Here is a 57671-nt window from a genome sequence, read left to right as displayed (position 1 = left end):
CCGGCCGGCCCTTTCGGGTCTCAGAATCAGTCAACATCGACAAGAAGCGCGCAATTGCACGCCAGGCGGTCGAGCTTTGCGCCCAAGGTGACGCGATCATCATCAATGGTGGAACGACGACGTTCCAGATGGTGCATTTCATGGCCGCTCACCGGTTGCAGGTGATGACCAACTCCTTTGCGATTGCCGAACATCTCGTCAAGCATTCGAAGAATTCGGTGACCGTTCCAGGCGGCGCTATCTATCGCGAACAGAGCCTGATCCTGTCTCCGTTCGATAATGACACCATCCGCAATTTCTACGCGCGACGCATGTTCATCGGCGCACAAGGCGTAGGCCCACTCGGCATCATGGAAGCTGACGCGCTCATTATCCAGAGCGAGCAAAAGCTGATGCACCAGGCCGACGAACTTGTGGTGATGGTCGACAGCAGCAAGTTTCACCGGCGATCGAGCCTCATACTCTGCCCGCTCGATCGGGTGACAACCATCATTACAGACGACGGAATCCCGGAGGAGTCCGTCAGAATGATCGAAGACGCAGGCGTTGTGCTCGTGATCGCGAGTGTGGCGGCGCAGTCGGGCAAGGAGGATGCATCGTCGGTTGCGTGAGGCGCACCGGAGAGGCGTGGTTAAGTCTTATCAACGTGGGAGGATGAACATGAATATTGCAAAGAAACTGGCAATCGGCGTAGCGCTGGCCGCAGCGCTGATGGCAGGCACGGCAAGTGCCAAGGACATCAAGATCGGTCTCGTCGTCAAATCGCTCGGCAACGGCTTCTTCGAAGCCGCCAACAAGGGCGCGGAAGAGGCCGCCAAGGATCTCGGCGGCGTGAAGGTGATTTATACCGGCCCGACGACCACGACCGCTGAAGGCCAGATCGAGGTCATCAACTCGCTGATCGCCCAGGGCGTCGACGCCATCGCGATCTCGGCCAACGACCCCGACGCCGTCGTTCCTGCCCTGAAGAAGGCAACGCAGCGCGGCATCAAGGTGATCTCGTTTGACTCGGGCGTCGCGCCTGCCGGCCGTATCCTACAGCTCAACCCGTCGTCCAACGAGCTCATCGGCAAGATGTGCCTGACGCTGGTCAAGGATCACCTCGATGGTGGCAAGGGCGACTTCGCCATCCTGTCGGCTACGACCACGTCGACCAACCAGAACGTCTGGATTGGCGAAATGAAGAAGCAGATGAAGGACTTTCCAGGCCTCAATCTCGTCACGACGGTCTATGGCGACGACCTTTCGGACAAGAGCTACCGCGAAGCCCAGGGCATCCTGACCTCGCATCCGGAAGTCAAGGTCATTGTCGCTCCGACGACCGTTGGCGTTCTCGCGGCCTCGCAGGCGGTCAAGGATGCTGGCAAGATCGGCAAGGTCTACGTGACCGGTCTCGGCCTGCCGTCTGAAATGGCCGGCGCGATCAAGTCCGGCGCGACGAAGGAATTCGCGATCTGGAATCCGATCGACCTTGGCTACTCGACGATCCAAATCGCCTACCGCATCGTCAAGGGTGAAACCGACGGCAAGCCGGGCAGCGAAATCAAAGCCGGCCGCATGGGCACGATCAAGGTCGGCGCCAACGGCGAAGCCGCGATGGCCGACCCGTTCATCTACAATGCTTCGAACATCGATCAGTTCTCCAAGGTATTCTGATCCTTAAGTTCGAAATCGCATCACTACCCGGCGGCTTGCGCCGCCGGGACAGAAATCGATAGCCGGTAAAGTGCTGATGACCACCGCCGTTCAACATTCCGTCGCGGATGCCCCGCCTGCTGCCGAAACGGCCATTCTGGAAATGCGCGGCATTTCGCAGATATTCCCCGGAGTGAAGGCGCTCGACAATGTCAGCATCTCGCTCTACCCGGGCAAAGTCACCGCGCTGATCGGTGAAAACGGTGCCGGGAAATCCACTCTCGTCAAGATCCTGACCGGCATCTACCGCCCGAACGAAGGCGAAATCCTCGTCGACGGCAAACCGATCACCTTCTCAAGCGCACAGGCTGCCATCGACGCCGGCGTGACCGCCATCCATCAGGAAACCGTGCTCTTCGACGAACTGACGGTTGCCGAGAACATCTTTCTGGGTCATGCGCCGCGCACCGCTTGGCGAACGATAGACTGGAAGACGATGAACGGCCGGGCGAGAGCCCTGCTGGAATCGCTCGAAAGCACGATCGACCCGACGACGCGCCTGAAGGATCTCTCCATTGCCCAGCGCCATCTGGTGGCCATCGCCCGCGCATTGTCGATCGAGGCGCGCATCGTCATTATGGACGAGCCCACCGCCGCGCTCTCGCGCAAGGAGATCGACGATCTTTTTCGCATCGTCGAGGGACTGAAGGCAAAGGGCAAGGCGATCCTTTTCATCAGCCACAAGTTCGACGAAGTCTATGAAATCGCCGACAACTTCTCCGTCTTCCGAGATGGCCGCGATGTGGGGCACGGACGCCTCAAGGAGACGCCGCAGGATGAGATCGTCCGCATGATGGTCGGGCGCGACGTCAAGGACGTGTTCCCGAAGGTAACAGTCGCAATCGGCGACACCGTGCTCAATGTCGAAAAATACTGCCACCGAACCGAATTCCGCGACATTTCCTTCAAGCTCAACCGCGGCGAGATTCTCGGCGTCTATGGCCTGATCGGCGCCGGACGGTCAGAACTTTGCCAGTCGCTATTTGGCATCACCCGTCCGCTTTCCGGCCGGCTGACACTCGAAGGACGCGAAATCCAGATCCACTCTCCACAGGACGCCATCCGCGCCGGCATCGTCTACGTGCCGGAAGAGCGCGGCCGCCATGGTCTGGCGCTGCCGATGCCGATCTATCAGAACATGTCGCTGCCCTCGCTGCTGCGCACCTCCCGTCGCGGCTTCCTGAAGGCTGCCAACGAACTGGCGCTGGCACGCAAATATGCCGAGCGGCTCGATCTGCGCGCCGCATCCCTGTCCGTCCCGGTCGGCACCCTTTCGGGCGGCAACCAGCAGAAGGTGGTGATCGGCAAATGGCTGGCGACGCAGCCGAAGGTCATCATTCTCGATGAGCCGACCAAAGGCATCGACATCGGCTCCAAGGCGGCCGTTCACGCCTTCATCGGCGAGCTGGCCGCCGAGGGCCTCTCGATCATCATGATTTCTTCCGAACTCCCCGAGATCATCGGCATGTCCGACCGTGTGCTGGTGATGAAGGAAGGTCTATCGGTAGGATTGTTCGAGCGCGCAGCGCTGGCGCCGGAAACGCTGGTTCGTGCCGCCACGGGCAATGCATAGGAGCAGCCGCATGCTACGTCTCTTGAAAAAACGCGAAACGCTGCTTCTCGCCATCATCATTGCGATGATCGCAGGTTTCGCGACGCGTGCAACAGGCTTTGCCGAGCCGGCCAACCTCGTCAACATCTTCAACGACACATCGATCCTGATCATCCTGGCGCTGGCGCAAACCACTGTTATCCTGACAAAGTCGATCGACCTTTCGGTGGCCGCAAACCTTGCCTTCACCGGCATGGCCATTGCCATGATGAACGCCGCATTTCCCGGCCTGCCGCTGATCTTCCTCGTCGTCGCTGCAATCGCCATCGGGGCCTTTCTTGGTGCAATCAACGGCTACCTGGTCTGGGCGCTGGAAATGCCGCCGATTGTGGTGACGCTCGGCACGCTGACGATCTATCGTGGCATGGCTTTCGTTCTTTCCGGCGGCGCCTGGGTCAACGCCCATCAGATGACCGAGACTTTCCTGGATGTGCCGCGCACTGTCGTTCTCGGCCTGCCGGTTCTTGCATGGGTCGGCATCGTGATCGTGCTGCTGATCTATCTTGTGTTGAGGCATACGCCCTTCGGCCGCGCGACCTACGCGGCGGGCGGCAATCCCGTCGCGGCGGTCTATGCCGGCGTCGATGTCGGCTGGACCAAGTTTCTCGCCTTCGTGCTTTCCGGCGCGCTTGCGGGCCTCTGCGGCTATCTCTGGGTGTCGCGCTACGCCGTCGCCTATGTCGACATCGCCAACGGCTTCGAGCTCGATAGCGTCGCGGCCTGCGTCATTGGCGGCATTTCGATTGCCGGCGGCGTCGGCTCTGTTGCAGGTACCGTTCTCGGCGCCCTCTTCCTTGGGGTGATCAAAAATGCACTTCCAGTGATCGGCATTTCACCGTTCACGCAAATGGCCATTTCAGGCACGGTCATTATTCTCGCCGTCGTCTTCAATGCGCGGCGCGAACGCAATCGCGGCCGCATCATTCTCAGGGATCAGGCTGCCAAGGAGACGATTGGCAAGGAGGCAACGGCATGAGCACCGTTCCGGCGACCCACCATGAAAAGCGCATCATCCCGGATCGGCTGGGGACGCCGTTCACGCGCACGCTTGCAAGCTGGGAGGTGCTGCTGCTTGGCGTCGCAATCCTGATATTCGTTTTCAATTCAATTGCTTCGCCCTATTTCCTCGACGTCTGGAACCTGTCGGACGCCACCTACAACTTCACCGAAAAAGCGATGATTGCCTTTGCCATGGCGCTCCTGATCATCGCCGGCGAGATTGATCTATCGGTTGCAGCCATCATCGCGCTCGCCTCGACGGCGATGGGGGCGGCGGCGCAGGCCGGCGTCGACACGGTGGGTCTCGTCGCCATCGGTCTCTGTGTCGGCCTCCTCTGCGGGCTATTCAACGGCTTGCTTGTTTCCGTGCTGAAACTGCCCTCCATCGTCGTCACCATCGGGACGATGAGCCTGTTTCGCGGCATTTCCTATATCGCCCTCGGTGACCAGGCCTACGGCAATTATCCCGCGGATTTCGCCTTCTTCGGCCAGGGTTATGTCGTCTGGGTATTCACCTTCGAGTTCGTGCTGTTCGTGGTCCTTGCCGTTGTCTTCGCGATCCTGCTGCATGCGACGAATTTTGGCCGGCAGGTCTACACGATCGGCAACAATGATTTCGCCGCCCGCTTCTCCGGCATCCCGGTCGAGCGCGTGAAATTCATCCTTTTCCTGCTCACGGGGTTGATGAGCGGCATTGCCTCCGTTTGCCTGACCTCCCGGCTCGGGTCCACCCGCCCCTCCATCGCGCAGGGATGGGAGCTCGAGGTCGTGACCATGGTCGTTCTTGGCGGCGTCTCGATCCTCGGCGGCTCGGGCACCATCGGTGGGGTGGTCATCGCTGCCTTCGTCATGGGTCTTGTCACCTTCGGGCTCGGCCTGCTCAATGTGCCCGGTATCGTCATGTCGATCTTCATCGGCCTGCTTCTGATCATCACCATCGCCATCCCGATCATCGTGCGGCGGATCAAGACGATGAGCTCGAAATGACCGGAAAGCTCGAGCGACATGCTTTCAAGATGCGGCTCAACCCAGGCATGGAAGCCGAATACAGAAAGCGCCACGACGAGATCTGGCCAGAACTGGTCGCGCTGTTGCACGAGGCGGGCGTCAGCGACTATTCCATCCATCTCGATCCTGAGACGAACATACTGTTCGGTGTGCTCAGCAGGCCAGCCGATCACAAAATGGCAGCACTGCCGGATCACCCCGTCATGAAGAAATGGTGGAAACATATGTCTGACATCATGGCCAGCAACCCCGACAATTCGCCGATACAGAGCGATCTGGTGACGGTGTTCCATCTGCCATGACCGCGCCCGGGCCTTTCCGTCGTGTCGCCGTTCTCGATATCGGCAAGACCAATGCCAAGGTCGTGGTGCTCGATGCAACGACGGGCGCCGAGATTGGTGTCGTCCGCACGCCCAACCCGGTCTCCACGTCAGGCATCTATCCGCATTACGATCTCGAACGTCTTTGGACGTTTACCCTTGAGGCGCTGATATCCTTTGCGACTGATCCCGGCTTCGACGCAATCTCGATCACGACCCATGGTGCTTCCGCCGTCCTGCTCGACGCAAAGGGCGACCTTGCGCTCCCGGCCCTGGACTACGAACATCGCTATCCCGACGTGGTGAATGATGCCTATGACGGCTTGAGACCGCCTTTCGACGAGACCTTTTCGCCAAGGCTTTCAGGCGGCCTCAATCTCGGCGCCCAATTGCACTATCAGCAATCAATGTTTCCCGATCGCTTTGCCAACGTCGCGACGATCACGACATATCCGCAATATTGGGCATGGCGGCTAACCGGGATTGCCGCCAATGAGGTGACCTCGCTCGGATGTCATACGGATCTATGGAGCCCGAGGACCTGCGAATATTCCTCGCTGATCGACACGCTTGGCCTGCGCGCTCGGATGGCACCGCTGCGCTCTGCCTTCGATGCGCTCGGTCCCGTGCTGCCTGAGATCGCAAACCAGATTGGGCTGCCCCGCAACATCCCCGTCTATTGCGGCATCCACGATTCCAACGCGTCGCTCCTGCCCCACCTCATCGGGCGTGAACCGCCCTTCTCCGTGGTCTCGACCGGCACATGGGTGATCAACTTCGCTGTCGGCGGCGACCTAGATCACCTCGACCCCGCACGGGATGCGCTCGCCAACATCGACGCTTATGGCCGCGCCGTGCCTTCATCCCGCTTCATGGGCGGCCGCGAATTCGAAATTCTCCAAGGCGAAATCGGCAACGTTCCGTCCGCAGATGCTCGATATGCCCTAGATGCTGTCATCGAAAAAGGAATCATGCTCCTTCCGAACGTCATGTCCGGTTCGGGTCCCTTTCCCGGCAAGGACAGGCGCTGGATTGCCGCCGAAGACGCAAGCCCTGCCGAGCTGATCGCTGCCGCAGGCCTCTATCTGGCGCTGATGACGGAGGCCTGCCTGGGCTTGATCGGCGCGAGCGGTCCTATTCTTGTCGAGGGTCCCTTCGCACTCAACGAGATTTATGCCACGGCGCTTTCGTCATTAACGGGCTGCGAGGTGATCGCCCTCCCCGGCTCGACAGGCACAAGCCTCGGCGCAGCACTTCTGACGGGTATCAAACCTGTTGCCTCCAGCACCCCCAGAAATAACGAGCGTCAGCGCCTGGATTTAAAGGGCTACCACCAAGCCTGGCATCGGGCGTTGAACATTTCGCTGTAGGATAACTGCAATATCACCCGACGACACCTGCCGGCCGCCGCCCTGGCGATAGCGTTCTTCCTGAGGCCTGACTTGGCGATGCGGATCAGTCCCTCCTCGGTTGTTTCCGAGGTCGAAGCGTCGAGGACGATTGCGCCGGCGTGAAGGGTTGAGGTTAAAAGAAAACCAGCTGCTGACCGACAGATCGATTTAGCCCGTGGTCATCAGCATGACCGCAACGTCGTCGCCGGGCATTTCGACTATTTTCTGCTTGCCGGCCGCTACACCCTGCTGGAACAGGAACCGCTGGCGACGCTGCTGCCCCTCTGCGAAAAGCGTAACACCAAGATCATCATCGGAGGCCTGTATAGTTCCGGTATCCTTGCCACGGGCGCAGTTGCCGGCGCCCGGTTCAACACGAAACTTGCGCCGAAACCGATCCTCCAGCGGGTTCACCGGATCGAAGCGGTTTGCGCTCGATACAGCGTCGCGCTGCCTGCTGCCGCCCTGCAATTCCCGCTCGGACATCCCCTTGTCGTCAGCGTCATACCAGGCGCGCAATCGGTTGAGGAACTGCAGAGAACCTCGACTATACGCGGAAGGCAATACCGGCTTTGTTATGGTCCGATCTGCAGAGTGAAGGCCTTATCGACCCATCTGCGCCGTTGCCATGCAGCGGTGGAGGCTAAGCTGAACGACCCATATCGCCCGCGGCGCAGCGATGCATCGTGGGCGACGGTCGCGTGCCCAACTGTTTGACAGTGATGGGAAAATCTCGTTAAAGTTGCCGAGGCAAGAAGCGTCCTGTTGACCGTGGACGGCGCTTGTCGCAAGCATAAATTTGAACATTCTAAAATATATAATAGCGATCTATTTCGATCAGTGCTGGAATGAAACACAACCGACGAGGATATAGGGCGACCAGCCTCATGCCTTCTATATAGCCTGCATTTTTCAAACGGTGCATCACATGAACCAAACAATGGCTGCAGAGCCTTCCCCTCTGATGCGCCGCCTTCGCGACGAATGGTTCTTTGCGATCAGCGCGCTGACGGCACTTGCCTTTCTTGAATTTGGCGACCGGATATTCGAGCATTTGTCGAATCCCCTATGGCTTGTGGTGATCTTTCTTTGGCTCTTTGCTGTCGTGCTAGGCTCTGCGCTGTCGGTGGTACGCCACGCCGAGCATCTGGCGGAACGGCTGGGCGAGCCATATGGCACCTTGATCCTGACCCTTGCCATCACGTCCATCGAGGTGATCGGCATTTCGGCCGTCATGTTCCACGGCGAGAACAATCCGACCCTCGTGCGAGACACGCTTTTTGCGGTCGTGATGATCATCCTCAACGGGATGGTCGGCCTGTCTTTGCTGATGGGGGCGTGGCGCCGGCCGGAACAGCGCCACAATATGCAAGGCGCCAATGCCTATCTCGGGGTTATCGTGCCCTTGGCAACATTGAGCCTTGTCCTGCCAGATTTCACGCGCACGACGGTCGGGCCGACGCTCAGCGTCATTCAACAGATGATGCTCGCCTTGATGTCCATCGGGCTCTACGGCGCGTTCCTGGTCCTGCAGACCGGTCGCCATCAGCACTATTTCGTCGAAGATGGTGAATATCACGGGACTGCGCATCAAAAGATCGAGCACGAGGGATCGCTTTGGCTGTGCGTCGCCCTGCTGGTCGCCTACATGATCCCGGTGGTGTTCCTCGTCGAGCAACTGGCAAGGCCGATCGACTATCTGATTGAGACATTGGCGGCACCAACCGCTCTTGGCGGCGTCATCATGGCCGTGCTCGTCGCGACGCCGGAGGCCATCAGCGCCGTGCGGGCCGCGATGTCGAACCATCTGCAGCGTTCGGTGAATATCTTCCTGGGTTCGGTGCTGTCTACGATTGGCCTGACCGTGCCGGCAATGCTGATCATCAGCCATTTCAGCAACCATGATGTCATCCTGGGACTGGAGCATACGGATCTGGTGATGCTCATACTGACGCTTGCGGTCAGCATCATCACCTTTGCGAGTGGCCGAACGAACCTGATGCAGGGCGCCGTGCATCTGATGCTGTTCCTCGCGTATTTTCTGCTCATATTCCAGGATTGACGCCCGACAACGGTCGATCGCCTGACATGCGCACGGGCTATGCAGAGCTATCCTGAGCAACCAAGCGCCCGGCGGCGCCGTTGCTCCGGGCCGACCAGCGGTGATGAAGCTTTGCGAGCATCAGATAGATAATCGGCGTGGTGTAGAGCGTCAGTATCTGCGAGATGACGAGACCGCCGACGATTGTGATCCCGAGCGGCCGCCGCAGCTCGGAACCAGGCCCCGTCGCGATGATCAGCGGTATCGCGCCCATGATCGCTGCCAGTGTCGTCATCAGGATCGGCCGGAACCGCTGCAGGCAGGCCTGGTAGATCGCGTCTTCCGACGAAAGCCCGAGCCTGCGCTCCGCCTGGAGGGCAAAATCGACCAGCATGATGCCGTTCTTCTTGACGATGCCGATCAACAGGATGATGCCGATGAAAGCGATGATGGTCAGCTCCGTCCCGCTGATGACTAGTGCCAGCAGCGCGCCGAGCCCGGCGGACGGCAAGGTCGAGATGATTGTCAACGGATGGGCGATACTCTCATAGAGAATGCCGAGTACGATATAGACGGCGAGCAGTGCCGCCAGCAGCAGCAGCGGCTGGCTGCCGGATGATTGGGCAAGCGTCGCCGCGTCACCGGCGAACTCGGCATGTAGCGAATCTGGAAGGTGCATTTGGCCAACGACACGCATGATATTGTCGTTGGCGTCCTGAAGCGTGGTGCCGAGCGCCAGATTGTAGGAGATTGTCACCGCCGCGAACTGGCCCTGATGATTGACGACGAGGGGCGCCAGCGTTCGGTCGATCGATGCAACGCTGCTCAGCGGGACCAGCGTCCCCCCTGCCCCCGGAACATAGAGACTGGTAATTTTCGCCGGATCACGGGCATAGGTCGGGTCGGCTTCGAGCACGACGCGATATTGGTTGCGCTGGCTGTAAATCGTCGAGATCTGCCGTTGGGCGAAGGCGTTGTTGAGCGCGCTGTCGATCGACTGGATGCTGACGCCAAGCCGGGAGGCTTCGCTGCGATTGATGGTGACATTCGCCTGAAGCCCGTTTGGCTGGCGGTCGGTGGCGACATCGGTCAAACCTGATTGTTTCTGCAGTTCCGCCAGCACCTTGGGCGCCCAGTCGACGAGCTCGTCATAATTCGCATCCCACAAGGTGAACTGATACTGGGACTGGGAGGAACGCGCTCCTGCCCTGATGTCGCCCGGCGAGAACAGGAAGGTGCTGAGCCCCGGAACTGTTGCCAATTGCTTGCGCAATCGGTCGATGACCTCGGCGGTCGGAATGCGCTCCGACGGAGGCTTCAGCGAGATCAGCAGCTGGCCGCGATTGATGGAGCTTGAAAAACCGCCGCCACCCACCGACGATCCGATGCCCGCCACGGCCGGGTCCAGTCCGGCGATTTCGGCAGCCCGGCGTTGAAGTTCGACCATGGCCGGATAGGAGATATCGGTCGAAGCCTGGGTGCCGCCCTGGATGAAGCCGGTGTCGTCCTGCGGAATGAAACCCTTGGGAACCTTCACATAGAGAAAGACTGTCATCGCGACGCAGGCGAAAATCACGATGACCGCCGCTACGCGGTGATGAAGCACAGCCTTGAGGGTGCGGCCATAGAAGCCGATGATGGCCGAAAGCGACCCTTCTACGATGCGGCCAAACCGGCCGGGCTTGTTTTCGAGATCATGCGCCCGAAGCCGGTGTCCGCAGATCATCGGTGTCAGGGTCAGCGACACAAGCGTCGAGACCACGATGGCAAAGGCAAGGGTCAGCGAGAAGGCCTGAAAGAATCGCCCGACGATACCACCGAGGAAAAAGAGGGGAATGAAGGCGGCAAGCAGCGAAAGACTGATCGAGATGACGGTGAAGCCGATCTGGTGAGCGCCTTCGATCGCCGCCTTCATCGGCTTCATCCCGGTTTCGAGATTGGCGTATATGTTCTCGATCATCACGATGGCGTCGTCGACGACGAAGCCGACAGACACCGCGAGCGCCATCAGAGACAGGTTGTCGATCGACAGGCCGAAACCCCACATCGCGGCGAAGGTACCGGCGAGCGACAGCGGCACGGTGACACCAGCGGCCAATGTCGGCGTTGCCCGCCTCAGGAAAACAAAGACCACGGCCATCACGAAGAAGACGGTCGCAAGCAATGTCCATTGCATATCCTCGACGCTTGCATGGATCGTCGTTGTCCGGTCGGAAAGGATCGCGATGTGGACGCCCGCCGGGATGACCCTTTGAAGTTCGGGGATGAGCGCCTTGACCGCATCCACCGTCGCGATGACGTTGGCGTTGGCCTCCTTGGTAATGTTCAAGAGCACGGCAGGCTTGCCGTCGTACCAGGCATCCGACCGGCTGTTGCGGACTCCCGGTTCGACGGTGGCGATATCGGCAAGCCGTACCGCGGTGCCGTCGCCGCTTCGAATGATGATGCGGCCAAACTCCTGCGGGGTCTTCAGCTGGGCATTCAGGCTGATCGCAAAGGCGCTGTCGTTGCCGTCGATCGAGCCTGTCGGCCCGAGCGTGCTTGCACTGACGATGGCGGTGCGGACGCTGTCGAGCGCCAGCCCCATGGCCGAGAGCCTGTCAGGGTTGAGCCTGACGCGGATGGCCGGCTGGTCGGCGCCGCTGACGGTCACATCGCCGACGCCGTCCACCTGCGCGATCTGCTGGACGGCGATGGTATCCGCCGCATCGTAAATCGCGCTCGGCGCGACATTGTCTGACGTCAGTGCCAGAATGAGAACGGGTGCCGCGGCGGGATTGACCTTGCGGAACGAGGGAAGAGTTGGGAGGTCGGCCGGCAAATCGGTTGCCGCCGCATTGAGCGCTGCCTGGACGTCCTGCCCCGCGCCGTCGACGCTTCTGGATAGATCGAACTGTATGACGATACTGGTCGATCCAAGCGAACTGACCGACGTCAGTTCGGTGACGCCGGCAATCGTTCCGAGACGGCGTTCGAGCGGTGCCGCGACGCTTGCCGCCATGCTGGCAGGGTCGGCGCCGGGCCGGCTTGCCGAGACGATGATTGTCGGCAGATCGACGGTCGGAAGGCTGGCAACCGGCAGGAAACGATAGGACACCACGCCGAGTATGATCAGCCCTATCGCCAGAAGCGTCGTGCCCACCGGGCGCTTGATGAATGGCTTCGAGAGGTTCATCAGGCCCTCCCGAGCTCGTCGGCCACCTCTGGCGCCGGCCCGGTCGGACGGCCGACCACGCGGCTGCGCAGGCGCTCGAACGCCAAATATATGACGGGAGTGGTGTAAAGCGTCAGAAGCTGGCTCAGCACCAGTCCGCCGATGATGCTGATGCCGAGAGGCGTTCTGAGCTCGGAGCCCGTACCTTCGGCCAAAGCGAGCGGCAGTGCGCCGAAAAGGGCGGCCAATGTCGTCATCATGATCGGTCGGAAACGAAGGATCGAAGCCTGCAGGATCGCCTCGCGCGGCCCAAGGCCGCCCGTTCGCTCCGCCTCGAGCGCAAAGTCGATCATCATGATGGCATTCTTCTTGACGATACCCATCAGGAGCACGATACCGATCAGCGCGATCAGCGACAGGTCCTGGCCGAACAGCATCAGCGCCAGCAGCGCACCAACACCGGCCGAAGGCAGCGTCGAAAGGATGGTCACCGGATGGATCGCGCTTTCGTAGAGCAGACCGAGCACGATATAGATCGTCACCACTGCCGCAAGGATAAGCCAGGGCTCGCCTTCAAGCGACGCGGCAAATTCCTCGGCATCGCCTGAATAGGATCGCTGGATCGAATTCGGCATGCCGGTATCGTGCTCCGCCGCCTTCACGGCGCTGACCGCATCGCTGAGCGAAGCCCCCGCCGCCAGATCGAAGCTGATCGTCACGGAGGGGAACTGCTCGTCATGACTGATGACCAACGGCGCGGTGGTAAAAGATGCGGTGGCGAAGGCGTTGAGAGGCACCTGGGCATCTCCGGCACCCGCGACATAGAGCTTGTCGAGCGACTTCGGATCGGCCTGGTAATCCGGACCCGCCTCGAGGACGATGCGATACTGGTTCGATTGGCCGTATATGGTGGCGATCTGGCGCTGGCCGAATGCATCGTTGAGCGTGTCGCTGACTGCCTGCATCGAGACGCCGAGCCGCGAGGCAGTTTCACGATCGACATTGACGAAGATGCGCCCGCCGCCGGTCTCCACTTCCGAGGCGACGTCGATCAGCGATGGCGACTGCTGCATTCTTGCGGCGAGCTTTTGCGCCCAGTCGACGACTGTCGCCGTATCCGTACCGGTCAGGGTGTATTGATAGGGGGCGCGGCTGGAGCGCGTGCTGATGCTGATGTCGCGCACGCTCTGGAAGGTAACGTGAATGCCCGGCAATCCGGACACCTCTTGGCGCAGCCGGTCGATGATCTCGGTCGCCGAGGATGCGCGCTGGTTCCGCGGTTTGAGCACGAGGCTCAAGGTGCCGGTGTTCGAGGTCAGATTGGTTGAACTCGCCCCGATGACCGAAACGACGCCGCCAATATCGCGATCCGCCCTCAGTCTATCGGCAACAACGGCCTGTGTCCGCTTCATCGCTTCGAAAGAGGTGGTGGGCTCCGTCTCGATGACGGCAGTGATGAGGCCGGTGTCTTGCGGCGGCAGGAAACCCTTCGGGATGACGATATAGAGCCCGATCGTTGCGACGAGGGTCACGACAGTCACTATCAGCATCAGCGCACTGCGATCGATTGCCCAGACCAGGCTTCGGCGATAACCCGCGATAAGCCGGTCCATCGTCCGGTCGGCACCGGCAAGCAGGCCGCGACGGCGCTCGGCCGGCTTGCGCAGGATGCGAGCACACATCATCGGCGTCAGGGTCAGGGATACGACAGCCGAGACGACCACGGCGATCGTCAGCGTCAACGCGAACTCGCGGAACATCCGGCCGACGATGCCGGTCATGAAGAGCAACGGGATGAAGACGGCGATCAGCGAGAAGGTCAGCGAAATGATCGTGAAGCCGATTTCGCCTGCGCCCTTCAACGCCGCGTCCATCGGCTTTTCGCCATCCTCGATGTGCCGGGCGATGTTTTCGATCATGACGATCGCGTCGTCGACGACGAAGCCGGTTCCGATCGTCAGCGCCATCAGCGACAGGTTGTCCAGGCTGAAGCCGGCAAACCACATGACGCCGAAGGTCGCGATCAGTGACAGCGGTAGCGCGACGGCGGCGATGATCGTTGCCGTGACTGTCCGCAGGAATACGAAGACGACGAGAATGACCAGGCCGACGCTGATGGCGAGCGTCCACTGAACGTCGTTGATCGACGCGCGAATGGTCTGCGTGCGATCGTTGACGATATCGAGCGATATGCCCGCGGGCAGGGCCTCCTTCAGGCGCGGCAACTGCTTCAGCACATTGCCGACCGTCTGGATGACATTGGCGCCTGGCTGACGCATCACATCGATGATAACTGCTGGCTCGCCCTGGTACCAGGCGCCGACGCGGGTGTTCTCCAGCCCCTCGACCACATCCGCAACATCCTTCAAGAGGACCGGAGCATTGTTGCGATAGGCGACGACGACGGATTTGTATATCTGCGGATCGACGATCTGGTCGTTGGCGGCGAGCGTGAAGGATTGGTGCGTGCCGTCAAGGGCGCCCTTAGCGCCGGCGACGCTGGCAGCGGTGATCGCGGTGCGGATGTCCTCCAGCGCCAGGCCATAGGATGCAAGACGCGGCAGGTTGACCTGGATACGGATAGCGGGCCGCACGCCGCCCTGGATATTGACGTTGCCGACACCGGTCACCTGGCTCAGCCGCTGCGCCATCATCGTGTCGGCGAAGTCGCTGAGGTCCCGGATCGAGTAGCTCGTCGAACGCAGGGCGAGCGTGACGATTGGCGTATCGGCGGGGTTCACCTTGGCATAGGTGGGCGGATAGGGAAGCGTCTTGGGCAGTGTCGACCCGGCGGCGTTGATCGCAGCTTGAACATCCTGCGCAGCGCCGTCGATATCGCGGCCAAGCTCGAACTGCAGCGTGATCTGACTGATGCCGAAGGCGCTCGACGACGTCATCGATGCAAGCGAAGGGATCTGCCCGAGCGGACGCTCGAGCGGCGCGGTCACCAGCGACGCCATGGTATCCGGATCGGCACCCGGCAGCTGCGTCGTCACCCGGATGGTTGGGAAGTCCACCTGCGGCAAAGGGGCCACCGGCAGGTTGAGATAGCCGAGCAGACCACCCAACAGGATCGCTATCCCCAGAAGAGAGGTGGCGATCGGCCTGTTGATGAACAGCGACGAGACACTCATGACTTCGGCGTGGGCGGAATGGCTGATGTGGCGTCTCCGTCACTGGCCGTGCCGTTTTGCTTGTGACGATGACGGCCCTTCTGCTGGTCGTCTTGCGGGGGGGTCGCTGGCGGTGCTGCAGGCTCGGAAGGCCCGGATATTTCGACCTTCGCCCCGTCCTGCAGCCTTGCAAAGCCCGTTGTCACCACCTTGTCGCCGGCAGCAACCCCTTCGGTGACCACCGCCTGGACATCATCCTGCAGGCCTACCTTGACGGTCTTCATCGTGACAGTCTGATTGGGTTGAACGAGATAGACGAAAGTGCCGCTGGGACCGCGCTGGACCGCTGCCGTTGGCACCACGGTCACGCCCTTCATCGTCTCGACCAGCAATCGCGCGTTGACGAAGGCGCCTGGCCAGAGCGCCAGTTTGTCGTTTGCGAAATTTGCTTTGAGCTTGACCGTGCCGGTGGTCGGGTCGACCTGGTTGTCGACAACGGCAAGCGTGCCATTATCGATGACGGTCTGGCCATCCCCGGAAATCGCCTCGACGCTGAGCAAACCGCCGGCACTTGCCGCGTTGACCCTGGCAAGCTGCTGTTGCGGAACAGAGAATACCACGGAGATCGGCTTGATCTGCGACAACGTGACGATGCCTGTTGTATCCGACGAACTGACGATGTTGCCGATGTCCACGTTGCGGATGCCGGTACGCCCGTCGATCGGGGCCTTGATTGTCGTGTAGTCGAGGGTCGCTTGCGCGCTCTCGATTGCCGCCTGGTCGGACTGGATTGCGGCGGTGTATTGGGCAACCTGCGAACGGGCGGTATCTGCCTGCTGCTGCGTTCCCGAGCTTGACTGCACGAGCCGCGTATATCGTTCGAGGTCCAGTCGGGCATTCTGAAGGAGTGCCTGGTCCTGCGCCTTCTTGCCGATTGCCTGGTCGAGCGCTGCCTTGTAGACCGCGTCGTCGATCCGGACGATGACGTCGCCCTTCTTGATATCCTGGCCTTCCTCGAAATCGACCTCGACGATCTTGCCGCTCACCTGCGGGCGAACGGTCACTGTGTTCAACGGTTTCACCGAGCCGACGCCATCGATATAGACAGGGACGTCAGTCGTCTTTGCGTCGGCCACGAGCACGGGTGTCGGGCCTTGAGACTGGGCATCGCCACGCCGCCGCCCGTTGCCTTGCCGGTTCCCGGATTGTTGATTGCCGCCCTGCCGATTGCCCGCCTGCTGAGAGGTCTCGCTGGCCTGACCGAACCCCAGAATTCGCTCCACATTACCCAGCCAACGATCGCGTGTGGCGTAGGCACCAAAGCCTAGCGCGCCGACGATCGCGACCGACACCAAGACCCGAAAAGTCCGAGCCATCAATTCACCTTTCTTCTGCGCTCCAAAAAGGAGCATCATTGTGCGACCTTAGCTGGCCGCAGATGAATACGGAATTTGTGGTGGAATTAAATTTTGTCCACGTGCCGAGCTATTCTGCTCAAAAGCACGGCTATTCCTGCTGAAATTGGCGCGTCCGGCTGATGGCAGCCGCCGAGATGGCTTTTGCAGGTGGCCGGCGGAGCTGGATCAGCGGCCGGTGCGTGATTTCCTGGAAGCTGTCTCCTTCGCCGACGATGCACCGGGCAAGGAGGCGTCGCCGCTCGCGGCCTGCATCAGACGACTGGCTGCCCGCAGCTTTGCCACGAGCTCGCTGCCGTCGACCGAAGCCCTGGTCTGCTCCAGTCGTTCGAATTCGATCGCCGCCTGTGCCCAATGGCCACCACCGCGGCCTTCCGGCCTGCCCTCTGCTTCCCATAGGGAATAGGCACGCTGGCTGATCCAGTCGTCTTTCGTATGGTTCATGATAGTCCCCGGCCAATCCATTCAGCAGCGTGCGGTGAGCGTGCCAGATTTGCCTTACGGAGTCGTTACCTCGATAACATTAATAGCTGCAATGCAACGCTCGGCGTTCACGTAATCGCGAGCCCGCCGTCGACGGCCAATGAGACGCCGTTGATCATACTTGCCTCGTCGCTCAGCAGGAACAAGATGGCTTCGGCAATTTCATCCGGTTCAAGGAAGCGACCAAGCGGGATACGCGCCCTGACGGGGTCAGCTTTTGCCGGATCGCTCCATGCCAGCACTCCCATCGGCGTCATCGTCACCGTCGGATTGACGCTGTTGACCCTGATGCCCGACGGCCCGAGTTCGAGCGCCATGACCCGTGTCACCGCATCGAGCGCTGCCTTTGATGCGCAATAAACGGTGTGGTCGGCAACCGCACGACGTGCGGCATCGCTGGAGACATTGACGATAGAGCCGCGAACGCCGCGGCGCAGCCAATCCCGCACCACGATCTGCCCGATGATAACTGGCGCCTTGGTGTTGACGCTGATGACGCGATCGAATTCTTCCGGATCGGTGTCGATGAAGGAGGAAAGCACGGTTGTCCCGGCGCAATTGACAAGCATGTCGACCGGCAGCGCCGACGAAACCGCCGTGCGGAGTGCATCGCCATCGGCGACATCAACGCAAACCTGCTGGCAGTCGATCTCGGCCGCCAGCGTCCGGAGATCGTCTTTGCTGCGCGTCACGGCGATCACGGTTGCGCCCCGATGGCCAAGCTTTATAGCGGTCGCCCGACCAATGCCCTTGCCGGCACCAGTCACCAGAACACGTTTTCCCCTCCACTCCATGCTTCGCTCTCCTCCGTATGCGCGATCGGCTGGGTCAGAGGTTTAACCCAGTCTCTCCTCCAGGTCACGCCTGCCGAGCCGCGTCTGGAGGACAACGACAATCAGGAGGAAAACACCGCGAACGACCGATTGCCAGTAAGCGGACAGGCTGATCCAGCCGAGGCCGTTTTCGAAATTGAGAATGTTGAAGATCAGCCCCAACAGGGCGACACCGGCAAGTGTCGTTCCGACCGATCCCTTGCCGCCCATCAGCGACGTCCCGCCAACGACCACGGCTGCTATGGCGAAAAGTTCCCATCCCTGCCCTTCGATCGGCTGCCCGGCGCCGAACTGGGAGGCGAGGATGACGCCGGCGATCGCGGCCAAGGTTCCGCTCGCGGCGTAGACCATAAGCTTGACGCGGTCGATCGGAAGACCCATCAACCGCGTTGCATCCTCATTTCCACCAATCGCCAAAGTGGTCCGCCCGATTTCGGTGAAATTGAGAACGATTGACCCGGCAATGAAGCACAGCAATGCGATCCATGCCGGGATAGGAAAGGCGAAAAGGTCTCCTTGGCCAAGAACCGTGAACGTGCTGTCGTAATCGACTTCGACGGATGCGTTACCGGACAACAAAAGGGCCGTGCCCTTTGCGGCGAGCATCATCGCCAAGGTTGCGATAAAGGGAAATATGCCTAGACGCGTGACCATCAGACCGTTGAGCAGCCCGGCGACAAGACCGACCCCAGCGCCGGCCAGAAGCCCAGGCACAAACCCATAGGGCGAGGCCATGGCGGAGACGACGCTGCCAAGAGCTGCAACGGCGCCGACGGAAAGATCGATACCGCCGGTCATGATAACGAAGGCCATGCCCAGCGACACCAGCGCAAACATGGAGTTGTAGCGCATAAATGTCAGGATGTTGAACTCGCCGAGGAAGTTGTCGTAGCGCAGCGCCCCGAAGATGATGAGGGCGACCAACGCGGCGATGACACCGTAACGTCCGATGAATTCGGAGAGCGATTTTCTGCTTGTCATCATCCGTTCTTTCCATGTCTCTGCAGCCAGACGGCAAGGACGATCAGCCCGGCCTTGACCACCAGCGCTGCCGCATCCGGAACGCCGTTGGCAATCAGCGAATAGCGCACCAACTGGATGATGAGCGCGCCGAGCAGCGTTCCGACGAGATTGGCCTTGCCGCCCGCAAATGGCGTACCGCCAACAGCAACCGCCGCAATCGCATCAAGCTCCATTCCAAGCCCGACCTGGTTCGCATCGGATGACGAGTTGATGGCAATGACGATCAGGCCGGCGAAACCGGCGCAGAGGCCGCTGATCATGTAGACGCGGCGCTTGATCTTGCCGACCGACATTCCTGAGAGATAGGCGGCCGTTTCATTGCCCCCGACAGCCAGGACAGAGCGGCCGAAAAGGGTCTTGCGCACAAGCCAGATCGCTGCAACCACGAAGATGACCATGGCAATCGACTGCACCGGCACTCCGAGCGGCCGAGCAAGGCCGATCCATTGGAAATTCGGCTCGCGGAAGGTGACGAGGTTGCCGTTGGTCAGGACCTGGGCGATCCCGCGGCCGGCGATATAAAGGACGAGCGTGGCGACAATCGGCTGGATACGGTAGTGACTGACGAGAATGCCGTTGAAGAGCCCCAGCAGCGTCGTCACGATCAGCGGCACGATAAAGGCGAGCGGAATGATGAGGTACACTGGAAGCCCCAGCACCTTGTCGAGAAAGATCAGCGGCGCCAGCTGGCCGGCAACCGCCATCAGCGAACCGACCGAGAGGTCGATGCCTGCAGTGGCAATGACCAGCGTCATGCCGACCGCAACGATGACGATCGGCGCCACCTGCGTCATGTTGACGTTGAAGGTCTGCAGCGAGGCGAAGTGCGGTGTGAACAACAGGTTGAAGGCAAGCAAGGCCAGGAGCGCCAGAAACGCTCCGTGTTTTGCCAGCGAAAATTGCGGCAATCGCCGGGGTGCGGCCGCGGTGGAAACATCTATCATCGGCCTGTTCCTTGAGCGACCTCGGATGGAGATGCGGGGTCGGCCCCGTGCGCCATCGCGCCAAGCATGGCATCGGCGGTCAGCCCATCGCCTTTCAGAGTAGCAACCGTTCGTCCGTCACGAAGAATGTAGGCCTTGTCGGATCCTTCGACGATTTCCTCGATCTCGGAAGAAACCATCAGCACGCCAAGACCCTTTTCCGCCAGTTCGCGGATGAGCGCCTGGATTTCGGCCTTTGCACCGACATCGATGCCGCGCGTCGGTTCGTCGAGGATGAGAAGCTCCGGATCAAGCGCCAGCCAGCGTGCCAGCAGTACCTTCTGCTGATTTCCACCTGAGAGTTCGCGGATCGGCTGTTCCGGGCTCGAGCACTTGATGCCGAAGCGCTTTATAAACCGATCGACCACCTGTTTTTGCTTCGCCTCGTCAACAATGCCGTTTTTCGTCAGCATCGGAAGAAGGGCCAGCGTCAGGTTCTCACGCACGGAAAGCAGCGGGATTATGCCTTCGCCCTTTCGGTCCTCGGTGCAGTAGCCGATCCCTGCGGCAATCGCGTCCTTCGGAGACACCGGCGCGAAGGCTGTGCCCTTATAGGCAAAGCTGCCGCTCTCTGGCTTGTCCATTCCGAAAACGAGCCGCGTGGTCTCCGTGCGACCGGCGCCGAGTAGGCCGGAAATCCCGACGATCTCGCCCTTGCCGACGGAAAAGCTCACATCATGAACGCGCGGCCGGTGCGCCAGGCCTTGGGCGGCCAACAAGGGTTCGTGTTGGCCAGTCGACTTGCTGCCGAAGCCGGTAACGCCACTCTTTTCGATGCGGCCTAAATCCTTGCCAAGCATGGCGGCGACCAGTTCGAGCTTGCTGATCTCGCTCATCGCCGCCGTCTTGACCGTGCGTCCGTCTCGAAGGATCGTAACCCGGTCACAGATCGCGTAGAGTTCGTCGAGCTTATGACTGACGAAGACGACCGACACGCCTTCCGACTTCAATTGCCGGATCACATTGAAGAGCACCTCGACCTCGCGGTCGTTCAGCGACGAGGTCGGTTCGTCCATGATCACCAGACGCGAGGAAAATCCGAGCGTGCGGGCAATCGCCACCATCTGCTGGGTGGCGATGGAAAAGTCCTCGAGCGGTCGGCGGACGTCGATCGAGAGGTTCAGCCGACCGAGCAGCCGTTCGGCTTCGGCGTTCAAGGCAGTCCAGTTGATGAAGCCGAAACGACCGAACGGGCGACCGAGGCAGACATTCTCCGCAACCGACCGAAAGCCCACGAGGTTGATTTCCTGGTAGATTGTGGCGATGCCGCGCGCCTGCGCCATCTTTGGATCGGCAACGTCGAACGGTTGCCCGAGAAAAGTGAACTGGCCGGCGTCTCTGCGATGGTAGCCGGTCAGCACCTTGATCAGCGTAGATTTGCCCGCGCCATTTTCACCGACGAGAGCATGGACTTCGCCATGTCCAATTTCGAGGTCCGCCCCGCTGAGCGCGACGACCCCGCCAAATCTCTTTTCAACACCGGACATGCTGAGCATGACTGGAGACGGCCCGCTGACCGAATTTGTATTCATTCTTCACTCCCGACGCCTTCCCCGATCAAGGGGAAGGCCAATAATCGCAAGGCTGACGTGTTTAGAATGCGTTCGCCACTTCTGCCTTTGCATTGTCACCATCATAGAACTTATCTTCGTTCTTGATGAATGGCGGGATCTTCTTTCCAGCAGCGTAGTCCTGCATCGTCTTGAACGCGATGGGGCCAAACAGCGGGCTGCACTGGCAGATGGCGCCAATCTTGCCGTCGACGATAGCCTGAACGCCGTCCTTCTCGCCATCGATGGAGACGATGATCACGTCCTTGCCGGGGGTCTTGCCGGCGGCTTCCAGTGCCGCGATGGCGCCGATCGCCATTTCGTCGTTGTGAGCGTAGATGGCGGTGACCTCGGGATGGGCCTGAATCAGCGTTTCGGCGACCTGACGGCCCTTGTCACGGTTGAAGTCGCCATCCTGGCTGGCGACGATCTTCATCCCGGCTTCCTTCTTGATAGCTTCGTCGAAGCCCTTCTTGCGGTCGTTTGCCGGTGAGGAACCCGTCGTACCTTCGAGCTCGATGATCGTCGCCTTGCCGCCGGTCTTCTTGATCAGCCATTCTGCGACGCGTTGACCTTCCTTGACGAAGTCCGAACCGATGAAGGTCAGGTAGTCTTCGCCGGGCTTTGCCATCTTATGATCGACGTCGCGATCGATTAGGATGACCGGAATGCCGGCCTTCTTGGCTGCCTTGATCGCCGGAACCAGCGGTTTGTCTTCGCGTGGCGGCAGGAAGATGACATCGACGCCCTGGGCGATCATGCTGTTGACGTCCGATGCCTGCTTTGCAGCGGAGCTTGCTGCATCGGTGTAGACGAACTGATAGCCAAGCCGCTCGGCTTCAGCCTTCATGCTCGCCGTTTCCGCGAGACGCCAGGGATTGTTGCTTTCAGACTGGGCGAAGCCGACCTTGTAGACCTTCTTTTCCTTGAGCTTCGGCACCTCGGCAAATGCCGGAACGGCTGCGAGCGCGGCTGCAGCTCCCGCTGCGGAAACAAGGACGAAATTTCGACGGGTAATATCCATTGCAAGTACCTCCCAATAGGCATGTTTTCCACTCTATCCGTCAAAGGCTCCCCCCAAGGCGGACAACGCAAGCAGCGTCAGCGGAAGCCTGTCACCGGTGCTAATAATTGTCAATGACTCTTCTAATATGAATTTATTGTTCTCACAAAAACAAAGAGATAAGTATGATAATATATGCGCATAGCGCGAAGCGATCCCACTTGAAACTTTTCGTTCAAACCGTATGATGCGCCAATGGACCACTCAGACAAAAAAATGCAGCCCGAGCTAGGCGAGAGCGTCGAGACACTCGCGGTCAGACGCCCGACGATGACCGAAGTTGCTTTGGAAGCAGGCGTATCGCAGACCACTGTTTCGCTTGTGCTCAACGATGCGAAGGGCGCGCGCCTGTCCGCCGATACCAGGCGCCGCGTGCATGATGCGGCCAAGAAGCTCGGCTACAAGCTGACGGCGGGAAAGCCTTCGGCATCGAGCAGCGCCGGCACCATTGCCTTCGTCGTCAACGAATTTTCGACTGACCCATGGATGTGCCTGGCGATGGACGGCGCTCGCGAGAAGGCGTGGGAATACGGGATCACCATCACCGCGGCGAGCACGCGTGGCGACCCAAGTCTCGAGCATGCCGTCCTCGAGGGCATCCTGGCCCAGCCTTTGGTCGGGCTGATCTACGGAACGATCCACACCAGGCGGATCGAACGCCTCGACCTTCCCCGGCGCGTTCCGACCGTCCTGCTGAACTGCTACCTTTCGGATCGATCGGCACCGTCGGTGTTGCCGGCAGAAACCCTTGGCGGACACACGGCGACCGATCATCTCATTCGCGCCGGCCACGCGCGCATAGGCATGATCAACGGCGAACCCCGCATGGATGCATCGCGCGATCGGCTCAAGGGCTACCGGCAGGCGCACGCATCTGCCGACCTGCCCGTCGATCCCGATCTCATTCGCAACGGCAACTGGGAGCCCTCGGAAGGTTATCATCATACCCGGGAGCTGATGGCTCTGGCCTCGCCACCCACCGCGATCTTCTGTGCCAACGACATGATGGCTTCTGGCTGCTACGAGGCGCTGAAGGAACTCGGCCTTCGCATTCCGGAGGATGTCGCGGTCATGGGTTATGACGACCGGGAAATTGCCAAATACATGCACCCGCCGCTGACAACGGTTGTTTTGCCGCACTTCGAAATGGGCTCGATCGCGGCCGAATTTCTGATCGAGCAGATGGCCCGGCCAACGCAACGCGCGCCGCAGATCAAGGTCGAGGGTGATTTGGTCGAGCGCGAATCCGTCTGAATTGAGATCGGCTACTGCCGAAGGGACGCGAGCGGCGAAATGCCGAGAGCAACCGAGCCCGGTGGGCTCGACCTGATAGTCGGTATCATCATGACGATGGCAAGGAGCCCTCCGACAAATATCAAGCCGTATAGCATTGGTCTAATCGCCACGTTTATCGCACCTCAGTTCCCGAACCGAATATGTAAAACTACGGTCAGCACCTGACACGAAGCTGAACAGGCGTCCACCGTTGGTGTCCGCAGCAGTGTCGCGGTTGCAGATCGGCGAGGGCGAAGACGCTTTTCAGAATTGCACGGGAGAGCCTCAGTACCCCTATTCTGCGGCCTTTTGGTCCGAAGTCGAAGCGTTAATGCGCGATTGTCTCTCGACTTTGCACATAACTGCGGGACGCGGCATGCCATTTACTGCTAAGAGCAGATGTAACGCACCAGCTGAAATCCAAAAAGTAGCAATCTGGAGAATGCCCCATGCCCCCGGCGCAAACGACGCATAAGAAATCGCCGCCTAACGATCCTTACGAACCCGCGGGGTTTGCAGCACGCCACGGTATTGGAATTGAGGATGCCCGGCGCATTCTCACCTTGCACAAGGGCGACCGTGATTCGTCCAATAGGGCTGCTCACAAGATCAAGGGCTTGAACTAAAATGCCTTTGGCTGCGAATCGGTTTGGGTATCGCGCGCCGGCGTTTCCGGCTGCGGGCGCCCTTGCGGCGAGGAAGACCGATACATGGCTTTAGACCCCAACCAGGCATTCACCGACTATAAATACACCCCCTGTTCGGTTCAATTCTGGGTCGCGGGCGTCGCCTCGGTCGAGTTCAGATCCCTGCGCGCCGCTGTCATTTATGCCAGGGATAACGGGGCATTGACGGAATCCGTTGAGATCACCGTTCATCTGCCTCGCGAAGACATCGCCTACGGCACGGAAAAGGTCCGCGAACTGGTCAAGCAATTGTCGGCAGCAAACCGATAGACAGTGCCGCTCCACCTGTTCTGCGAGAGCAACAGGCCGAGCTGCGGCAAGATTTTACGCCGGAATAGATCCTGGCGAGCAAATAAAAAACCATCGAACGGAGCTGCAAATGATACGATTTAAAAAAGACGAGACGCCCACTGTCGCGGCCCCGGCTTCGGTAAAGAGCGAGACGGCCAAGCCGCCGACTGACGCAGTTGGCACGAACAAGGCCCCGCGGCAGAAGACGCCGAAGGCTAGGGAAGCTGAACCTAAATCGGCCGAGAGCCTTGAGCTATTCCGCCCGGCGGCGGAAAAAGACGCCGAATAACGAGCGATCGGTTCGATCGCCTGCCGGCTGAGGTCCGTCACGTGGCAGCCAAGTCGGTCGCCTTGCCGATGCTGCTCGACTTTTTCGCAAGGCGCATATAACCACCGCGGCAAGACACCGGGAGGGGCAAATGGACACAGTGGAAATCAGTGGCAGAAGCGACTTTGCCCTTTGGGCAATTCAGCGCGCCCAGGAGATCGTCAGGACGGAGGGATCGGCGCTGGCGCTGGCCGCACGTGACATGGATGAGGTAGCGCTTCAGGAAAACGGCGCTGCCCTCGGCAAGGCCATCGCCGACGCAATGCTCGAGGTATTCGACGGCCTGATGTCGGAATAGCGTTGCGCATGCATATCTGCCTGCTCTCCGCCTTGTTGAATGTATAAGCTAGGACGAATCTGATTCGTACCCCAACTTGCCTGGCTCTCACGTTGCAGTTTCCAGACCGCAGACTTCGACACCGGCACCGCAGGCAACTGCGCAAGGAGAAAATAAATGGCCGATCTCAATAGACCCGAAATCACGGAAATGAGACCGAAGATCACCGTAATCGGCGTCGGCGGCGGCGGCGGCAATGCGATCAACAACATGATCGCCGAGAAATTGCAGGGTGCTGAATTCATCGCAGCCAACACGGACGCGCAGGCGCTTGCCATGTCGAAGGCATCGCGACTGATCCAGCTCGGCTCGCATGTGACCGAGGGCCTCGGTGCAGGTTCGCTGCCGGAAATCGGACGCGCGGCTGCCGAAGAATCGATCGACGAGATCATGGATCATCTGCGCGGCACCCATATGTGCTTTGTGACCGCGGGCATGGGCGGTGGCACCGGCACCGGCGCGGCCCCGATCATCGCACAGGCGGCTCGAAAGGCGGGCATTCTGACGGTCGCCGTCGTTACCAAGCCCTTCACCTTCGAAGGCAAGCGCCGCATGCAGACTGCCAACGAGGGTATCGAGCGGCTGCGCGAAAGCGCCGACACCGTTATCGTCATTCCGAACCAGAACCTCTTCCGCATAGCCGATGCAAAGACCACCTTTGCCGACGCATTCGTGATCGCCGACCGCGTTCTTTATGCAGGTGTCGGCTGCATCACCGATCTCATCGTCAAGGAAGGCCTGATCAATCTCGACTTCGCCGACGTGAAGTCGGTAATGAAGGATATGGGCCGGGCCATGATGGGAACAGGCGAGGCCTCGGGCGAAGGACGGGCTTTGAAGGCGGCGGAAGCTGCCATTGCAAATCCGCTGCTCGATGACGTGTCCATGAAGGGTGCCAAAGGCGTCCTTGTATCCATATCCGGTGGTCTCGATATGACGCTGTTCGAGGTGGACGAGGCCGCAACCCGCATCCGTGAAGAAGTTTACGAGGACGCCGACATCGTCGTCGGCGCCATCTTCGACAGGGGCCTGGATGGTACTTTCCGGGTATCCGTCGTTGCAACTGGCCTAGACCGCGAGAGTGCCACAGACGACGTCCGCGCCGGTGCTGAAGGCCGGGCCGCCCAAGGCGGCCAATCCCGGACTTTGCAATAGGCAGAAAACTTCAGATAGGCATCGCTGCCCGAAGGCTGATGCCTATCGATCCATTTGCCATGCGTAAGGCCTAGGCAGAACGCTTATGCCTTTCCGGGATGTGGCTGCGCTCCCTCGGCCTGGATTTCTGCGCCGATCTTTTCGGCGACCTTCTTTGCCTGCACCCGAATGTCAGGCACGGCAGTGATTTCCCAGAACTGCCCGGCCGTCAGAGCGCCAACAGCAAACAAGCCGGGCTGCCGCTCGCCGGAGGTGCCGAGAACCTGCGACTGGCTATCAACCGATATGCCAAGCCCCAGATCGTCGGCGCGGACCATTCCGACGGCCTGCATCTCGCGCAGCAGCGGAGAGTGGCCTATCCCGGCTCGTTCCATGCCGGTGCAGTTGACGATCCAGTCCGCCCGCAACGCCTCTATTTCATCGCTGCCCCGCTGACGATAGCGAAGGATCGGCCTCGCCCCTTCCTCTTCGATCGATTGAAGAAATCCTGCATGGACGACGACCGTGCCGTCGCGGACAAGCGCGTCGAATTGGGCAAACACCGCCGGCGCGATGCGATGACGATGAATATTCCACCACGGCAGGGCATGCCGGAGGAAGCGACCCCGTTGCTGCTTGGTCAATTCTTGCCATATGCCCTGCGTCATCGGGCGAAGTCCGTCCATCAATCCGCGCCAATCGCCGCCGTTTTTCGCAGCCAGGCGTAAAGCCGCGAGGATGGCGCTGATCTCCGTAGTTCGCTCCGGGAGGGTCGGCGTGAACGGTGCCCGATGCGCCGCATGCGAGTGCGGAAGGAGGCCGCGGCGGGACAGCAGATGGATCCGCCCGCGGTGGCCGTGGGCGCGGAGCGCAATCACCTGATCGACCATTGTCAGGCCGGAGCCGAGGATGCAGATTTCGTCTGTTATCCTCACCTTCGATAGCCAGCCGAGCCGCCAGGGATTGCCCACGATATGCGCCCTGGCTTGCGGATCGATGCGGGAGGGCGGGACCGGCAACTGCGCATTGCCGACACCAAGACAGAGCACCACGTTTTTCGCGGTCAACTCCACCTGATTGTCGAGGTGAAAGACGACGCCAGTCCGCGAGCATTCGACACAGGCCCTCGCCTTCGCCTTGATGAAGTCGACGTTGGCTCTGCCGGTGCGGTCACGCAACAGTGAGGCAAGCCTATCGCGCAGATAGCGCCCATAGTCTCCACGCGAGGCGAAATCGTCGGCCGCGACCGGCTTTCCCTGCTGCAGAAGCCATTCGACAAAATCATCCGGTTCATCTGGAAATACGCTCATTCTTCCCGCCGGGACATTCAGCCGGTGGAGATAGAGTTCGGTGCGATAGGCAGTGCCGCGCCCGAAGCCGGGATCGTCGCCAACCACCGCAACGGAACTGGAGGACGGCAACAGCCTGAGAAGATTGATCGTCACGGCAATTGCCGAAAATCCCGACCCGACGACGGCAACGTCATAGCTCAAAAGGCACTCCTGCTTTTGCCAGCCTGGATATTGCGAGCCCTATCGTCAGGATCCGGTCGACCAAACGCAATGGGCGCGCCGCCGGTTCCCCGAACGTCGCTACCCTATCAAATTTATAGCCCTTATTGAATGACACAAGGCCGAAAGGCATGACGCAACATGCCATGCCCGCTGCCGCCCAGGAATTCCGGTGACGACATGGGCGGCACTGCTGCCGCTACCTAGATAATGAAAGCCTGCAAGTTATTTGAATTGAACAGCCTTGCCGCCGCCATCTGCTGTCTTCATGGCTGCGAGTGCTTCGGCAAACCCGTCAAGCGGCAACTTGATCGGGATCGCCTTTCCATCGGGTGTCGCAACAGTGATCGTGGCGGCCGGCTTTGTCTTCATCGCCTCGATCATCGCGCCTTCGACATTCCCTTCGACCAGGCAACCTTGCGGCGTGCAACGGCTGGCGGGCATTGTGGTCGAATAGGCGCCGTCGACGTCAATCTTGACACCGGCCTTCAAGGCGATGCCGAGCGGCACCGCCATTTGCGTCACGATCGCCTTGCCATCTGCAGCCGATGCAAGGCTCATGACCAGGATAACCTGTTTGCCATCCGGCGACATGACGTTTCCTGTGACCTGGCAACGCTTTTGTCCCTTTGCAAATTCAGAACACTGAAGGTCCCAATTCTTGTATTTGCCGCCGCTTTGCACGGGTGCAGCCGAAACAGGCGCTGCGGACTGTTTCTCCTGGCGCGGGGCGCTTGTCGACGGTCGGCCGGTCGTATTGGGAATGATCCCACCGTTTTGCTTGTTCGGATCGTTCAGGATAGGCGCGCCGGTCGTCGAGCGCGAAGCCGGCGTCGAAAACAGCGGACCGGTCTGCTGAGCCAAGGCCGGCACGGTACCGGCAATTAAAAACGCCATCGCCAGGTGGATGTTGACGCGGTTCCCAACCTTGAATGACATTTCAATCTCCCTCTGAAGCACATTTCGCAGTTCTGTTCCACGGAACTTGAGCGGAGTCAAACTACTCGGTACAATTGCCATTTATACGGAAATGCACAATAAGGTCTCCGACAAAACCAGCTGGCCGGGAGAAACCATCATGTCGATACATGGAAAGAGCGCAATATTTACCGTAATTGGCTGCATTTTTTCTTGCATTGCCACGAGTGCGAGTGCGCAGGCATATATCAATCAGACCTCTGCCGGCGAAACCAGCGCTTACATCGCTCAGACCCCTCCCACGGCGCGCCAGGGCGATATTCCCGCCACTTCGGGACGCAAAACGGCATCAGTTGGCGGGAAACGGGCGGGAAATGCAGCCCGCAAGGCCAATAATCCATTCCCTACCGTTGATCGGGGCTCTTCGGCAATCGTCAAGATCGAGGCCGAAGCTGATGCGTGGCCGACGGTGGGCAAGGGCGCGGTTAATAGGTGATTGAGCATAGACGTAGTATTTTTTGATTAGGCTGCGGCATTTTTGCCAGTTCCGTATGAATTAGAAAAAGCACCCAAAAATGAGATTCTGAATTCCCACGACTTCGATGGTAGTTGACGCACGAATTTACCAGCGTTAAGCGAAGGTAAATTAATTTTTGATTTGCGGACCTGGAGTTGTTGTCGTCGGAAATATAGATAACGGATTATTCCGTATTATCCCCACATTTTTACAGTTTTCGTATTAGGAAAACTTCAAGACTCTGTGGTTATACACCGATCTCAATGAGAACAAGTAATTCGTGAGCTGTTTACAGTATCGCGCAATGGCGGGGGAAATATGAAATTTCAGATCATCGCGGTGTCTGTCGCCGGATCGCTCTTGCTGGCCGGATGCCAGACAGGGCAGAAGCTTGACACACCGGCGGCAGCTCTTACGTCTCCGACGAAGACGACTGCGCGAGTCCAGACCCTTCCAGCACCTTCAATACCCGTTGACGTTGCCGTCTACGATTTCCCGGATCTGACGGGGCAGGCCAAGCCGAATGAGAGCTTTGCCGAATACAGCCGCGCCGTGACACAGGGTGGTGCATCCATCCTGATCGATGTGCTGAAGAAGACCGGCAGCGGCAAATGGTTCCGCGTTGTCGAGCGCTCCGGGTTGAAGGATCTGGTGCAGGAACGGACGCTGATCGAGAACACACAGAAGTCCTACGGGCAGAAGAGTGGCCTGCCGCCGGTGCGCTTCGCAGGCATCCTGCTCGAGGGCGGCGTCGTCGGATATGACTCGAATGAACTGAGCGGCGGCGCCGGCGCCAAATATCTCGGCATCGGCGGCGATATGCAGTATCGCTCCGACGTCGTCACCGTCAGCCTTCGGGCGGTCAGCGTCCAGACGGGCGAAATCCTGGCCTCGACGACCACGACCAAGCAGATCTACTCCGTCGAAGTCAAAGGCAGCGCCTACAAATTTGCGACAGCCAACGAATTGCTCGAAGTCGAGTTGGGCCAGGCGCGCAACGATCCGGGCGCTCTTGCGGTTCGCGAAGGCATCGAGCTTGCGGTCGTGTCGCTTGCCGTCGAAGGCGTGCGCGAGGGCTTGTGGCACCTGGAGGACCGCTCGCAGGAAGCAGAGTTCGTTCGCTCCTTTGCGAAGAAGTACGCGGATAAACCTCTTAACCTGGATGCGACCAAATAGGTTTCAAGGCGACAGCCCCGACAAAGTATCAATCCAGAATCCGAACTATAGATGGCTGCTGATTCGCCAATCAGCAGCTATTTTCGGTATAAACTGCTAAATTTTTATTATTTATGTCGTCAATTTCAGGCGATCTTAAGTGTAGACGCAATGTCAACCAATTATCTTCCAAAAACTGAGTTTCATTTTTGGGTATATTACCCATCGTAATTAACTATCAGTTACTTTTAGTTCTTCATTGACTTGCAGAGATACAGTTACGGGTGGTAGTAAACCAACTGTTAACGGTTCACTGCTCGGCGTCCCCAAGCGAAACAATGGGTAGCGCTCGAAGGTCTCTAGGGAGAACACCATGAATTTTTCAATGAAGCGTACAGCACTACTTGCTGGCGTTGCCATCATCGGCCTTGCAAACGGGGCGGCGGCACAAGATCTGACAAACGATGCTTACATCGGCCAGATGACCGACAATAACTTTGCCTACCTGTCACAGGAAGCCGGGACCACCGGTGGCAACCAGGGCTTCGTCTACCAGTACGGCACGCACAATGTGTTCCTGCCCTACGCAAATGGCCAGGCGTCGGACGCCCAGACGGGCAACAATATCCTCGGCGTCATGCAGCTCGGAAAAGGCAACTTCGTCGGCGACGACTTCCTTCAGACCGGCGCCAACAAGGGCAGCATCGCTCAGTTCGGCGACCAGAACATCGTCAATAAGTTCATCCAGACCGGCGCAAACCGCGCCACGATCTTCCAGGGCGGCAATGCCAACCTCGCCCAGACCGTTCAGCTCCGTTCGAACGACGACGGCGCCAGCAACGACTCGGGCATCATCCAGTTGAACCCCGACGCAAACGCTCCTGGCAATATTGCGTTCAACGACCAGCGTTTTGGCATTCAGCAGACCAACGGCTCGTTCGAAGGCGTATTTCAGTACGGCTCGTCGAATGTTGCGTCCAACGAGCAGCTCGAACAGCAGCATTCCAAGGCCACGATCGTTCAGGCGGGTACCGGCAACGTCGGCGTCAACGACCAGGTCATCACGACCTATGACAATGCGGGCCTGATCTCCACGTATCACATGGGCTCCGACAACACTGCCGGCATCGTGCAGAACGGCACAGAGAACAGCGCCTTCAACCTCCAGGATTCCAGCACCGACAGCGATGTGAACATCCTGCAGGGCGGCAAGAAGAACGTAGCTGCCAACCTCTACGTCGGTGGCACGAAACACACCGGCACGATCGCCCAGTTCGGCACCGAGAACCAGGCAACGAACGTCAGCCGCGATGGCACCGGCAACAGCGCCAGCACGCTTCAGATCGGCGCGACCAACAACGCCGTCAACAACTCGCAGAACGGCTTTGGCGACATCGCCAAGACGGTCCAGATCGGCAAGGGCAACCGCGCCTTCAACGATCAGATCGGCACTGCATCGCTGGCTGCAAAGACTGGCGCAAACGCCTCCATCGTCCAGGGCGGCAACGACAACAGCGCGACCAATCTTCAGCTTGCTCAGGTTGACGGCGGCAACAACAACGCCGGCATCGTTCAGCTTGGCCACGACAACACCGCAACGAACCTGCAGAACGCCGGCGCTTCGAACAACGCCAAGATTTCTCAGGTTGGCTCCGGCAACGGCGCTGTCAACTCGCAGACGGCAACGACCGAAGGCACTGCCGCCATCGCCCAGTTCGGCTCGGACAACATTGCCTCCAACGTTCAGAACGACGTCGATCCGACATCCGCCACGATCGTCCAGGGCGGCCAGAACAACCTCGCCGTCAACCTGCAGACCAGCGTAACGGATTCAAGCGCCTCGATCGGTCAGCTTGGTCACGACAACGTTGCGGCAAACACACAGCAGGCCGGTAGCGACAATGTCCACGCAGCTATCCTTCAGGGCGGCTCGGGCAACAAGGCCTCCAACGTTCAGGGTGGTCTGTCCACCGATACTGTAAGCATTGATGAACAGACGGTATCCACCGGCTTCCACAAGCGAACTGTTTACGGCGCAGCTACCCTGTCAGCTACAGGAGCAGCTCCTGCCAGCGACTCCAACGCTGCTGTCGCGCAGGTCGGGACAAACAATACTGCTACGAACACTCAGGTTGGAAAGTTCAGCTTGAGTGCGACGGAGTACGCGACGACCGCACAAGATCAGACCTACAGCTTTTCCAAAGGATGGAAGGACAAGGGCGCGGCGACACCCGCCACAGTGCAACTCAAGAAACCGATTGTTGGCGGCACGATCAAGACCGTCGCATCCAACGCCATCATCGGCCAGTTCGGCGACAACAACGTCGCTTCCAACTCGCAGATCGCCACCAACGGCACGGATGCCGCAACGGTTCAGATCGGCAATGGCAACGTGGCTCTCAACAACCAGGTGCTGACAGACGGTTCCAAGGCTGCAAACCTGCAGATCGGCTCGGGCAACTTTGCCGATAACGAGCAGACGGGCACGGCATCTTCGAACGCCGCAATCGTTCAGGATGGCAAAGGCAACGGCGCTGTGAACACGCAGACCGCAACGCTAGATTCGAAGGCAGCAATCCTTTCGATCGGAGATGGCAACGGCGCCCTCAACACACAGACCGGAACCATTGGTTCCAGCGCTGCGACTGTCCAGGTCGGCAACAAGAACGTTGCAGTCAACACCCAGACGGGAACTGACAATGCTTCGGCTCTTGCAGTTCAGTTAAGCGACAGCAACGGTGCGACGAACATCCAGAATGGTGTCTCGGATGCCCTGGCAACCACCCTGCAGTTTGGCGGCACTCAAAACAGCGCAACCAACCTCCAGCAGAATGGTAGCTCGCAGGTAGCCGCGGTCATCGTTCAGGACGGCAGCTCCAACAGTGCAGCTAACGTCCAGGGTGCAAAGGTCACGACCTTCTCGCTCTTCGGACATGCCGTCACAACCGCCGACGCTTCAGCGACTGCTTCCGCAGAAGCCATCGTCCAGTCCGGCAACAACAACACGGCTGCCAACGTTCAAGGCGGCGGTCTCACGGTGTCTTCCGGCATCGTCGGCCTCGCTATCCCCGGCCCGGCCGCTGCGTCTGTCGCCGGTATCGCTCAGTTCGGCAATGACAACAACGCGGCGACTGTTCAGGTCGCAACGCTTGGCGCCGTCGCCGGTACGGTTCAGATCGGCAACACCAACCAGGCGACCACGACCCAGTCGCTTGCTGCTGATGTTGCCTCGGCAACCTACCAGGATGGCAACAACAACACTGCAGTAACTGCGCAGGGAGATCTCGGCTCGCTGTCTCTTGCGACTTTCTCGACGGCAGCAACCGTCCAGATCGGCAGCTTGAACACGGCCGTGACTGCGCAGAAGGGCTCGAACAACAACGCCCTGACTTACCAGAACGGCGTGCAGAACGCTGCGCTCACCACTCAGTCCGGCAAAGGCGAAAGCTCGCTGATCGCACAGAACTCCAGCCAGTCGATTGCGCTGGTCGGTCAGTCCGGCGGCAGCAACAACTCGGCCGTCGCCCAGGCTGGAGCGTACTCCAACGCCTGGATCAGCCAGCCAGGCAGCGGCAACAACTCTGCCGTCTTCCAGTACGGCACCGGAACGAGCGATGCCGACCGCAACTACGCGATCGTCTCGCAGACCGGAAACGGCAACAACTCGGTTGTCGTCCAGGCCGGCATTCGCAACGTAGCGATCGTCAGCCAGCATTAATATCGAAGGCGGGGCGCTCTTCGGAGCGCCCCGCATCTTCTCTGGAGGAAAACACATGAGGCTCCGTTTCAAAGAGTTGGGTTTTCTCCTCGCATCCTCAAGTGCAGTCCTTCTTGCTCAAAATTCCGGTGCAGCTTCGATGAACGGCCAGACAATTTTCGGGACGACGAACGATCCGCGCATTCAGCGCTGCGGCATTCATGTCATCGGCGAGGATTGGCTCAGCGTCACGCCATTCATCGAAACTGCAGAAGGCTTCGACGGCAGCTTCGACCTCGGTGTCACCAAGACATCAAAGGCCGGCAGCAGCCAGACACGGCAAAGCAATCATATCAAGGCGGGCGTGCTCAGCGGCTCCCGCATCTGGGTGGATCGTCCGGCACGGATCGACATCGAGATGAATGTCAAAGACGACGGCGGAAAAGTCGTTTGCCGATTGACGCAGGCTTTCAGCCTGCCAGAGCCGGCAACCAAACTTTGAAGGCCTTTGAAAGAACACTAGGAATAGGTGGGAAATCCATGGAATTGTCAGCCAACAGATATGCCAAGCTTCTCGGCGGTGCGTGCATCGTCGCATCACTTCTTGCCGCACCGGCGGCAAAGGCAGCGGAATCGCTTCTCGGGGATTCGGTAACCTCGACGGCGGTTGGTGCGTCACTGATGGAACCTATCCAGCCCTATGCCAGCAACAATGGTACGTCGACCACGACGATCCTGCAGCTCGGCGCCAATAACTACGCCAATGCCGACGTCACCGGGCAGGCAAGCCTCGCCGTCATCAAGCAGTCCGGCGTCAACAACCGCGCGACCCAGGCGATCGACGGCAACAACTCGGCCCTCCTGCTCGTTCAGGGCGGGTCCAACAATTCCGTGGTCCAGGCAGCCAAGGGCAACAACGACTTCCAGCTGGTCGGTGTTTCCGGAAACAACAATACGGTCGCCTATATTCAGAGCGGCGACAATCTTGCCGGTGCACTCGATGTCCGAAATGCAAACAATACGACGGTTGTTGCAATTCAGACTCCGCAAAGTGGCAGATTTTTAATGCCGACAGGTATTAGTGGCCTGCAGAATCAAAATGTTGTTGTGGTGCCGGGAAGAATGTATGTCTTTCCCAAGTCCAGATAGTCTTTCGCCGAATGAATAAAGGAGAGTTCCAATGCGCGTGATCAACATTGCAGCCCTGACCGCGGGTATTATAATTGCGGCAGCCGGTTCGTCTTACGCTTCCCAGCTCGTCTACAAGCCGATCAACCCTTCGTTCGGCGGCGATCCGCAGAATGGCAATTGGTTGCTGTCGCAGGCAAGTGCTCAAGGCAAGGCAGCATCGGGCTCGTCCAGCAGCCCGGGCTTCTCGATCGATTTTCCTGATTTCGGTGGCACGACCCAGACGCCGAGCACGTCAACGACACTGCCCGCCGTCGACAACACGACGCCGACCAACTAACAGGCGGCAGCCATATACTTCAAGATACAAAAGGAGCGGCCCATCTCTGGCCGCTCCTTTTTGCGTTCTATCGGTATTTCCGTCGTCTACGACGACAGCTCAACGCTGGTGGATGATGGCGACGTTGTTGCGGCCCTGCTGCGAGATGAAGGCCTGGTGGCCGGAGCCTTCCTGCGAGATTGATGCAGTGTTCGCATAGCCGACCTGCTGGATCAGGCCAACATTGCCAACACCGTGCTGTTCGATATTCGCGACGTTGAAATCGCCGATCTGCAGCGTGTTGGCAAGATTGCCGGCCGTTGGAGCCGTAAAGGCCGGGACCGCGGAGATCATCGAGAACGCCGGCTTCATGATGGCCGAGGTGTCGAGGCTGGAGTACCCCGTGCCCGTCGCCTGGCGGACGAATGCCGGTGAAGTACTATAGGAGTCGGCTGCGAAGCTCGAAGTGGACAGCAGGCAAGCGGCGACTGCGATAGATGTTGCGATCTTCTTCATTTTTTATCTCCCTGTTTTGTTGTTGCTCGAGATATACATGAGAGCTCATGAAAATTGGGCGAATGTATTTGGTGAATAGGGATATAAAATCAGAATGATATTTTAGCGGTCAATTTAACCTTCTGCAAACCCTGTCTCCGGCTGCGGAGCTTCGCGCCACCCGGTGTTGACGAAGTGGGAAATGCTTGACCACGCCACTCGCAAGACAGGCCGGTTGTTGTATAGTTGTGCCATGAGGATTCTGCTCGTCGAAGACAATCGTGAATTGGCATCCTGGCTCGGCAAGGCCCTGCGCCAGGCACAATATGCCGTCGATATCGTCCACGACGGCGAAGATGCGGATCATTCGCTAAAGGTTGCCGCCTATGCCGTGGTGATCCTCGATCTGTCGCTGCCAAAGCTCGACGGCTTGACGCTGTTGAAGCGCCTGCGTCAGAACGGCAACAAGGTTCCGGTCATTATCCTGACCGCGAATGCCAGCCTCGACGGGCGTGTTGCCGGCCTGGATAGCGGTGCCGATGACTATCTCGCCAAACCCTTCGAGATTGCCGAACTCGAGGCGCGCATAAGGGCACTTGTCCGGCGCGGCCATGATCGTGCCGCGCCGGAGATTGCCGTCGGCGATCTTGTCTTCCAGGGCAGCACTCGCCAGTTCTTCCTGTGCGGCGATCTGCTGGCCCTTACGCCGCGCGAGCATGCCGTGCTTGAACATCTCGTCATGAAGGTGGGAAGCACCGTCAGCAAGGATGTGCTTTCGGATAGCGTCTTCGGGTTCGACGACGTTGCCGATCCGAGCGCCATAGAGATCTACGTGCATCGCGTTCGCAAGAAGCTTGAGGGCAGCACGGTCCAGATCGCCACGCTCCGCGGACTTGGATATTTGTTACGTCATGCGCAATGAGGCCTGCGTCAAACCGATGGGCTGGATCAGCCGCGCCGCCGCCAGGCTTGGTGAGAGCCTACGCATCCAGCTGCTTGCCTGGATAATTCTGACGCTGATCGGCGCCATCTGCGTCAACCTTTATATCAGCTTTCATTCGGCGGACGCGACTGCCGCCCTCGTCACCGATCACACTCTGCTTGCATCCGCCCGGGTGATTGCCGAAGCAGTTCGTGTCGATGCCAGCGGCAATGTGGAAGCGGAAATTCCCCCGGCAGCGCTTGAGATGTTCGACACCGGCTACGGCGACCGGGTGTTTTACCAGGTCATCACCGCCTGGGGCGGCCTGGTGGCGGGCTTTCCTGATCTGCCGCAACCAAAGGCACCCGACCTGGGTGAGGACGGAGACTTCCGGCAGGATGCCGTGCGGTTGATGATGCTCGACCACCCCGTCGTTGGGTTGGAGAACGCGGGAACTATTTCGGTTACCGTGGCAGTCACCCATAACGGGCAATATGCCATGCGTCGCCGCCTCTGGCTTTCGGATTTCACCAAGCAGCTGGCGCTGGTATTGGTCGCCGGGCTGGTGACGATCGTCGGCCTCCAGCGCGGGCTTGCGCCGGTTCTCCGGCTTCGCGACGCCGTTCGCGAGCGCGGCCGCGAACGCCTGGATCCGCTGCCTCCCGACATGGTGCAAAGCGAACTTCGCCCTCTCGTCCACGCGCTCAACGATCACATGGAGCGCGTGCAGAACCAGATGGCCGTGCAGCGCCGCTTTGTATCGAACGCGGCGCATCAGTTGCGCACGCCCTTAGCGCTGATCTCCACACAGGCAAGCGTCGCCGCCCGCGAAAGCGACCCGGAGCGACGTGACGAGGCGCTGCAGGCATTGCGCGCCAGTACACGCCAGGTCACTCGGCTGGCGAGCCAGCTTCTGACCCTTTCGCGCGCCGAGCCTGGAAGCAGGCGACCACGCAGCGATCGGGTCGACCTGACCGCCACTGCTCGTCAGGTGCTCGAAAGCCAGGCCGAGGAGGCGCTCAGGCGCAATATCGACCTCGGGCTGGAGGCAGAGGCGCCCGTGCTTGTCGAGGGTGACGGAACCATGCTGCGCGAAATGCTGGTGAACCTCGTCGACAACGCTTTGCGCTACAGTTCGGCAAATGGAAGGGTGACGGTTCGTGTCGCGCAACAAGACAAGTCCGCCGTGCTCACCGTAGAGGATAATGGCCCCGGCATACCGGAAGACGAACGTGCCCCGGTGTTCGAGCGCTTCTATCGCATCATTGGAACCGAGCCGGAAGGAAGCGGCCTCGGGCTTGCGATCGTTCGGGAAGTGGCCGACGGCGCCGGTGGCTCGGTCGCCTTGAGCGACGGCTCCGACCGCGGCTTGCTGGTCACCGTTCGCCTTCCGATTGCCTGAGCATCGACACAAAAAGAAGGCCGGGCGTGCGCCGGCCTTCTGTAGCATGCAATTGCCCTGCCGGGCTTAATGTGCTTCCGCATGTTGCTGCGGACGCCATTTAGTGAGCCTGTTTTCGATCCTCGTCATGACGAATTCGGCAACTAGGGTCACCATCATGATAAGAAGGATGGCGGCAAACATACCGGCAGCATCGAAAGTGCCCTTGGCAGTCGATATCAACTGTCCGATGCCGTAGCGCGCGCCGACAAACTCACCGACAATCGCACCGATAATCGCAAAGCCGAACGAGACATGCAGGCTGGCAAAGATCCAGCTCATGGCCGAAGGAATGATGACTGCGCGCGTCACCTGCCTGTTGGAAGCGCCAAGAATTCGGGCGTTGGCGATCATATCCCGGTCGGCCTCACGCACACCCTGAAAGGCGTTGGCGAATACGACGAAGAACACCATGATGAAGGCTAGCGCTACCTTGGAGCTAAGACCAAGGCCCATGATCATGATAAAGATCGGTGCCAGCACTACGCGCGGGATCGAGTTGATCGCCTTGATGTAGACCGAGAAGATATCGGCGAGGAAACGGTTGCGGCCAAGTGCGACACCGACCAGAACGCCGGCAATGGAGCCTGCAAAAAAGCCGATCAGCGCTTCTTCCATGGTGACCCACAGATGATACCAAAGGGAACCTTCTGACGTGCCTTCGGTTGCCCATTCGATGAGGCGCGCCCAAATGGAATAGGGACTCGAATAAAAGAACGGGTCGATCCATTGGCGATCCGAAGAAATCTGCCAAAGCCCAAGCGTGAAGACAAGAATGGCGATCTGCCAGAACAGTACCGTCTGCTTTCTGCGCTTGATCGCCTTCATTGCGACGGCTTCAATCTCGGCGTCCGTAGTGCCTGCACGGAAGATCGGGGTGTTCCCGGCTTCAAGGGATGCAAGTGACATGATGTGATCTCCTCCCTTACGCCGCGTCGCTGGCGCGGCGATAACTGGCTTCAACCTCCTGACGGAGATCCTCCCAGATGGTCTTGCAATAATTGATGAAGTTCTGCTCGTAGCGGATTTCCGAGACGACGCGAGGGCGCGGCAGATCGATCTTGTAGACCGATTTGACCGTGGCAGGTCCAGCCGTCAGCACGTAGACTTTGTCGGCAAGCGCGACGGCTTCCTCGAGGTCGTGGGTGACGAAGACAACCGACGCCTTGCGCTCGGCCCAGAGCTTAAGGAGCTCCTCGTGCATGACAGTCCGGGTCTGAACGTCGAGCGCTGAAAATGGCTCGTCCATCAACAGGATTTCCGGCTCGTTGATGAAAGTCTGCGCCAAGGCGACGCGCTTGCGCATGCCACCGGAAAGCTGGTGCGGGTAATGATGGAGAAAGCGCGTCAAGCCGACACGGGCGAGCCAGTCCTTGGCCGCCTTCTCCGCCTCCGCCTTCGACTTGCCGCGAAACAGCGGCCCGGCCATGACATTGTCGATGACGTTGCGCCATGGAAACAAAGCGTCCGTTTGAAACACGAAGCCAACGCGTGGGTCGATGCCGTTGACCGGACCGCCCATGAGGCGAACCTCGCCGGCGCTGGGTTTGGCAAGACCCGTAACCAAATTGAGCGTGGTCGACTTGCCACAGCCGGTCGGACCGACGACAGCGACGAATTCGCCGCGTTCGACCGACATGTTAAAATCGCGAAGCGCTGTCAGCGACTTACCCGTCGGGGAGATGAAGCGACGGCTCACATTGATCAATTCGATCGCCGAAACCTGATTTAAGGCCTGTTGCATGATGATAACCTGACGCGTGCCTTATGTGGGCGTGCACGCCCTGCCCTTGAAGAAACAAACCGCCTCCGGCCGGAGCCGGAAGCGGTCCGGGGAGGAACTACTTGGCGTTCTTCACAAATTCCGTCGTGTAGGTCTTCGACAAGTCAATCTGCTTGCCCTTGACGTTCTTTGAGAATTCCGAAAGCACTGCAAGAACGGTTTTCGGGCCGTCTTCCGGCATGACACCGTCGGGCGTGAACATGCCCTTGCCCGCGTCCAGCGCCTTGATGTAGCCTTCCTTGTCGCCGACGTAGAAATCCTTCGGCATCTTTTCGGCAATTTCAGCACCGCTATGAGTGTTGATGAAGTGCAGGGTCTTCACGAACGCATTGGCGAGCTTCTGCACTTCCGGCTTATGGGCTTCAACCCAAGAGGTTTCCATGTAAAGGGATGCAGCCGGATAGGTTCCACCAAGTGCTGCTTCGGTGAGAGGGACGGTGCGCAGGTCCACCAATATCCGGGCTTCGTTGGTCTTCAGCATGCGCGAAATTGTCGGCTCGGTGGTCATGCCGGCCTGAGCGGTATCCTGCTGAATGGCGGCAATGAAGGTGGCGCCCGCGCCAATCGGGATTGTCACAATATCGCCCGGCTTCAATCCGGCCTTGGCGGCCATATAAAGCGTCAGAAAGTTGGTCGAGGAACCAAGGCCCGTGACCCCGAGGGTCTTGCCCTTGAGATCAGCGAAGGACTTGATATCGGGATATTTGTTGGAAACGAGTTCGACTTCACCCGGTGCCTGGCTGAACTGGACAACCGACTCGACGAATTTGCCCTTCGCCTGCAGGTCGACGCAGTGGTCGTAGAAGCCGACAACCGCCTGGACAGCACCAGCGAGAAGCTGATTTTCCGCGTCAACACCGGCTGCTTCGTTGAGAATCTCGACATCGAGACCTTCGTCTTTGAAGTAACCGAGCGACTCGGTCAGCTTTGCGGGCAGGTAAATTTGTTTCTCAAAGCCGCCCACCATGATGGTGATTTTATCGGCGGCATGTGCCATCGCACCGAGCGAGGCGGCTGATATGACGAGTGAAAGGGCTACAGTATGAAAAAGCGTGCGTGAAAAACGCATTAAAGTCTCCTCCTATTGGTTTTGAACATCGTTCTTATCGTCACACTGGCGTGTGCATCCTCCACGATGCCCAGCAAGGCTAACGCCTGCAACCTTTCAGTCAGCTTTCAGCCGCAATAAAACCTGTTTGTGCCCGATGCTGCCCGCATAAAGCGCGCCTACAGACGATCCAGAAGCAAATTTTTACCTGCTTCAAAACAGGAAATCCGCTTTAAATTCATGAGCGTAGAAATTGCAGTAGAAGACCTGTTTATCGCCGACACGGCAGCGAAGAGCAGATCCTTGCAATGCTTGTGCGAGTTGCAGAATGCTCACTTAACGCAAAGGTTTGTGGACTGATGTATCAATTTGGTAAATCGTTACACCGCCGTACTTGGACGGCCGGGGCTCGCTGACCCCCCTGCCGCAAGGCATGGCGAGCCCCGCGAAAAGTTCCAAACCTGTCACCGACTACATAAAAAAAGACCCGCTGTTCTTGGTGCAGCGGGCCAATGTCTCCAGCAATTTGTCCAGGCGCGGGCACGACCGGACAGTAAGTATTAAGCCATGCTAATATTGAAGGGGTCAAGACCAAAAATTGCCCAAATATGGCCCGCACCGCGCACAGCTGGTTGGCGCCGAACCTGCGGTCCGATCCACCCGGATCCAGCTACCAGTCGAAGTTCGGTAGGATGAAATCGGGCACAGCGCCGTGGTCAGAAAATAGGCGGGTGCGCTCGTCATCCGACCTGTTTGCCAGGATACCGGTGGTGACGAGTACGGAGCGTAGCCCCGCATGCTCCGCGCCCGCGATGTCGTGCTCGACGCTGTCGCCGATGCAGCAGATGCGCGAGGGCTCGACGGGAGCGAGGAAATCGAGGGCGGCCGCATAGATGTCGGGAAATGGCTTTCCGATCCAGCGAACCGTGCCGCCGAGCGCTTGGTAGAGTTCGGCAATCCGGCCGGCGCCGAATGCTTCGCCCGTGCGGGTCAGCATGATCTTGTCGGGATTTGTGCAGAGGCAGGGCACGCCCCGGCCGGCCGCCGGCGCCAGCAGCTTCTCATAGTATGACAGCGGACGAACATCGCCTTCGCTCGCCGCCAGAAGAACGATGTCGGCGTCGGCACCGCTTGCTGCTCGGACAATGTCCAGGCCGTCAAGCGGCGAAGTGTCACCATCCCGGCTTATCAGCAGGCATTTCCGTCGCTCCCGGCCCGGCTTGCTCTCAGCGTCCATGATGCGCCATGCAACTTCGCCAGACGTCAGGAACCAATCCCAGCTCGATGGATCGAAACCAAGCTCAGCAAGCCTGCGATCGTTTTCGGCAGATCGTTTGCCGGAGTTGGACAGGATAACGCTGCGCTTGCCGGCCTGCTTCAAGCGGACAAGCGTACCGGCTGCATTCGGGTACGGTCCCCGACCGTCACGCAATACCCCGAACTGGTCGATGAGGAAGGCGTCGAACCGATCGGCGATTTCGGCGATACCTGATATTGCGACGGGCCTATTCATAGGACACCTGCCGCTTTCGCGCCGATAAGCGCCAATCGTGCTGTACCGGCCGCTGCCTCTTGCGAATAGATCGGCAGGAATGGGACGTCCAGCCGACGCCGGCGTATCTCGCTCCAGGCGACGTTCCGAGCACCACCGCCGACGGTTCGCACCGATCTGAGCGTTGGACCACCAAGTGATCCGAGGCGCTCGTAGCCAAGGCTTTCAATCGCGGCAATACCTTCGAAGATCGCCTTCAGAAACACGACATCACTGTCCGGCCGCGGCACCATGCGCGCCGGCAATACGGGGTCGTTGATCGGAAATCGCTCCCCTGCCCGTAGCAGCGGATAATAGTCGAGACCGGTTTGCGTCTGCGCATCGATCTCGCCCGACAGGGTGACGATACGATCTGCACTGAAATGATGTGCCAGCACGGCGCCGCCGCTGTTCGACGCGCCCCCGGCGAGCCACATATCGCCGATACGGTGACTGTATAGTCCGTATTCCGGCGCGAAAAGCGGACGGTCGGACAGCATCTTCACGGTCAATGTGGTGCCCAGGGCCGTGACCCCGTCGCCCGGCTGATCTGCACCCGTCGCCAGAAAAGAGGCACAACCGTCCGTCGTTCCCGCAACGACAAGAGTGTTTCGTGTCAGGCCGAATTTGACGGCAATGTCGGCCGAGAGTTCACCGTTCGGCGTCCCCGCAGGCGTCACCGTCAGCAACAGATCCGTGCGGACGCCTGTCTTGGCGATCCAATCCGGCCAGCGACGCAAGATCGGGTCGTAACCCGTCTTCAGCGCATTGTTCTCGTCGGATATTCCGTACCGGCCCGTCAAACGACCTGCCAGCCAGTCGGCCTGATGCAGCACATGCGCGACACCGGAAATGGATTGGAAGACCAGCAGCTTGGCAAGCCCTGACGTTGACCCGTGCACCGCACTTTCGATCGGGGCGTTGCCGGCGATGCGATCGAGGATCGCCCGATCCTCCACCACGTCGTTATACATCAGCGGCGTAGCCAGCGGTCGCCCGACCGCGTCCACGGGCAACAGCGTGCCAGATGTTCCATCGATGCTCAATGCCCGCACCCGGTCGCGGTCGATCTGCGCCAGGGCCTCGCCCAACGCCGCGCTGACCGCTTGCCACCACGCCGACGGGTCGCGGTGGTTAGAGGAAAAATCCTCAAGTTTCGCCGTACCAGAGGCCAGGATCGTTCCGTCCACGCTCATCGCGACCGATCGGGCACCCGAGGTGCCGATATCGATGCCGACAACGATCGGCGAAGCGTCCGTGTTCATTGCAGCACCTGTCCGACCCGGTTGAGTTCCTGGCGATATTTCTCCGCGTCCCAGCCGAGCAACTCGGCATTTTCGGCGTCGGTTAGATAGCGCAGCCGTTGGCCTGTCGCGATCCTTCCGGTGACGTCGGAGAGACAGCGCGCCATGGCGAGCGCCCCTTCTGTGATGTCACGCAGGACGAGGGCGCCCTTACCCGGGAAAAGCAATAGCGGAGGCAGCGCCCGTCCACCCGCGCGAAAACTCTTTTCCATCGCGAGCGCATTCTCCTCAGGCGCGGCGATTGCAGAGCCCCTGCCGAGGAAAATGACATGGTCCGGATAGAGGCTGCCACCGGCGGCGATCCTGCAGCTATCGAGATCGGTGGCAGTATCGTGAACCCGCTCTTCCCTAGGCAGACCGTACGCACTGCCGGCCGCCAGACGCGAAAGCGATACGAGATCGGCCGGTGGGGCGGTGCGCCGGGGAAGAGCAAGCCTTGCGGATATATCTGATAACAATGCCTTTGCTTCGGCAACGGTCTCCGCGGCAACGGCAAGTCCATGATTGCCTAGAACCAGAACCGCAGTGTCGCTCCCAAGTCGCTCGGCAATTGCTTTGGCAAGCGGCAGGCCGGGCCGGGCGTAGGGAACAAAGGCATGCGAAACACCGCGAAGCTTCTCGGCGGCGATCGCGGAGGCATTTGCCTGCACCGCCGTTGCAATGGTTTCAACGCAATGCACGTGGATGACGACTTTCTGCGGCAGAAGCGCATGCACGGTTGTCTCGATCGAGGGCCTCAGCCCTAACGGATTGATATCGGCAAGGACAAAATCCTGCGCCTTCTCCGTCGCCGGATCGTTGCGTTCCAATGCCTGGAGCAGCGGATCAAGCGCGACAGGCACCATGACATCCTGGCGGCGTGCATTCTTCAGCCAGAGACCGGATGCTTTTATCCAGAGCTTTCCGCCTTCCTTGATCGATGTATTACCCCCCGCACCTTGCACCAGCGCAGGATCAGCACCAATGCATGCGGAGACATCGAGGAGTGCCTCAAATTCTAAACTTCTTACCATCGTGTCGTCTGTCTCCAGCCTCTTTTCCGCGCCAGATCGTCCGTCTCGCAGAGCATCACCGCCCATCCCCTGGCCGCGGCTCGCTTGACGTCGCGTCCTGCTCCTGCAGTCCGTAAGTGGCAAAGCCTTCGCGTACGCCGGCGATCTCCCCGTCCGGAAGGATCACAGGTCCGCCGATCAGAAGCGCATGATAATATTGCCTAGCGATAGTCTCCAGTTCGACCGCGGCCCACATCGCCTTCTCAAGCGTCGGTCCGGTCGCGATCATTCCGTGATTGGCCATGAGGCAGGCGCTACGCCCCTTAAGTGCCATCAGCACATTCCGCGACAGTTCGCTCGTTCCGTAGCGGGCATAGTCACAGACGCGAACGTCATTGCCGCCGAATGCCGCGATCATGTAGTGGCACGCGGGTATCGGCTTGCGGGCAATGGCGAGGATCGTCGCGAACATCGAGTGGGTATGGACGATCGCTCCGATTTCCGACCGCGAGCGCATGATATCGCGGTGAAAGGGCCATTCGACGGAGGGCTTTTTCGGACCACGCCAGTCGCCGTCGGCGCCGTCGATCGGCATCGAGACGATCATATCGGGCGTCATCATCGAATAGGGGATGGCGGAGGGCGTGATCAGCATCTGACCGTCGTAGCGGGCGCTGATATTGCCCGATGTCCCCTGGTTGAGGCCGCTCGCATTCATGTCGCGGCAGTGCTGGATGATCGAGCAGCGAAGATCTTCTTCTGTCATCGGCCCGCCCTCAGCAAGGATTGACCGGCGGCAGGCCGGCGATGTAGCGGCGGACTTCCTCGGCGGCCATTTCGGCAGCGTAGGTCACCGTGCGCACCGAGGCTCCGGCGATATGCGGCGTCAGCGTCACGTTCGGCAGTTGCAGCAGTGGCCAGTCTGGTGGAACCGGCTCTATCGCAAAGGTTTCCAACATGGCGCTGCCCAGATGTCCGCTGACGAGATTTTCGTAGAGGGCATCATAGTCGCAGAGCGGTCCACGCGCAGTGTTCACGAAGATCGCGCCCAGCTTCATCTTCTCGAAGGCCGCGGCGTTCATGAGGCCCTTCGTCTCCTCGGTCACGCGCGGATGCAGCGTGACGACGTCGGCGCGGCAAAGCAGTTCGTCGAACCCGACATGTTCGACGCCGGCATTATGATCGTCGGCGGTGAGCTGGACGTAGGGATCGTGCACCAGCACATGGCAACCGAATGCCCGCAGCAATCTTACGACTTTCGTCCCGATATTGCCGTAGCCAACGACACCGACGGTCATCTCCGAAAGTTCACGGCCGGTGCGGTCGGCGCGATAGAGATCGCCCCGCCATTCGCCCCTGCGCAGGCTCTCATGACCGGCGCGGATCATCCGTGTCTCGGCGAGGATGGCGCCGAGAGTAAATTCAGCCACCGCGCTCGCGTTACGGCCCGGCGTATTGACGACCAGCACACGGGCATCACGCGCCGCCTGCATGTCGACATTCACCGGGCCGCCGCGGGAGACGGCTACGAACTTCAGATCGGGAAGCTGCGCAAGCATGCCGCGCGACAGGGGGGCGAGCTGCGTGATCAGGATTTCGGCATCGCCAATGAAATCAACAATTTCGTCGGGTTTGCCCATATATTCCTTGAGCCCATCCATGCCTTCGACGGCATAGCCGTGCTCCATTGGCTCGTCCGGCCAGGGCTGCTCCAGCATTCGGATGTCGTGTCCGTCGCCGCAAGCTTCGACGAGTTTGGCTTGAAACACGTCGGACAGCATGAAGCGGTCGCCGATGATGGCTATCTTCTTCATTTCAGATCTACCTTTCGATCGGTCGCAATTGCGCCTTGGGAGAGCGCATGCCAGGTAGGCCGAAGTGCGAGCCGGGATTGTTGATAAGCAGGGAATAGCGCCTCGTAGTGCAAGGCGAGCTTCGGGTCTGCGGGCTCGGGCGCGCATTGATAGGGCGTAACCCATTCGGCAACGCAACCGGCCATGTCAGGGTAGATGCCAAGGGAGACCGCGGCGATCATCGCAGCGCCGGCGGCGCCTGCTTCTTCCCGCCGGCTGGTCTGGACGCTTGCGCCCAGTACCCCGCCAAGGGTTGTCTGGAGCGCAGCGCTACGGGCGGCTCCGCCGGTCAACCGGACGCGGTGTGGCAGAGGACCCATTTCGGCGTAACAATCGCGCGCCGCAAAGGCCAGCCCGTCGAAAACCGCGCGCACCAGATCGCCGAAGCCATGAGCCATCGACAGGCCGACGAAGGAAGCCCGGGCTGCAGCATCCACGAAGGGCCCGCGTTCGCCGGCGTCCGATATATAGGGATGGAACAGGAGCGGCGTGTCACTGGCCTCGGCTAGCCACTCCTCGACGTGAGACAAAAGCTCGACCTTGGTGCTTTCGCGCCCCATGCCCTTGAGAACGCCACCCGCCAGCGATAGCACCCAGTCGATATTGAGTGTCGCGGCCATATTGGACTGCATCTGGGCGTAGGTATCGGTGACCGGCATGCACATGGTGTAACCCGTCAAGTCCCTATTCAGCCTGACGTCGTCGGGGCTCGTTGCCAGCCGCATGTGCATGCCGGTCGAGCCGATGATCGAGCAGCCCGCATCGACGCCTGGCTCGTAGAGACCGGCACCGAGGGCCGTGCAGACCACGTCGACATAGCCCAGCACGACAGGCGTTCCCGCCGGCAGGCCGATCAAGGCAGCCGCCTGTTCGCCGAGCGGGTGCCGGGTGGTGGTCCCGTCGACGATCTCCGGCAGCAGGAAGCTAAGTTTGTCGAGATCGAGAAAGGAGATCACGTTGCTCGAATAGGTGCGGGTGCGGAAATTGCCGAATGTAAAAATGGCTTCCGACGGATCGGTGGCCCGCGCCCCGGTGAGCTTGAAATAGAGCCAGTCCTTGCAGTGGAAAGCGGTCGTGGCGTCCTGCAACATGTCAGGCGCGTTGTCGCGCATCCACCGGAGCTGCGACCCTTGCTGGCAGGCGGCAAGACCAGCCCCGGTGTGGCTGAACCTTTCGACGTCGCCGCTGTCACTGCGCAGCTGCTCGACCACCTTGCCTGCCCGCGCGTCGAGCCAGAGCCAGCCCTTGCCGACGGGTTCGCCGTGGCGATCGATCATCCATGTGCCGTCCCCCTGGCCCGTAACCGCGATTGCAGCGACGCGATCCGACAGGTTCTCGACCTTCTCCGCCAGCGCCACAAGCGTCTGGGCCGCATCCTTCCAGGTTCTTGCCAGATCCTGGACAGCACCCGTTCGCCCGACGGTCTCGTAGGTATTCGGCACTGCGGCGGCCGCGATCTGCCGGCCACCGAGATCGAAGGCGACCGATTTGATCACGGACGTTCCGGCATCGATACCGATCAGGAGATCGCGCATCAGGCGAGCTCCTCGCCATGGGAGATCGCCTTGCCGTTTTCCGCGTCGAAGACATGCAGGCTGGCAGGATCCAACCGGATACCGATCGTGTCTCCGACATGGAGCTTGGTACGATCGTGCTCGACGAGTACCATCGTGTTGCCGGCAAAGTCGGCGGCAATGTGGGTCTGGTCGCCCAGCCATTGGCTGACAGCGACCTTGGCGGTGACGCCGCCGTCACTGCGGCGGACCGAATAGGGGCGGATGCCAAGAGTGATCTTCTGGCGCTTCATCAATTCGGCTCGCACCGCCGGCGAGAAATCGGAGGCGCTGTATTCCAGCCGGACGCCGTCTCCGAGCCCGAAGGAGATTTTGCTGTCGGATCCTGAAACGCCGGCTGGAAACACGTTCATCGGTGGCTCGCCGACGAAGGTGCCGGTGAAGAGATTTGCGGGACGTTCCTTGATCTTCTGCGGGGTGTCGTATTGCTGCAGCTCCCCGCCTTCCATGACGGCGATCCGATCGGCGAGCGCATTCGCTTCTGTCTGATCATGCGTGACGAGGATGGCGGTGAGCCCGCGCTCCTTGATGAAATGCTTGATGCGGCCACGCAGCACGGCACGCAATTGCGGCTCAAGTTGACCCATCGGCTCGTCAAGAAGGTGCAGGCTAGCATCGCGGATAAGCGCTCGGCCGAGGCTGGCGCGCTGCTGCTGTCCGCCGGAAATCGAGCTTGGATAGCGACCGAGGATATCTTCTATCTCCAGCAGCTTGGCGATGTTGGCCACCTTCTCGTTGACGACGCTCTGCGAAAGCCTGGCGGCCTTGAGTGCGAACGCTATGTTTTCCCGGACTGTGAGCGGCGGGTAGAGCGAATAGCCCTCGAAGGCCATGGCAACGTTTCGGCGAACCGGCGCCAGCGTCTGGACCTCCCGGCCACCAACCGAAATCCTGCCGCGCGAAACCGGCTCGAAGCCGGCAATCATCCGCAAGGTCGAGGTCTTGCCGCAGCCGGAGGAGCCGAGAAGCGCGATGATCTCGCCCTCTTTGACGTCCATCGTCAGCTGCTTGACGGCGTGAACGCCGTAATCAATCGGACCATAGAATTTGTCGACGCTGTCGATCAGCAAAGCCATCTCGCTCATGCCGCTTCTCCGCTCCGTGACATGATCTTCGCGCGGGGCCGGATCAACAGCCCGCTTTCCTTGTCGAACAGGAAGGCCGAACGGCCGTTGACTGCGATATGGGCGTCGCCGGATGTCGGTCCCGGTGTACCGGCCGGACGCGATAGCAGGATTTCGCGGCCGCGCGCCGTCAGAACCAGCGCCACCGTCTTCTCGTTGAGAGGCGTTTCCGCCGCAACGGTGACGGGGATCGCCCCCGGTGTCGCGGCATTGGTAAATGCTACCGTTTCCGGACGAAGCCCAAGTACGCAGGACCTGCCGACGACCTCCTCACTGAAGTCGGGAAGCGTGACCTTCACATTCGACAGTTCGACATGAATGCCACCGGAACTTGCCAGTGGCGTCACGTCGAGCAGATTGACCACCGGATCTCCGAAGAGCCGGGCTATCTCCATGTCCGCCGGCGTATTGTAGATTTCCTCCGGCGTGCCGATCTGGCGGATGCGGCCCTGCGACATCACCGCAATGCGGTCGCCGAGCGCCATAGCCTCCTTGTAATCCTGGGTGACATAGACGACCGTCGCGCCCTGCGCGGCCAGCAATCGAGGCAGTTCGAGCCGCATCTCGAAGCGCAGCTTGGCGTCGACATTGCGCAGGGGATCATCGAGCAGCAGGAGCGGCGGTGACCCGGCAAGTGCCCGTGCCAGCGCCGTTCTCTGTTTCTGGCCGTTGGAAAGTGCTTTGGGATGATGCAAGAGCACATGATCGATCTTCAGCAATCGTGCGACTTTGTCGACGCCCTCCTTGATCGCCCTCGATGACGACCGCTTGGCCTCCAGGGGGCTCGCGATGTTCTGGAACGCTGTCATGTGCGGAAAGAGGGCAAAGTTCTGGAATGCCATTCCGACGCCGCGATATTCAGCGTCCACATCGGCCATGTCTTCCCCGCCGATCAGAACGGAGCCCTCGTCGGGGTCAACGACGCCGGCGATCAGCCGGAGTAGGACCGTCTTCCCGGCACCGGAAGGGCCGAACAGCACAAGCCTTTCGCTGTCGCCCACATCGAGGGACAGGTTGTCGAGTACCGTTTGGGTCTTGAAACGCTTGACGATGTTTTTCAGTTGGAGCGTTGTCATCAAACTATCCCTTGACGGCGCCGAGCGAGAGGCCTTCGACGAGATAGCGCTGCGCATAGAGCGCGATGGCGAGCGTCGGCGTCACGGACAGCACGATTGCAGCTGCAATCTGACCGTATTGTATCCCTGAGGAGGTGATGAAGGCGAGAGCTCCCACCGTCACCGGTTGCTTGTCGGCTGAGGCCAGCACCAGCGCAAAGACGAAATTGTTCCACGCGAAGATGAAAGCCAGCAATCCGGCCGCGGCGATCCCTGGGCCTGCCAGCGGCAGTGCTATCTTTCGGAATGTCGCAAACCAGGAATGGCCGGCGATGCGATAGGCATATTCGACGTCGGGCGAGATGTCCTCGAAATAGCCGCGGACGATCCACAGGATCAGCGGCAGGCAGATCAGCTGGTAGACCCAGATCAGGCCGACATAGGTGTTGGACAGGCCGAGCCACTGGAAATACTGGGTCAGAGGCAGCAGCACCAGCAATGGAGGCGCGAAACGGAAGGACAGCAACGTGAATGCAATGTCCTCCGACCCCCTGAACTTGTGACGCGCGAAGGCATAGGCCGCCGGCACCCCGAGAACCAGCGCGACCGCGACTGAACTGACCGACAGGAAGACCGAGTTGCCAAGATTGCGCATGAAGGCAATGTCGAGGGTTCCAGCCGCCGTTGTCAGCTTGCCGGTGATCAAGGCAACATAGTTGGAAAGCGTTGGCGCGAAGACCACCGAAGGCGGAATGGCAAGGATCGTCTCGTTCGTCTGGAATGACATCAGGAAGATCCAGACGATCGGGAACATGAAGAAGATGATCACGAGCGCCAAAGCTAGGAACCGCAGGGCTTTTTCGACGGGAGATGTCGTTTCCATGAAATCCTCACGCCTCGCCGCGGGCGCGTTCGCGCAGCCGCAGCCAGTTCTTGATGAACACGTTGGACAGAATGTAGGTAATCGCCCAGAGGATAATCAGAAGCGCTGCCGAACGGCCGACATTGGTGGACTGGAAAAAGTTGAGATAGGCCTCCACCTGAAACACCGTCAGCGTATCGCCCGGGCCGCCCTGCGTCATGGCGTAAATGATGTCGAACTGTTGGATGGAATCAAGCAGCCGGAACAGCGTTGCGGTCAGGATATACGGCGTCAGCATCGGCAGGGTAATGCGGAAGAAGACGAAGCTGCGGGGCACGCCGTCAAGCGCTGCGGCCTCGAAGGGCTGGGTTGGCAGCGAGCGAAGGCCGGCCAGGAGCAATATCATGATGAAGGGCGTGTAGACCCAGATATCGACCAGGACGACCGTCAGCAAAGCCGTGTTCGGCGACGAGGCCCAGCGGAAATTCTCAAGTCCGATCGAACTGGCGAGATAGCTGAGGATGCCGAAGCTCGGATTGGTCATCAGCTTCCACATCAAAGCCGCGAGCGCCGGCGCGATCATGAGCGGAAGCAGCAGCATGATCGAAATGAAATTGTTGACCGTCGAACGCCGCTGCAAAAGCAGGGCAATGCCGAGGCCGAGCAGCAGCTCCAGCGTCACCGTGAAGCCGGCATAGAGCAGCGAAATCTTCAGCGTGTTCCAGAAACCGGAATCGGTCAGAAAGCTCGTATAATTGCCGCCCCAATTGAATTGCCGCGCCCAGGGCTGGCTTAGCCTGTAGCGCTGAAACGAATAGACCACCGCCGTGAAAAAAGGAATCAGGATGCCGATGCAGACGAGAAGCGCCGGAAGGCTGAGCACATAGGGCAAGGCCCTCTTGCTGATCCGGAAGCCGGAAGCGGTCTTTCTGGGCACTGCGACTGAAGACATCTTCAGCTCCGTGGTGGTATTTATTGCGGGCAACGCGCGTCAAGCGCCTTTTCAGGCGAGCGCGTCAGATGTTCCGACAGTCCGGGACAACGCGGATCCGGGGGAGAGAGACCCCGGATCCGCGAGGCTCGTCAGCCGAGGCCGGCCTCTTTAAGCTGGCCGTTGATGCTCTGAGCGAGCTGATCGAGGCCCTCGTCGACAGGCACTTCCTTCGCCACCATCTTCTGCAGCGTCGCCGCCCATTCAGTGGTGACGTCGAAGAACAGTGGCTGCGGCGTGAACTTGATCGACGCACCCGGAGCCGACGAGTTGAACATCTCGACATAGCCCGGATAGCTCTTGTTGAGCCGCTCGGTGAAGATCTCGTCCTTCCAGACCGACTGGCGGACCGGGTTGACGAAGTCCATCTTGGTCGCGCCAAAAATGGCATGCTCGAGGCCGGATGCCCACTGCATGAAGTACCAGGTGGCGTCCTTGTCCTTGGAGAAGTTGGACATTGCGAGCGACCATATCCAGATGTTCGGCGTGGCGGCCTTTTCTTCCGGATTGGCGGCAAAGGCGGCATAGGCAAGCTGGCCCTTCATCTTGTTGTCGCCGCCGTTCATGAAGTAGCCGAGAATGTCGGCATCATAGATCATCGCCGAGGCACCGGCGCCGAGGTCGGTGCCGACCTGATACCAGGTGTAGGTCGACCAGTCCTTGGGGCCGCTTTCCTGGATCATCTGCACCCATTTTGTGTGGAAAGCCTTGGAACCTGCTGTATTCATTGCCGCCGAGAGCTTGCCGTCGGCAGAGACGTTGAGATCTTTCTGGCCGAAGTTGGCATAGCCCGACAGGAAGCCCGGATGGATCGTCGCCCAGGAGCGCGAGCCACGGACACCAATACCATAGACGCCACCGCCGACATCCTTGGTGAGCTTGGCCGCAGTCTCGACCATCTCGTCGATGTTCTTCGGCACGCCGACGCCAACCTTTTCGAACATCGCCTTGTTGTAGGAAAGATTGTTCTGCTCGAAACCCCAGGGGATGCACCACTGCTTGGCGTCTTGCGAACCGAGCGCACCGCCCGGCTGGCCGTTCCAGGCGCAGGAATTCTTGACGCCCGGCAGGAAGTCGTCCCAGTCGTATTTCGGGTTGGTCTTGGTCGGATCGCTGATCCATTCCTTGAGGTCGGTAATCCAGCCGGCCGGACCATAGGTCCAGGTCATGTAGGCACCGGTCATGAAGGCATCATATTCCGACGATCCGGACGACAGTGCCGCCGTCACCTTGTCGAAATAGACGTCTTCGGGAAACACGTCATAGCTGATTTCGATCCCAGTCAAGTCCTTGAAGGCTTGCAAATTGGCAATCATTGCATCGGCGTATGGGTGTTTGTTGAGAAGCAGCTTCAGCTTCTTGCCGGAGTGCTTCTTCCAGTCGAAGTCGGCAGCAAGTGCCTGGCTTGACATCATGTTGAACAGGGTGCCGGCGGTGCCGGCCGCGATGCCGAGGGCACTGAGGCCCTTGAGCATGCCGCGACGATCCACCTCTCCGCGCAGGAACGCGCCGATAAGGTCCTTTTCCTTCTCATGCATTGGTTTCTCCTCCTCTAAGGGTAAACTCTGCTCCAACGAGCCTCACCGGCTACCCGACCCGGCATTCCTCCATCAGCCCGGCCGTTGGCGCTCCCACACCATCGACGAAGGCCTTTGATTGCACCCTAGGGCGCTCGTTCCATCAGCGTCCTTCCGGTCCTCTCATCCGTAATCAATCCGCTCAGCAGCCGGCTTTCGAGAACGGACCGCGTCGCATCCGCTTTGATCTTGCCGCCGACGACAGCCACCATTCGCCTGTTGCTCAATTCCTCGCGGCTGAGCGTGAATGTCCGGTTCGAAAGCGTCGTTTCGATCGGCTTGCCGTGGCGGTCGAAAAAGTGACCCAGCATTTCGCCGACCGCACCGCTTGCCTCGATCTCCTCGATCTCGCTTGCCTCGATCATGCCGGTCGAAACCAGCGAAGCCTTGCGTTTGGCAGTACCGATACCGACAATCAGCAGATCCGCTGTCTTGGCGAGCTCGAAGACCTCGCGAACGCCCCGCTGGCTGAAAAGCACGTCGCGGTCCTCCACCGTATTGGCGAAGAACGGAACCGGCATGACGTAGGCTTCCGCGCCGGTGCGCTCCGCAAGCCGGTGGATCACGTCGTGTGGGTTGGCGGAGAACTTCCGCGTCAGGCCGCCGAGCAGCGACACGAAGCGAACGTGGCGATTGTTGGTTCGCGGCAGATATTCGACGCTTGCCGCCAGTGTCCGGCCGTGGCCGACGCCGATCAGCATCGCCTCGCCGCGCTCCATCTCCCGCTTCAGGAATTGAGCGCCGGCGATACCGAGCGCCCTGAGCGGCAGATCGTCGGCATCGAAATCCGGAACGACTTCACAATAATTAAGGCCGTAGCGCGCCGAAAGCTGTTGCTCCAATTCAACGCATTCGGAAACTTCGCCGTCGATATAGACCTTCACCAGGCCCTCCTGGTTGGCCTTCATGATGAGCCGGTGTGCCTTGAGCGAGGTGAGACCGAGACGTTTGGCCACCTCCGACTGCGTGAGGCCGCCGGCATAATGCAGCCAGGCCGCACGGGTCGCCATGCTTGAATCCTCGTCGCGCACCAAGCCGATCACAAACTCAAGCCTCCCAACCGGTTTGATATTTTTATCTCGTGCTGCAAAATTTTTCATGATTCAATTTTGTTGTCAATGGATTTGTTGCGACTGTGCCCGTTGCCCATGTTGACCTGAATCTTCCAATTGCAGGCTAGGCTGTTCCAATATGCAGACTAGAAATTTCCAAATGGGGAAAAATAGGGTTTTTGGGCGAGCTTCCGCAGCTCGGAGCCGTACGCTGCCCCTAGAGCAACGGCAGGCTGGGTCCCTCACATTGTTACGGGACCGGAACTCGCCGATATCCTACGACGACATAGAGCTAAACGGAATGTCCATCCTCCTTCCGTACGTCTATATCGCGAGAGACGACTTTTTCGATGACTGTCCAACCTGCCGGATTGATACAGGGCATGGGCAACCTCCATTCGGAGACAGACATCTCGGAGGAGGTTTGAGACCTCCCATGGTCCCAGGTGAAACAAGCTAACCTTGCATAAACTCCTTGTTAGCGAGAATGCCTTGTCCGATGACAGCTTGGACGAGCTAGCATACTCGATTTCCTTGTCTCAAAGACGAACCGCAATAGGAGCGAACGGGCGAAGGTGGAATTGGAAGAGCTTGTCGCAACATCGCAAAGTCTTGCCTACATCCGAAAAGGGATGATCGAGACAATCCCATGCGAACCGGTGTCTGCGCGAAAGGAACTTGAGGTACTCGGGTTTTCCGATCTGCTCGCGATTTACATGAACTGGATTGATCGATTGATTGAACCACGCCCCCGTCAAACGCGGTTTTCGCCGGGTTTCTGGGATGAGCGTGCGGCCGCTCAGGTGGCGCCTATCATGGTGATCGCGGAACGGTCAGAAAAAGGCGAAGACCTGAAGGCGTACCTCTCACCTCGCGTCAATTCATCGGGCTACGCGCCGGATGCGAAAACCCGCTCGGGTCTTATTACCGGTGGAAAGGACCGCGCCTTAAACGCTTATGGAATTCACCATCTTCATCTGGTTCCTGGAAATGCGAAGGGCAAGCGATCTGGGGAGAGCACGGACCTGTTGTTCGTCAGAGTCAGACGGGATCACATGGTGTTCGTCATGTGCGGTGGACATTCCAGCTTTGACGATGGCACCCTCCGACAGGCAATGGCGGATCTGGAACTTGCTTCCGGAACCCATATCAGAGGAATTGTAGGCGTTTATCCGGAAATGACGGCTCGCGAGGGCGAAGCCCTGTCACGTCAGGGCATTAACACGGTGACCGCATCCAACGGCTTTTCCACCATGCCTAGTTACTTGTCCACCGCTCTCACTTCTTTGAGGCATCGGCGACACGCCGATGAAATCGTTGATGTAATCGAAAGGTTGGAACCGCTAACCCGTAGCGATGAAGGTCGGGTCGAAATTTGCCGGGAGTTTGGTCTTCCCCGCTCGGAAGCGGCCCGCTTTGGCTGGGCCCTGAACTATTCCACCCTCCTCCTCGTGGAGGAAACCTCACGCAAGGCGGTTGCACAGGTGCCGTATCGAAACATTTAGGCTTTCGGCGCACCAAAAGCTCAGCGGCGGTCCTCATTCTGACCTTCACAGCTCCGTTGAGGGAGGGCGGTCGCAGCTCACCAAGTTTTTCGCCTTGGGCTACGGGCACTGCATATCCTAATCGGATCCAATTCGCATTGGGAGTCCGCTCGCCAAGCCAGGCGCTGATGACAGGCCATAAACGGGAAGCTCTGTAACCTCGAAGACTGGCTTACCAAAGGTCGATGGGTCCGGCTTTTCCGGCGGACCAACGTGACGTTCTCCGTCCCTCACAATTTGTGCGCCAGCTTATCCTTCAGCGCCTGAGGTCCATTGCAAACCGCTGCGATTTGCTCGTCAGAGAAAGTCATAGTCTTCAGGAAATGAAGCTGAAGCAACGCCTCCATCTTTTCGCAAAGCACCCAGAGCGGCATTCCGTCAGCTGACTTAGCTGCCGACCCTGGATCATAGTGTGTCATACCAACGAGCGCTAATCAAAACCGGTGCGCCCAGTCACGCATTCCAATCGACATGATCTTCCACGGCTGAGCGACCAGCTTATTCCATGCGTCGCAGCAATGGGCGACGATGTCCTCGTAATCTT

The 57671-nt window shown here is 59.6% G+C and carries 51 protein-coding genes (1 of these 51 running past the window's edge); 23 read left to right on the top strand and 28 right to left on the bottom strand.

From position 1 onward, the window contains the following. The 9 genes from CPY51_RS29810 to CPY51_RS29770 form a co-directional block, all read left to right on the top strand. Nucleotides 1-611, top strand: the 3' portion of a protein-coding gene (locus CPY51_RS29810; protein ID WP_111163980.1) for a DeoR/GlpR family DNA-binding transcription regulator. Its footprint begins 202 nt before the window's first position; 611 of the gene's 813 nt are visible here — the last part of the coding sequence; the start codon falls outside the window, past its left edge; the stop codon is at nucleotides 609-611. A 49-nt stretch (nucleotides 612-660) separates the two neighbouring features. Beyond that, nucleotides 661-1656, top strand: a complete 996-nt coding sequence (rhaS, locus tag CPY51_RS29805) for a rhamnose ABC transporter substrate-binding protein (protein ID WP_111163979.1) — start codon at nucleotides 661-663, stop codon at nucleotides 1654-1656. 76 nt (nucleotides 1657-1732) lie between these two features. Further along, nucleotides 1733-3268: a sugar ABC transporter ATP-binding protein gene (locus CPY51_RS29800; RefSeq protein ID WP_111163988.1), complete on the top strand. Its 1536-nt coding sequence runs from the start codon at nucleotides 1733-1735 to the stop codon at nucleotides 3266-3268. A gap of 10 nt (nucleotides 3269-3278) precedes the next feature. Beyond that, on the top strand, nucleotides 3279-4283 hold the full coding sequence (locus CPY51_RS29795; RefSeq protein ID WP_111163978.1) for an ABC transporter permease: 1005 nt from the start codon (nucleotides 3279-3281) through the stop codon (nucleotides 4281-4283). After that, nucleotides 4280-5293 carry an ABC transporter permease gene (locus tag CPY51_RS29790; RefSeq protein ID WP_111163977.1) on the top strand — a complete coding sequence of 338 codons (1014 nt, stop codon included), beginning with the start codon at nucleotides 4280-4282 and terminating at the stop codon, nucleotides 5291-5293. Before CPY51_RS29795 ends, CPY51_RS29790 begins: the two co-directional genes overlap by 4 nt. Further along, nucleotides 5290-5616 (top strand): L-rhamnose mutarotase, encoded by a 327-nt coding sequence (rhaM, locus tag CPY51_RS29785; RefSeq protein WP_111163976.1) that lies wholly within the window; start codon nucleotides 5290-5292, stop codon nucleotides 5614-5616. Before CPY51_RS29790 ends, rhaM begins: the two co-directional genes overlap by 4 nt. Beyond that, nucleotides 5613-7004, top strand: coding sequence for an FGGY-family carbohydrate kinase (locus CPY51_RS29780; RefSeq protein ID WP_111163975.1), 1392 nt, complete (start codon nucleotides 5613-5615; stop codon nucleotides 7002-7004). Before rhaM ends, CPY51_RS29780 begins: the two co-directional genes overlap by 4 nt. A gap of 183 nt (nucleotides 7005-7187) precedes the next feature. After that, nucleotides 7188-7742, top strand: a complete 555-nt coding sequence (locus tag CPY51_RS29775; protein ID WP_206607269.1) for an aldo/keto reductase — start codon at nucleotides 7188-7190, stop codon at nucleotides 7740-7742. A 211-nt stretch (nucleotides 7743-7953) separates the two neighbouring features. Further along, nucleotides 7954-9087 carry a calcium:cation antiporter gene (locus CPY51_RS29770; RefSeq protein ID WP_111163974.1) on the top strand — a complete coding sequence of 378 codons (1134 nt, stop codon included), beginning with the start codon at nucleotides 7954-7956 and terminating at the stop codon, nucleotides 9085-9087. A 37-nt stretch (nucleotides 9088-9124) separates the two neighbouring features. On the opposite strand, the gene CPY51_RS29765 is transcribed toward CPY51_RS29770, so the two are convergent. From CPY51_RS29765 to CPY51_RS29725, 9 genes are all read right to left on the bottom strand, one after another. Continuing rightward, nucleotides 9125-12241 (bottom strand): efflux RND transporter permease subunit, encoded by a 3117-nt coding sequence (locus tag CPY51_RS29765; RefSeq protein WP_111163973.1) that lies wholly within the window; start codon nucleotides 12239-12241, stop codon nucleotides 9125-9127. Further along, nucleotides 12241-15354 (bottom strand): efflux RND transporter permease subunit, encoded by a 3114-nt coding sequence (locus tag CPY51_RS29760; protein ID WP_111163972.1) that lies wholly within the window; start codon nucleotides 15352-15354, stop codon nucleotides 12241-12243. The genes CPY51_RS29765 and CPY51_RS29760 overlap by 1 nt, the downstream gene beginning before the upstream one ends. Beyond that, the gene (locus CPY51_RS29755) at nucleotides 15351-16709 is read right to left on the bottom strand and encodes an efflux RND transporter periplasmic adaptor subunit (protein WP_111163987.1); all 1359 of its coding nucleotides are present in this window, start codon (nucleotides 16707-16709) and stop codon (nucleotides 15351-15353) included. The genes CPY51_RS29760 and CPY51_RS29755 overlap by 4 nt, the downstream gene beginning before the upstream one ends. 207 nt (nucleotides 16710-16916) lie before the next feature. Further along, nucleotides 16917-17192, bottom strand: a complete 276-nt coding sequence (locus CPY51_RS29750) for a DUF2934 domain-containing protein (RefSeq protein ID WP_111163986.1) — start codon at nucleotides 17190-17192, stop codon at nucleotides 16917-16919. Between the two features lie 107 nt (nucleotides 17193-17299). Next, nucleotides 17300-18025 carry a glucose 1-dehydrogenase gene (locus tag CPY51_RS29745; protein ID WP_111163971.1) on the bottom strand — a complete coding sequence of 242 codons (726 nt, stop codon included), beginning with the start codon at nucleotides 18023-18025 and terminating at the stop codon, nucleotides 17300-17302. 42 nt (nucleotides 18026-18067) lie between these two features. After that, nucleotides 18068-19048 (bottom strand): ABC transporter permease, encoded by a 981-nt coding sequence (locus CPY51_RS29740; RefSeq protein WP_111163970.1) that lies wholly within the window; start codon nucleotides 19046-19048, stop codon nucleotides 18068-18070. Further along, nucleotides 19045-20031 (bottom strand): ABC transporter permease, encoded by a 987-nt coding sequence (locus CPY51_RS29735; RefSeq protein ID WP_111163969.1) that lies wholly within the window; start codon nucleotides 20029-20031, stop codon nucleotides 19045-19047. The genes CPY51_RS29740 and CPY51_RS29735 overlap by 4 nt, the downstream gene beginning before the upstream one ends. After that, nucleotides 20028-21602 (bottom strand): sugar ABC transporter ATP-binding protein, encoded by a 1575-nt coding sequence (locus CPY51_RS29730; RefSeq protein ID WP_244598824.1) that lies wholly within the window; start codon nucleotides 21600-21602, stop codon nucleotides 20028-20030. Before CPY51_RS29730 ends, CPY51_RS29735 begins: the two co-directional genes overlap by 4 nt. Nucleotides 21603-21663: 61 nt before the next feature. After that, the gene (locus tag CPY51_RS29725; protein ID WP_111163968.1) at nucleotides 21664-22644 is read right to left on the bottom strand and encodes an ABC transporter substrate-binding protein; all 981 of its coding nucleotides are present in this window, start codon (nucleotides 22642-22644) and stop codon (nucleotides 21664-21666) included. 255 nt (nucleotides 22645-22899) lie between these two features. On the opposite strand from CPY51_RS29725, the gene CPY51_RS29720 reads away from it, so the two are divergent. The 5 genes from CPY51_RS29720 to ftsZ all read left to right on the top strand — a co-directional run bounded on the left by CPY51_RS29720 (nucleotide 22900) and on the right by ftsZ (nucleotide 26755). Further along, nucleotides 22900-23937 (top strand): LacI family DNA-binding transcriptional regulator, encoded by a 1038-nt coding sequence (locus CPY51_RS29720; RefSeq protein ID WP_244598823.1) that lies wholly within the window; start codon nucleotides 22900-22902, stop codon nucleotides 23935-23937. Between the two features lie 731 nt (nucleotides 23938-24668). Continuing rightward, complete coding sequence (locus tag CPY51_RS29715) at nucleotides 24669-24914, top strand: hypothetical protein (RefSeq protein WP_111163967.1); 246 nt, start codon at nucleotides 24669-24671, stop codon at nucleotides 24912-24914. Between the two features lie 109 nt (nucleotides 24915-25023). After that, nucleotides 25024-25224, top strand: coding sequence for a hypothetical protein (locus CPY51_RS29710; RefSeq protein WP_111163966.1), 201 nt, complete (start codon nucleotides 25024-25026; stop codon nucleotides 25222-25224). A gap of 130 nt (nucleotides 25225-25354) precedes the next feature. Further along, nucleotides 25355-25561 carry a hypothetical protein gene (locus CPY51_RS29705; RefSeq protein ID WP_111163965.1) on the top strand — a complete coding sequence of 69 codons (207 nt, stop codon included), beginning with the start codon at nucleotides 25355-25357 and terminating at the stop codon, nucleotides 25559-25561. A 156-nt stretch (nucleotides 25562-25717) separates the two neighbouring features. Next, nucleotides 25718-26755, top strand: coding sequence for a cell division protein FtsZ (ftsZ, locus tag CPY51_RS29700; protein ID WP_111163964.1), 1038 nt, complete (start codon nucleotides 25718-25720; stop codon nucleotides 26753-26755). An 83-nt stretch (nucleotides 26756-26838) separates the two neighbouring features. On the opposite strand, the gene CPY51_RS29695 is transcribed toward ftsZ, so the two are convergent. Further along, the gene (locus CPY51_RS29695) at nucleotides 26839-28227 is read right to left on the bottom strand and encodes an FAD/NAD(P)-binding protein (RefSeq protein ID WP_111163963.1); all 1389 of its coding nucleotides are present in this window, start codon (nucleotides 28225-28227) and stop codon (nucleotides 26839-26841) included. A 243-nt stretch (nucleotides 28228-28470) separates the two neighbouring features. Next, entirely contained in the window at nucleotides 28471-29184 is a 714-nt protein-coding gene (locus CPY51_RS29690; protein ID WP_195909650.1) for an invasion associated locus B family protein, read from the bottom strand. Between the two features lie 46 nt (nucleotides 29185-29230). Here CPY51_RS29690 and CPY51_RS29685 point away from each other — a divergent pair, with 46 nt between their 5' ends. The 6 genes from CPY51_RS29685 to CPY51_RS29660 all read left to right on the top strand — a co-directional run bounded on the left by CPY51_RS29685 (nucleotide 29231) and on the right by CPY51_RS29660 (nucleotide 36000). Next, nucleotides 29231-29659, top strand: coding sequence for a hypothetical protein (locus tag CPY51_RS29685; protein WP_146260194.1), 429 nt, complete (start codon nucleotides 29231-29233; stop codon nucleotides 29657-29659). Nucleotides 29660-29998: 339 nt separating this feature from the next. Further along, nucleotides 29999-30856, top strand: coding sequence for a CsgG/HfaB family protein (locus CPY51_RS29680; protein ID WP_111163960.1), 858 nt, complete (start codon nucleotides 29999-30001; stop codon nucleotides 30854-30856). Between the two features lie 352 nt (nucleotides 30857-31208). Next, on the top strand, nucleotides 31209-34553 hold the full coding sequence (locus CPY51_RS29675) for a beta strand repeat-containing protein (RefSeq protein WP_111163959.1): 3345 nt from the start codon (nucleotides 31209-31211) through the stop codon (nucleotides 34551-34553). Nucleotides 34554-34608: 55 nt separating this feature from the next. After that, the gene (csgH, locus tag CPY51_RS29670) at nucleotides 34609-35034 is read left to right on the top strand and encodes a curli-like amyloid fiber formation chaperone CsgH (RefSeq protein WP_111163958.1); all 426 of its coding nucleotides are present in this window, start codon (nucleotides 34609-34611) and stop codon (nucleotides 35032-35034) included. A gap of 38 nt (nucleotides 35035-35072) precedes the next feature. Further along, nucleotides 35073-35681, top strand: coding sequence for a hypothetical protein (locus CPY51_RS29665; protein ID WP_111163957.1), 609 nt, complete (start codon nucleotides 35073-35075; stop codon nucleotides 35679-35681). 31 nt (nucleotides 35682-35712) lie between these two features. Next, complete coding sequence (locus CPY51_RS29660) at nucleotides 35713-36000, top strand: curli assembly protein CsgF (protein ID WP_111163956.1); 288 nt, start codon at nucleotides 35713-35715, stop codon at nucleotides 35998-36000. Between the two features lie 99 nt (nucleotides 36001-36099). Here CPY51_RS29660 and CPY51_RS29655 read toward each other — a convergent pair whose 3' ends face one another. After that, nucleotides 36100-36495 carry a hypothetical protein gene (locus CPY51_RS29655; protein ID WP_111163955.1) on the bottom strand — a complete coding sequence of 132 codons (396 nt, stop codon included), beginning with the start codon at nucleotides 36493-36495 and terminating at the stop codon, nucleotides 36100-36102. Between the two features lie 232 nt (nucleotides 36496-36727). Between CPY51_RS29655 and CPY51_RS29650 the strand changes: the two genes are divergently transcribed. Then, on the top strand, nucleotides 36728-37396 hold the full coding sequence (locus CPY51_RS29650; protein ID WP_111163954.1) for a response regulator: 669 nt from the start codon (nucleotides 36728-36730) through the stop codon (nucleotides 37394-37396). Next, nucleotides 37386-38798: a sensor histidine kinase gene (locus CPY51_RS29645; protein WP_111163953.1), complete on the top strand. Its 1413-nt coding sequence runs from the start codon at nucleotides 37386-37388 to the stop codon at nucleotides 38796-38798. Before CPY51_RS29650 ends, CPY51_RS29645 begins: the two co-directional genes overlap by 11 nt. 66 nt (nucleotides 38799-38864) lie before the next feature. Here the strand turns inward: CPY51_RS29645 and CPY51_RS29640 are convergent, their stop codons facing one another. From CPY51_RS29640 to CPY51_RS29570, 15 genes are all read right to left on the bottom strand, one after another. Next, the gene (locus CPY51_RS29640; protein WP_111163952.1) at nucleotides 38865-39746 is read right to left on the bottom strand and encodes an ABC transporter permease; all 882 of its coding nucleotides are present in this window, start codon (nucleotides 39744-39746) and stop codon (nucleotides 38865-38867) included. A gap of 16 nt (nucleotides 39747-39762) precedes the next feature. Next, the gene (locus CPY51_RS29635) at nucleotides 39763-40581 is read right to left on the bottom strand and encodes an ABC transporter ATP-binding protein (RefSeq protein ID WP_111163951.1); all 819 of its coding nucleotides are present in this window, start codon (nucleotides 40579-40581) and stop codon (nucleotides 39763-39765) included. 97 nt (nucleotides 40582-40678) lie between these two features. Beyond that, nucleotides 40679-41689, bottom strand: a complete 1011-nt coding sequence (locus tag CPY51_RS29630; protein WP_111163950.1) for an ABC transporter substrate-binding protein — start codon at nucleotides 41687-41689, stop codon at nucleotides 40679-40681. A 649-nt stretch (nucleotides 41690-42338) separates the two neighbouring features. After that, nucleotides 42339-43181, bottom strand: coding sequence for a TIGR01459 family HAD-type hydrolase (locus tag CPY51_RS29625; protein WP_111163949.1), 843 nt, complete (start codon nucleotides 43179-43181; stop codon nucleotides 42339-42341). Further along, the gene (locus CPY51_RS29620; protein ID WP_111163948.1) at nucleotides 43178-44464 is read right to left on the bottom strand and encodes an FGGY-family carbohydrate kinase; all 1287 of its coding nucleotides are present in this window, start codon (nucleotides 44462-44464) and stop codon (nucleotides 43178-43180) included. Before CPY51_RS29620 ends, CPY51_RS29625 begins: the two co-directional genes overlap by 4 nt. Further along, on the bottom strand, nucleotides 44461-45516 hold the full coding sequence (locus CPY51_RS29615; protein ID WP_111163983.1) for a class II aldolase/adducin family protein: 1056 nt from the start codon (nucleotides 45514-45516) through the stop codon (nucleotides 44461-44463). The genes CPY51_RS29620 and CPY51_RS29615 overlap by 4 nt, the downstream gene beginning before the upstream one ends. Before the next feature lie 55 nt (nucleotides 45517-45571). Further along, on the bottom strand, nucleotides 45572-46261 hold the full coding sequence (locus CPY51_RS29610; RefSeq protein WP_111163947.1) for a class II aldolase/adducin family protein: 690 nt from the start codon (nucleotides 46259-46261) through the stop codon (nucleotides 45572-45574). 10 nt (nucleotides 46262-46271) lie between these two features. Next, nucleotides 46272-47309, bottom strand: a complete 1038-nt coding sequence (locus CPY51_RS29605; protein ID WP_111163946.1) for a 2-hydroxyacid dehydrogenase — start codon at nucleotides 47307-47309, stop codon at nucleotides 46272-46274. Beyond that, entirely contained in the window at nucleotides 47306-48883 is a 1578-nt protein-coding gene (locus CPY51_RS29600; RefSeq protein WP_111163945.1) for an FGGY-family carbohydrate kinase, read from the bottom strand. The genes CPY51_RS29605 and CPY51_RS29600 overlap by 4 nt, the downstream gene beginning before the upstream one ends. Beyond that, nucleotides 48883-50007, bottom strand: coding sequence for an ABC transporter ATP-binding protein (locus CPY51_RS29595; protein WP_111163944.1), 1125 nt, complete (start codon nucleotides 50005-50007; stop codon nucleotides 48883-48885). The genes CPY51_RS29600 and CPY51_RS29595 overlap by 1 nt, the downstream gene beginning before the upstream one ends. After that, the gene (locus CPY51_RS29590; RefSeq protein WP_111163943.1) at nucleotides 50004-51122 is read right to left on the bottom strand and encodes an ABC transporter ATP-binding protein; all 1119 of its coding nucleotides are present in this window, start codon (nucleotides 51120-51122) and stop codon (nucleotides 50004-50006) included. The genes CPY51_RS29595 and CPY51_RS29590 overlap by 4 nt, the downstream gene beginning before the upstream one ends. A gap of 4 nt (nucleotides 51123-51126) precedes the next feature. Beyond that, the gene (locus CPY51_RS29585) at nucleotides 51127-51984 is read right to left on the bottom strand and encodes a carbohydrate ABC transporter permease (protein ID WP_111163942.1); all 858 of its coding nucleotides are present in this window, start codon (nucleotides 51982-51984) and stop codon (nucleotides 51127-51129) included. 7 nt (nucleotides 51985-51991) lie between these two features. After that, entirely contained in the window at nucleotides 51992-52915 is a 924-nt protein-coding gene (locus tag CPY51_RS29580; protein ID WP_111163941.1) for a carbohydrate ABC transporter permease, read from the bottom strand. Nucleotides 52916-53046: 131 nt separating this feature from the next. Continuing rightward, nucleotides 53047-54492, bottom strand: a complete 1446-nt coding sequence (locus CPY51_RS29575; RefSeq protein ID WP_111163940.1) for an ABC transporter substrate-binding protein — start codon at nucleotides 54490-54492, stop codon at nucleotides 53047-53049. Nucleotides 54493-54617: 125 nt separating this feature from the next. Next, the gene (locus CPY51_RS29570; protein ID WP_244598822.1) at nucleotides 54618-55541 is read right to left on the bottom strand and encodes a sugar-binding transcriptional regulator; all 924 of its coding nucleotides are present in this window, start codon (nucleotides 55539-55541) and stop codon (nucleotides 54618-54620) included. Nucleotides 55542-56158: 617 nt separating this feature from the next. Here CPY51_RS29570 and CPY51_RS29565 point away from each other — a divergent pair. Further along, nucleotides 56159-57088: a hypothetical protein gene (locus tag CPY51_RS29565; protein WP_146260193.1), complete on the top strand. Its 930-nt coding sequence runs from the start codon at nucleotides 56159-56161 to the stop codon at nucleotides 57086-57088. 269 nt (nucleotides 57089-57357) lie between these two features. Here CPY51_RS29565 and CPY51_RS34160 read toward each other — a convergent pair whose 3' ends face one another. After that, nucleotides 57358-57546 carry a HEPN domain-containing protein gene (locus CPY51_RS34160; protein ID WP_111163937.1) on the bottom strand — a complete coding sequence of 63 codons (189 nt, stop codon included), beginning with the start codon at nucleotides 57544-57546 and terminating at the stop codon, nucleotides 57358-57360. Between the last annotated feature and the right edge of the window lie 125 nt (nucleotides 57547-57671).

The sequence above is a fragment of the Arminella tubonensis genome (genome assembly GCF_003240585.1).
Lineage (GTDB): Bacteria > Pseudomonadota > Alphaproteobacteria > Rhizobiales > Rhizobiaceae > Rhizobium > Rhizobium tubonense.
The sequence above is the reverse complement of the archived record's forward strand: the minus strand, read 5'-3'. Positions and strand labels throughout refer to the sequence as shown.

Coding starts and splice junctions, on each gene's coding strand:
- CPY51_RS29760 (WP_111163972.1), bottom strand. CDS start 15,354: ATGAGTGTCTCGTCGCTGTTCATCAACAGGCCGATCGCCACCTCTCTT.
- CPY51_RS29735 (WP_111163969.1), bottom strand. CDS start 20,031: ATGATAGATGTTTCCACCGCGGCCGCACCCCGGCGATTGCCGCAATTT.
- CPY51_RS29750 (WP_111163986.1), bottom strand. CDS start 17,192: ATGAACCATACGAAAGACGACTGGATCAGCCAGCGTGCCTATTCCCTA.
- CPY51_RS29590 (WP_111163943.1), bottom strand. CDS start 51,122: ATGACAACGCTCCAACTGAAAAACATCGTCAAGCGTTTCAAGACCCAA.
- CPY51_RS29600 (WP_111163945.1), bottom strand. CDS start 48,883: ATGCGCGATCTCCTGATCGGTATCGATGCCGGAACGTCCGTGATCAAA.
- CPY51_RS29615 (WP_111163983.1), bottom strand. CDS start 45,516: ATGGTAAGAAGTTTAGAATTTGAGGCACTCCTCGATGTCTCCGCATGC.
- CPY51_RS29640 (WP_111163952.1), bottom strand. CDS start 39,746: ATGTCACTTGCATCCCTTGAAGCCGGGAACACCCCGATCTTCCGTGCA.
- CPY51_RS29650 (WP_111163954.1), top strand. CDS start 36,728: ATGAGGATTCTGCTCGTCGAAGACAATCGTGAATTGGCATCCTGGCTC.
- CPY51_RS29780 (WP_111163975.1), top strand. CDS start 5,613: ATGACCGCGCCCGGGCCTTTCCGTCGTGTCGCCGTTCTCGATATCGGC.
- CPY51_RS29580 (WP_111163941.1), bottom strand. CDS start 52,915: ATGTCTTCAGTCGCAGTGCCCAGAAAGACCGCTTCCGGCTTCCGGATC.
- CPY51_RS29680 (WP_111163960.1), top strand. CDS start 29,999: ATGAAATTTCAGATCATCGCGGTGTCTGTCGCCGGATCGCTCTTGCTG.
- CPY51_RS29635 (WP_111163951.1), bottom strand. CDS start 40,581: ATGCAACAGGCCTTAAATCAGGTTTCGGCGATCGAATTGATCAATGTG.
- CPY51_RS29715 (WP_111163967.1), top strand. CDS start 24,669: ATGGCTTTAGACCCCAACCAGGCATTCACCGACTATAAATACACCCCC.
- CPY51_RS29575 (WP_111163940.1), bottom strand. CDS start 54,492: ATGCATGAGAAGGAAAAGGACCTTATCGGCGCGTTCCTGCGCGGAGAG.
- CPY51_RS29630 (WP_111163950.1), bottom strand. CDS start 41,689: ATGCGTTTTTCACGCACGCTTTTTCATACTGTAGCCCTTTCACTCGTC.
- rhaS (WP_111163979.1), top strand. CDS start 661: ATGAATATTGCAAAGAAACTGGCAATCGGCGTAGCGCTGGCCGCAGCG.
- CPY51_RS29605 (WP_111163946.1), bottom strand. CDS start 47,309: ATGAAGAAGATAGCCATCATCGGCGACCGCTTCATGCTGTCCGACGTG.
- CPY51_RS29730 (WP_244598824.1), bottom strand. CDS start 21,602: ATGAATACAAATTCGGTCAGCGGGCCGTCTCCAGTCATGCTCAGCATG.
- CPY51_RS34160 (WP_111163937.1), bottom strand. CDS start 57,546: ATGACACACTATGATCCAGGGTCGGCAGCTAAGTCAGCTGACGGAATG.
- CPY51_RS29675 (WP_111163959.1), top strand. CDS start 31,209: ATGAATTTTTCAATGAAGCGTACAGCACTACTTGCTGGCGTTGCCATC.
- CPY51_RS29795 (WP_111163978.1), top strand. CDS start 3,279: ATGCTACGTCTCTTGAAAAAACGCGAAACGCTGCTTCTCGCCATCATC.
- CPY51_RS29620 (WP_111163948.1), bottom strand. CDS start 44,464: ATGAACACGGACGCTTCGCCGATCGTTGTCGGCATCGATATCGGCACC.
- CPY51_RS29645 (WP_111163953.1), top strand. CDS start 37,386: ATGCGCAATGAGGCCTGCGTCAAACCGATGGGCTGGATCAGCCGCGCC.
- CPY51_RS29585 (WP_111163942.1), bottom strand. CDS start 51,984: ATGGAAACGACATCTCCCGTCGAAAAAGCCCTGCGGTTCCTAGCTTTG.
- CPY51_RS29755 (WP_111163987.1), bottom strand. CDS start 16,709: ATGGCTCGGACTTTTCGGGTCTTGGTGTCGGTCGCGATCGTCGGCGCG.
- CPY51_RS29570 (WP_244598822.1), bottom strand. CDS start 55,541: ATGGCGACCCGTGCGGCCTGGCTGCATTATGCCGGCGGCCTCACGCAG.
- csgH (WP_111163958.1), top strand. CDS start 34,609: ATGAGGCTCCGTTTCAAAGAGTTGGGTTTTCTCCTCGCATCCTCAAGT.
- CPY51_RS29790 (WP_111163977.1), top strand. CDS start 4,280: ATGAGCACCGTTCCGGCGACCCACCATGAAAAGCGCATCATCCCGGAT.
- CPY51_RS29765 (WP_111163973.1), bottom strand. CDS start 12,241: ATGAACCTCTCGAAGCCATTCATCAAGCGCCCGGTGGGCACGACGCTT.
- rhaM (WP_111163976.1), top strand. CDS start 5,290: ATGACCGGAAAGCTCGAGCGACATGCTTTCAAGATGCGGCTCAACCCA.
- CPY51_RS29595 (WP_111163944.1), bottom strand. CDS start 50,007: ATGAGCGAGATGGCTTTGCTGATCGACAGCGTCGACAAATTCTATGGT.
- CPY51_RS29800 (WP_111163988.1), top strand. CDS start 1,733: ATGACCACCGCCGTTCAACATTCCGTCGCGGATGCCCCGCCTGCTGCC.
- CPY51_RS29660 (WP_111163956.1), top strand. CDS start 35,713: ATGCGCGTGATCAACATTGCAGCCCTGACCGCGGGTATTATAATTGCG.
- CPY51_RS29690 (WP_195909650.1), bottom strand. CDS start 29,184: ATGTCATTCAAGGTTGGGAACCGCGTCAACATCCACCTGGCGATGGCG.
- CPY51_RS29705 (WP_111163965.1), top strand. CDS start 25,355: ATGGACACAGTGGAAATCAGTGGCAGAAGCGACTTTGCCCTTTGGGCA.
- CPY51_RS29710 (WP_111163966.1), top strand. CDS start 25,024: ATGATACGATTTAAAAAAGACGAGACGCCCACTGTCGCGGCCCCGGCT.
- CPY51_RS29770 (WP_111163974.1), top strand. CDS start 7,954: ATGAACCAAACAATGGCTGCAGAGCCTTCCCCTCTGATGCGCCGCCTT.
- CPY51_RS29745 (WP_111163971.1), bottom strand. CDS start 18,025: ATGGAGTGGAGGGGAAAACGTGTTCTGGTGACTGGTGCCGGCAAGGGC.
- CPY51_RS29610 (WP_111163947.1), bottom strand. CDS start 46,261: ATGACAGAAGAAGATCTTCGCTGCTCGATCATCCAGCACTGCCGCGAC.
- CPY51_RS29665 (WP_111163957.1), top strand. CDS start 35,073: ATGGAATTGTCAGCCAACAGATATGCCAAGCTTCTCGGCGGTGCGTGC.
- CPY51_RS29625 (WP_111163949.1), bottom strand. CDS start 43,181: ATGAATAGGCCCGTCGCAATATCAGGTATCGCCGAAATCGCCGATCGG.
- CPY51_RS29720 (WP_244598823.1), top strand. CDS start 22,900: ATGCAGCCCGAGCTAGGCGAGAGCGTCGAGACACTCGCGGTCAGACGC.
- CPY51_RS29740 (WP_111163970.1), bottom strand. CDS start 19,048: ATGATGACAAGCAGAAAATCGCTCTCCGAATTCATCGGACGTTACGGT.
- ftsZ (WP_111163964.1), top strand. CDS start 25,718: ATGGCCGATCTCAATAGACCCGAAATCACGGAAATGAGACCGAAGATC.
- CPY51_RS29655 (WP_111163955.1), bottom strand. CDS start 36,495: ATGAAGAAGATCGCAACATCTATCGCAGTCGCCGCTTGCCTGCTGTCC.
- CPY51_RS29725 (WP_111163968.1), bottom strand. CDS start 22,644: ATGGATATTACCCGTCGAAATTTCGTCCTTGTTTCCGCAGCGGGAGCT.